At 59.2% G+C, this 55,683-nt stretch carries 56 protein-coding genes and 2 pseudogenes (1 of these 58 only partly in view); 33 read left to right on the top strand and 25 right to left on the bottom strand.

Annotation, left to right across the window (positions count from 1 at the left end):
• Nucleotides 1-31 precede the first annotated feature (31 nt).
• From PMI31_RS28455 to PMI31_RS28465, 3 genes are read right to left on the bottom strand one after another with little or no spacing between them, the layout of a single operon-like run.
• On the bottom strand, nt 32-442 hold the full coding sequence (locus PMI31_RS28455; RefSeq protein WP_008023469.1) for an SRPBCC family protein: 411 nt from the start codon (nt 440-442) through the stop codon (nt 32-34).
• 26 nt (nt 443-468) lie between these two features.
• Entirely contained in the window at nt 469-1,266 is a 798-nt protein-coding gene (locus tag PMI31_RS28460; protein ID WP_008023472.1) for an SDR family NAD(P)-dependent oxidoreductase, read from the bottom strand.
• 2 nt (nt 1,267-1,268) lie between these two features.
• A complete protein-coding gene (locus PMI31_RS28465; RefSeq protein ID WP_008023475.1) occupies nt 1,269-2,285 on the bottom strand; it encodes an aldo/keto reductase in 1,017 nt (338 codons plus the stop codon).
• 219 nt (nt 2,286-2,504) lie between these two features.
• On the opposite strand from PMI31_RS28465, the gene PMI31_RS28470 reads away from it, so the two are divergent.
• On the top strand, nt 2,505-3,446 hold the full coding sequence (locus PMI31_RS28470) for a LysR substrate-binding domain-containing protein (RefSeq protein ID WP_008023476.1): 942 nt from the start codon (nt 2,505-2,507) through the stop codon (nt 3,444-3,446).
• A gap of 132 nt (nt 3,447-3,578) precedes the next feature.
• Nucleotides 3,579-4,499 carry a LysR substrate-binding domain-containing protein gene (locus tag PMI31_RS28475; protein WP_008023478.1) on the top strand — a complete coding sequence of 307 codons (921 nt, stop codon included), beginning with the start codon at nt 3,579-3,581 and terminating at the stop codon, nt 4,497-4,499.
• On the opposite strand, the gene PMI31_RS28480 is transcribed toward PMI31_RS28475, so the two are convergent.
• Complete coding sequence (locus tag PMI31_RS28480; protein ID WP_008023479.1) at nt 4,420-5,016, bottom strand: DinB family protein; 597 nt, start codon at nt 5,014-5,016, stop codon at nt 4,420-4,422. The two genes, PMI31_RS28475 and PMI31_RS28480, sit on opposite strands and share 80 nt — an antisense overlap.
• A gap of 72 nt (nt 5,017-5,088) precedes the next feature.
• Nucleotides 5,089-5,448, bottom strand: a pseudogene (locus tag PMI31_RS28485) (FAD-dependent oxidoreductase); the annotation flags it as partial.
• A gap of 180 nt (nt 5,449-5,628) precedes the next feature.
• Between PMI31_RS28485 and PMI31_RS28490 the strand changes: the two are divergent.
• On the top strand, nt 5,629-5,949 hold the full coding sequence (locus PMI31_RS28490) for a DUF2388 domain-containing protein (protein ID WP_008023483.1): 321 nt from the start codon (nt 5,629-5,631) through the stop codon (nt 5,947-5,949).
• A gap of 53 nt (nt 5,950-6,002) precedes the next feature.
• On the opposite strand, the gene PMI31_RS28495 is transcribed toward PMI31_RS28490, so the two are convergent.
• Nucleotides 6,003-6,935: a pyridoxal-phosphate dependent enzyme gene (locus PMI31_RS28495; RefSeq protein ID WP_008023485.1), complete on the bottom strand. Its 933-nt coding sequence runs from the start codon at nt 6,933-6,935 to the stop codon at nt 6,003-6,005.
• A gap of 102 nt (nt 6,936-7,037) precedes the next feature.
• Nucleotides 7,038-7,829, bottom strand: a complete 792-nt coding sequence (locus PMI31_RS28500; RefSeq protein WP_008023486.1) for an SDR family NAD(P)-dependent oxidoreductase — start codon at nt 7,827-7,829, stop codon at nt 7,038-7,040.
• 124 nt (nt 7,830-7,953) lie between these two features.
• On the opposite strand from PMI31_RS28500, the gene PMI31_RS28505 reads away from it, so the two are divergent.
• Nucleotides 7,954-8,901: a GlxA family transcriptional regulator gene (locus PMI31_RS28505; protein WP_008023488.1), complete on the top strand. Its 948-nt coding sequence runs from the start codon at nt 7,954-7,956 to the stop codon at nt 8,899-8,901.
• 125 nt (nt 8,902-9,026) lie between these two features.
• Nucleotides 9,027-9,686 (top strand): methyltransferase family protein, encoded by a 660-nt coding sequence (locus PMI31_RS28510; RefSeq protein ID WP_008023489.1) that lies wholly within the window; start codon nt 9,027-9,029, stop codon nt 9,684-9,686.
• A gap of 120 nt (nt 9,687-9,806) precedes the next feature.
• Here PMI31_RS28510 and PMI31_RS28515 read toward each other — a convergent pair whose 3' ends face one another.
• The 5 genes from PMI31_RS28515 to PMI31_RS28535 all read right to left on the bottom strand — a co-directional run bounded on the left by PMI31_RS28515 (nt 9,807) and on the right by PMI31_RS28535 (nt 12,895).
• Nucleotides 9,807-10,472, bottom strand: a complete 666-nt coding sequence (locus PMI31_RS28515; RefSeq protein ID WP_008023491.1) for an HAD-IA family hydrolase — start codon at nt 10,470-10,472, stop codon at nt 9,807-9,809.
• Between the two features lie 59 nt (nt 10,473-10,531).
• The gene (locus PMI31_RS28520; RefSeq protein ID WP_008023494.1) at nt 10,532-10,939 is read right to left on the bottom strand and encodes a response regulator; all 408 of its coding nucleotides are present in this window, start codon (nt 10,937-10,939) and stop codon (nt 10,532-10,534) included.
• A 218-nt stretch (nt 10,940-11,157) separates the two neighbouring features.
• On the bottom strand, nt 11,158-11,442 hold the full coding sequence (locus tag PMI31_RS28525; protein WP_008023495.1) for a pentapeptide MXKDX repeat protein: 285 nt from the start codon (nt 11,440-11,442) through the stop codon (nt 11,158-11,160).
• Nucleotides 11,443-11,495: 53 nt separating this feature from the next.
• Complete coding sequence (locus PMI31_RS28530) at nt 11,496-12,281, bottom strand: molybdopterin-dependent oxidoreductase (protein ID WP_008023497.1); 786 nt, start codon at nt 12,279-12,281, stop codon at nt 11,496-11,498.
• Complete coding sequence (locus PMI31_RS28535; protein WP_008023498.1) at nt 12,278-12,895, bottom strand: cytochrome b/b6 domain-containing protein; 618 nt, start codon at nt 12,893-12,895, stop codon at nt 12,278-12,280. The genes PMI31_RS28530 and PMI31_RS28535 overlap by 4 nt, the downstream gene beginning before the upstream one ends.
• Before the next feature lie 293 nt (nt 12,896-13,188).
• Between PMI31_RS28535 and PMI31_RS28540 the strand changes: the two genes are divergently transcribed.
• Nucleotides 13,189-14,130 carry a class I SAM-dependent methyltransferase gene (locus PMI31_RS28540; RefSeq protein WP_008023499.1) on the top strand — a complete coding sequence of 314 codons (942 nt, stop codon included), beginning with the start codon at nt 13,189-13,191 and terminating at the stop codon, nt 14,128-14,130.
• 27 nt (nt 14,131-14,157) lie between these two features.
• Here the strand turns inward: PMI31_RS28540 and PMI31_RS28545 are convergent, their stop codons facing one another.
• Nucleotides 14,158-14,931 carry a helix-turn-helix transcriptional regulator gene (locus PMI31_RS28545; RefSeq protein WP_008023502.1) on the bottom strand — a complete coding sequence of 258 codons (774 nt, stop codon included), beginning with the start codon at nt 14,929-14,931 and terminating at the stop codon, nt 14,158-14,160.
• A 110-nt stretch (nt 14,932-15,041) separates the two neighbouring features.
• On the opposite strand from PMI31_RS28545, the gene PMI31_RS28550 reads away from it, so the two are divergent.
• Both PMI31_RS28550 and PMI31_RS28555 read left to right on the top strand, forming a co-directional pair.
• Nucleotides 15,042-16,145 carry an extracellular solute-binding protein gene (locus PMI31_RS28550; protein WP_008023504.1) on the top strand — a complete coding sequence of 368 codons (1,104 nt, stop codon included), beginning with the start codon at nt 15,042-15,044 and terminating at the stop codon, nt 16,143-16,145.
• A 155-nt stretch (nt 16,146-16,300) separates the two neighbouring features.
• Nucleotides 16,301-17,431, top strand: coding sequence for a DmpA family aminopeptidase (locus PMI31_RS28555; protein ID WP_008023505.1), 1,131 nt, complete (start codon nt 16,301-16,303; stop codon nt 17,429-17,431).
• 296 nt (nt 17,432-17,727) lie between these two features.
• On the opposite strand, the gene PMI31_RS28560 is transcribed toward PMI31_RS28555, so the two are convergent.
• Nucleotides 17,728-18,348 (bottom strand): TetR/AcrR family transcriptional regulator, encoded by a 621-nt coding sequence (locus PMI31_RS28560; protein WP_008023508.1) that lies wholly within the window; start codon nt 18,346-18,348, stop codon nt 17,728-17,730.
• 165 nt (nt 18,349-18,513) lie between these two features.
• Between PMI31_RS28560 and PMI31_RS28565 the strand changes: the two genes are divergently transcribed.
• Nucleotides 18,514-18,954, top strand: a complete 441-nt coding sequence (locus PMI31_RS28565; RefSeq protein WP_008023509.1) for a hotdog fold domain-containing protein — start codon at nt 18,514-18,516, stop codon at nt 18,952-18,954.
• A 146-nt stretch (nt 18,955-19,100) separates the two neighbouring features.
• On the opposite strand, the gene PMI31_RS28570 is transcribed toward PMI31_RS28565, so the two are convergent.
• Nucleotides 19,101-19,823, bottom strand: a complete 723-nt coding sequence (locus PMI31_RS28570) for a GNAT family N-acetyltransferase (protein WP_008023511.1) — start codon at nt 19,821-19,823, stop codon at nt 19,101-19,103.
• A 253-nt stretch (nt 19,824-20,076) separates the two neighbouring features.
• Between PMI31_RS28570 and PMI31_RS28575 the strand changes: the two genes are divergently transcribed.
• The 3 genes from PMI31_RS28575 to PMI31_RS28585 all read left to right on the top strand — a co-directional run bounded on the left by PMI31_RS28575 (nt 20,077) and on the right by PMI31_RS28585 (nt 25,067).
• Complete coding sequence (locus PMI31_RS28575; protein WP_008023512.1) at nt 20,077-23,469, top strand: Ig-like domain-containing protein; 3,393 nt, start codon at nt 20,077-20,079, stop codon at nt 23,467-23,469.
• Between the two features lie 206 nt (nt 23,470-23,675).
• A complete protein-coding gene (locus PMI31_RS28580; RefSeq protein WP_043302728.1) occupies nt 23,676-23,876 on the top strand; it encodes a cupin domain-containing protein in 201 nt (66 codons plus the stop codon).
• A gap of 327 nt (nt 23,877-24,203) precedes the next feature.
• On the top strand, nt 24,204-25,067 hold the full coding sequence (locus PMI31_RS28585) for a lytic transglycosylase domain-containing protein (RefSeq protein ID WP_008023516.1): 864 nt from the start codon (nt 24,204-24,206) through the stop codon (nt 25,065-25,067).
• A 557-nt stretch (nt 25,068-25,624) separates the two neighbouring features.
• Here PMI31_RS28585 and PMI31_RS28590 read toward each other — a convergent pair.
• Both PMI31_RS28590 and PMI31_RS28595 read right to left on the bottom strand, forming a co-directional pair.
• Complete coding sequence (locus PMI31_RS28590) at nt 25,625-26,524, bottom strand: DMT family transporter (protein ID WP_008023518.1); 900 nt, start codon at nt 26,522-26,524, stop codon at nt 25,625-25,627.
• A 178-nt stretch (nt 26,525-26,702) separates the two neighbouring features.
• Nucleotides 26,703-27,770 (bottom strand): SDR family oxidoreductase, encoded by a 1,068-nt coding sequence (locus PMI31_RS28595; protein ID WP_008023520.1) that lies wholly within the window; start codon nt 27,768-27,770, stop codon nt 26,703-26,705.
• Between the two features lie 74 nt (nt 27,771-27,844).
• On the opposite strand from PMI31_RS28595, the gene PMI31_RS28600 reads away from it, so the two are divergent.
• Together PMI31_RS28600 and PMI31_RS28605 are read left to right on the top strand one after the other, a co-directional pair.
• A complete protein-coding gene (locus tag PMI31_RS28600; protein WP_008023521.1) occupies nt 27,845-28,237 on the top strand; it encodes a MerR family transcriptional regulator in 393 nt (130 codons plus the stop codon).
• Nucleotides 28,238-28,479: 242 nt separating this feature from the next.
• Nucleotides 28,480-29,352: an NYN domain-containing protein gene (locus PMI31_RS28605; RefSeq protein WP_008023523.1), complete on the top strand. Its 873-nt coding sequence runs from the start codon at nt 28,480-28,482 to the stop codon at nt 29,350-29,352.
• Between the two features lie 149 nt (nt 29,353-29,501).
• Here PMI31_RS28605 and pdxR read toward each other — a convergent pair whose 3' ends face one another.
• Nucleotides 29,502-30,983: a MocR-like pyridoxine biosynthesis transcription factor PdxR gene (gene pdxR, locus PMI31_RS28610; protein WP_338010038.1), complete on the bottom strand. Its 1,482-nt coding sequence runs from the start codon at nt 30,981-30,983 to the stop codon at nt 29,502-29,504.
• A 62-nt stretch (nt 30,984-31,045) separates the two neighbouring features.
• Here pdxR and PMI31_RS28615 point away from each other — a divergent pair, with 62 nt between their 5' ends.
• The 4 genes from PMI31_RS28615 to PMI31_RS28630 all read left to right on the top strand — a co-directional run bounded on the left by PMI31_RS28615 (nt 31,046) and on the right by PMI31_RS28630 (nt 36,402).
• On the top strand, nt 31,046-31,663 hold the full coding sequence (locus PMI31_RS28615; RefSeq protein ID WP_008023526.1) for a nitroreductase family protein: 618 nt from the start codon (nt 31,046-31,048) through the stop codon (nt 31,661-31,663).
• Nucleotides 31,664-31,697: 34 nt separating this feature from the next.
• Nucleotides 31,698-32,243 (top strand): carboxymuconolactone decarboxylase family protein, encoded by a 546-nt coding sequence (locus PMI31_RS28620; RefSeq protein ID WP_008023527.1) that lies wholly within the window; start codon nt 31,698-31,700, stop codon nt 32,241-32,243.
• Between the two features lie 446 nt (nt 32,244-32,689).
• Entirely contained in the window at nt 32,690-34,813 is a 2,124-nt protein-coding gene (locus tag PMI31_RS28625; RefSeq protein WP_008023529.1) for a TonB-dependent receptor, read from the top strand.
• A gap of 656 nt (nt 34,814-35,469) precedes the next feature.
• The gene (locus PMI31_RS28630; RefSeq protein WP_008023531.1) at nt 35,470-36,402 is read left to right on the top strand and encodes a universal stress protein; all 933 of its coding nucleotides are present in this window, start codon (nt 35,470-35,472) and stop codon (nt 36,400-36,402) included.
• A 99-nt stretch (nt 36,403-36,501) separates the two neighbouring features.
• Here the strand turns inward: PMI31_RS28630 and PMI31_RS28635 are convergent, their stop codons facing one another.
• Entirely contained in the window at nt 36,502-37,401 is a 900-nt protein-coding gene (locus PMI31_RS28635; RefSeq protein WP_008023533.1) for a pirin family protein, read from the bottom strand.
• Nucleotides 37,402-37,523: 122 nt separating this feature from the next.
• On the opposite strand from PMI31_RS28635, the gene PMI31_RS28640 reads away from it, so the two are divergent.
• On the top strand, nt 37,524-38,435 hold the full coding sequence (locus tag PMI31_RS28640; protein ID WP_008023535.1) for a LysR family transcriptional regulator: 912 nt from the start codon (nt 37,524-37,526) through the stop codon (nt 38,433-38,435).
• Between the two features lie 20 nt (nt 38,436-38,455).
• On the opposite strand, the gene PMI31_RS28645 is transcribed toward PMI31_RS28640, so the two are convergent.
• Together PMI31_RS28645 and PMI31_RS28650 are read right to left on the bottom strand one after the other, a co-directional pair.
• Nucleotides 38,456-39,379 carry an NADP-dependent oxidoreductase gene (locus PMI31_RS28645; protein WP_008023536.1) on the bottom strand — a complete coding sequence of 308 codons (924 nt, stop codon included), beginning with the start codon at nt 39,377-39,379 and terminating at the stop codon, nt 38,456-38,458.
• A 71-nt stretch (nt 39,380-39,450) separates the two neighbouring features.
• Nucleotides 39,451-39,891, bottom strand: coding sequence for a DoxX family protein (locus PMI31_RS28650; protein WP_008023538.1), 441 nt, complete (start codon nt 39,889-39,891; stop codon nt 39,451-39,453).
• Between the two features lie 267 nt (nt 39,892-40,158).
• Here PMI31_RS28650 and PMI31_RS28655 point away from each other — a divergent pair, with 267 nt between their 5' ends.
• Complete coding sequence (locus tag PMI31_RS28655; RefSeq protein ID WP_008023541.1) at nt 40,159-41,091, top strand: LysR family transcriptional regulator; 933 nt, start codon at nt 40,159-40,161, stop codon at nt 41,089-41,091.
• 86 nt (nt 41,092-41,177) lie between these two features.
• Here PMI31_RS28655 and PMI31_RS28660 read toward each other — a convergent pair.
• Nucleotides 41,178-42,377, bottom strand: a pseudogene (locus PMI31_RS28660) (patatin-like phospholipase family protein); the annotation flags it as partial.
• A 332-nt stretch (nt 42,378-42,709) separates the two neighbouring features.
• On the opposite strand from PMI31_RS28660, the gene PMI31_RS28665 reads away from it, so the two are divergent.
• Complete coding sequence (locus PMI31_RS28665; RefSeq protein WP_008023544.1) at nt 42,710-43,555, top strand: helix-turn-helix transcriptional regulator; 846 nt, start codon at nt 42,710-42,712, stop codon at nt 43,553-43,555.
• A gap of 45 nt (nt 43,556-43,600) precedes the next feature.
• Here PMI31_RS28665 and PMI31_RS28670 read toward each other — a convergent pair whose 3' ends face one another.
• Nucleotides 43,601-44,110 carry a YkgB family protein gene (locus PMI31_RS28670; protein ID WP_008023547.1) on the bottom strand — a complete coding sequence of 170 codons (510 nt, stop codon included), beginning with the start codon at nt 44,108-44,110 and terminating at the stop codon, nt 43,601-43,603.
• A 505-nt stretch (nt 44,111-44,615) separates the two neighbouring features.
• Between PMI31_RS28670 and PMI31_RS28675 the strand changes: the two genes are divergently transcribed.
• The 4 genes from PMI31_RS28675 to PMI31_RS28690 are packed head-to-tail and all read left to right on the top strand — an operon-like array spanning nt 44,616 to nt 47,670.
• The gene (locus PMI31_RS28675) at nt 44,616-45,398 is read left to right on the top strand and encodes a transporter substrate-binding domain-containing protein (RefSeq protein ID WP_008023549.1); all 783 of its coding nucleotides are present in this window, start codon (nt 44,616-44,618) and stop codon (nt 45,396-45,398) included.
• A 55-nt stretch (nt 45,399-45,453) separates the two neighbouring features.
• A complete protein-coding gene (locus tag PMI31_RS28680; protein WP_008023551.1) occupies nt 45,454-46,182 on the top strand; it encodes an ABC transporter permease in 729 nt (242 codons plus the stop codon).
• Entirely contained in the window at nt 46,179-46,889 is a 711-nt protein-coding gene (locus PMI31_RS28685) for an ABC transporter permease (RefSeq protein ID WP_008023555.1), read from the top strand. Before PMI31_RS28680 ends, PMI31_RS28685 begins: the two co-directional genes overlap by 4 nt.
• A 16-nt stretch (nt 46,890-46,905) precedes the next feature.
• On the top strand, nt 46,906-47,670 hold the full coding sequence (locus PMI31_RS28690) for an ABC transporter ATP-binding protein (protein WP_008023558.1): 765 nt from the start codon (nt 46,906-46,908) through the stop codon (nt 47,668-47,670).
• Between the two features lie 236 nt (nt 47,671-47,906).
• Here PMI31_RS28690 and PMI31_RS28695 read toward each other — a convergent pair whose 3' ends face one another.
• Complete coding sequence (locus PMI31_RS28695) at nt 47,907-48,821, bottom strand: LysR family transcriptional regulator (RefSeq protein WP_043302730.1); 915 nt, start codon at nt 48,819-48,821, stop codon at nt 47,907-47,909.
• A gap of 116 nt (nt 48,822-48,937) precedes the next feature.
• Between PMI31_RS28695 and PMI31_RS28700 the strand changes: the two genes are divergently transcribed.
• The 3 genes from PMI31_RS28700 to PMI31_RS28710 are packed head-to-tail and all read left to right on the top strand — an operon-like array spanning nt 48,938 to nt 50,964.
• A complete protein-coding gene (locus PMI31_RS28700) occupies nt 48,938-49,357 on the top strand; it encodes an ester cyclase (protein WP_008023562.1) in 420 nt (139 codons plus the stop codon).
• Between the two features lie 3 nt (nt 49,358-49,360).
• Nucleotides 49,361-50,404 (top strand): SDR family oxidoreductase, encoded by a 1,044-nt coding sequence (locus PMI31_RS28705; RefSeq protein WP_008023565.1) that lies wholly within the window; start codon nt 49,361-49,363, stop codon nt 50,402-50,404.
• Nucleotides 50,405-50,421: 17 nt separating this feature from the next.
• Entirely contained in the window at nt 50,422-50,964 is a 543-nt protein-coding gene (locus tag PMI31_RS28710) for a hypothetical protein (RefSeq protein WP_052037676.1), read from the top strand.
• Between the two features lie 280 nt (nt 50,965-51,244).
• Here PMI31_RS28710 and PMI31_RS28715 read toward each other — a convergent pair whose 3' ends face one another.
• On the bottom strand, nt 51,245-51,637 hold the full coding sequence (locus PMI31_RS28715; RefSeq protein WP_008023569.1) for a GFA family protein: 393 nt from the start codon (nt 51,635-51,637) through the stop codon (nt 51,245-51,247).
• Between the two features lie 377 nt (nt 51,638-52,014).
• Here PMI31_RS28715 and PMI31_RS28720 point away from each other — a divergent pair, with 377 nt between their 5' ends.
• From PMI31_RS28720 to PMI31_RS28745, 5 genes are all read left to right on the top strand, one after another.
• Nucleotides 52,015-52,695, top strand: a complete 681-nt coding sequence (locus PMI31_RS28720; RefSeq protein WP_008023571.1) for a DUF3313 domain-containing protein — start codon at nt 52,015-52,017, stop codon at nt 52,693-52,695.
• 159 nt (nt 52,696-52,854) lie between these two features.
• Complete coding sequence (locus tag PMI31_RS28725; protein ID WP_008023572.1) at nt 52,855-53,316, top strand: hypothetical protein; 462 nt, start codon at nt 52,855-52,857, stop codon at nt 53,314-53,316.
• Between the two features lie 88 nt (nt 53,317-53,404).
• Nucleotides 53,405-53,746, top strand: coding sequence for a hypothetical protein (locus PMI31_RS28730; protein ID WP_008023573.1), 342 nt, complete (start codon nt 53,405-53,407; stop codon nt 53,744-53,746).
• Between the two features lie 831 nt (nt 53,747-54,577).
• The gene (locus PMI31_RS28740; RefSeq protein WP_008023575.1) at nt 54,578-55,399 is read left to right on the top strand and encodes a transcriptional regulator; all 822 of its coding nucleotides are present in this window, start codon (nt 54,578-54,580) and stop codon (nt 55,397-55,399) included.
• Nucleotides 55,396-55,683 carry the 5' portion of a hypothetical protein gene (locus PMI31_RS28745; RefSeq protein ID WP_008023577.1) on the top strand. It continues 195 nt past the right edge of the window, so 288 of the gene's 483 nt are visible here — the first part of the coding sequence; its start codon is at nt 55,396-55,398; its stop codon lies off the right edge, out of view. Before PMI31_RS28740 ends, PMI31_RS28745 begins: the two co-directional genes overlap by 4 nt.

Here is a 55,683-nt window from a genome sequence, read left to right on the forward strand (position 1 = left end):
GCTCGCTCCTACAGGGGATTGGTGGTGTTTATCAGGCCGGATAATTGGCCCGCAACGCCTCAAGCCCACCCTGATAGATGCCGGTAAACAACGCCACCACTTCCTCGTTGCTCACACCCACCGGTTCGAACCGACCGGACCAGGTTACCCGCGCGCCCTCGCCTTGCGCTTCAACCTTGATCGTCGCCAGATAATCAGTCGCCGGAAAGGGTGCCTGCAAAATCGAGTAGCTGTAGGTTTGGCCCGCGTTGTCGAAGGCTTGCAGGCGTTCGATGACCACCGCACCGTCCGCCGTTTGCAGGCTGCGCACGCGCCCGCCTTCGCTGAGCTCGCTCCTGGGAATGAACGGCAGCCAGTCCGGCAGCGAGTTGAAACCGCCAATCAATTGCCAGACCTGTTCGGCCGATGCCGGGATGTCGATGCAGGCTGATGCAGTTGCCATGAAATGCTCTCTCCAATCAATAAGGTTCAGATGGCCAGGCTGTCGACGACACCGCCGTCGACCCGCAAGGCAGCACCGGTGGTGGCCGAGGATAACGGCGAAGCGATGTAGGCCACCAGGTTCGCCACTTCCTCGACATCCGCTACCCGCTGGATGATCGACGTTGGCCGGGCGCTGCGCACGAAGGCGTCGGCTTCTTCGCGAACGCTGCGCCCCGATTCGGCAGTGGCGTCCTTGAGCATCTGCTCCACGCCGTCGGTCAATGTCGGCCCCGGCAGGATCGCATTGACCGTCACCCCGGTGCCCGCGAGCCGCTTGGCCAGCCCATGGGACACCGCCAGGTTGGCGCTTTTGGTCACGCCGTAGTTGAGCATGTCGGCCGGTATCGCGATCCCGGATTCCGAAGACAGGAAAATCACCCGCCCCCAACCCTGTTTGACCATGTCCGGCACGTAATGCCGGGACAGGCGCACACCGGAGATTACGTTGATCTCATAGAACCGCGTCCACTCGCTGTCGGGGGTGTCAAAGAAATCAACCGCGTTGTAGATCCCCAGGTTGTTCACCAGGATGTCGGCCCGTGGCTCGGCGGCGAACAGTTTTTCCGCACCTTCGAGCGTTCCGAGATCGGCAGTCAGCCCACGCAATTGAGCACCCGGCACCTGCTGGCGAATGCTCGCCAGCGCCTGCTCGACCTTGGCCGTCTCGCGGCCGATCACGACCACCGTGGCGCCGGATTCGGCCAGCGCCTTGCTGATGCCCAGGCCGATGCCGGCGGTGCTGCCGCTGACTATGGCGAGCTTTCCAGTCAGATCGATTTTCATACTCATGCTCCAATGATCGGCAAAGGTGCGCGCTCGGACACCAGTTTCGCTTCGCGCATTGCTTGCCAGAAGGCTGCTGGGATCACCGCTGACAGCGCGGCGACATCTTCGACAATCCGCTCAGGGCGGCTGGAACCGGGGATCACCGCCGCAACGGCGGGGTTAGCCAACGAGAACTGCAATGCAGCCGCCTTGATATCAACACCATGGGCCGTCGCGATACGTTTGATCTGCTCGACCTTGCTGATGATCGCCGGGCTGGCCTTCTGGTATTCGAAGTGTGCGCCACCGGCCAGAATGCCCGAGCTGTAAGGACCGCCGACCACGATCTCGACGTTCTGCGCCAGGGCGGCGTCCATCAAACGCTGCAAGGCACGATCATGGTCGAGAAGAGTGTAGCGACCCGCCAGCAGAAAACCGTCCGGCTGCGCCTCGCTCAGATCAAGGGTCAGCTCACAGGGCTCAACCTTGTTCACGCCAAGGCCCCAGCCCTTGATCACGCCTTCCTCACGCAGGCGGGTCAGCACTTTGAAGGCACCGGTACGAGCCTGGTTGAAGTACTCCAGCCATTGATCGCCGTAGAAATCCTGGGCGATGTCATGCACCCAGACGATGTCCAGGCGATCGGTCTGCAGCCGCTTGAGGCTGTCCTCGATCGAACGCAGGGTCGCGTCGGCGCTGTAGTCGTTGACGATCCTGTTCGGGCGGCCGTGTTCGAACACCCCGCTCTTCTCGCCCAGGTCACGGGCAGCGGCGTCTTCGACTTCATCGAGAATCACCCGGCCGACCTTGCTGCTGAGCACATAGTCGTCACGGTTGTAACGCGACAGTGCGGCGCCAAGGCGAATCTCCGACAGGCCCGAGCCGTAGAACGGCGCTGTATCGAAGTAACGCACGCCGGCATCCCAGGCGGCGTGAACGGTGGCTTGCGCTTCTTCCTCGGCAATGGCGCGGAACATGTTGCCCAAAGGGGCGGTGCCGAAACCCAGCGCGCCGGGCAGTTTGTCTTTCAAGCTCATGGGGAATCCTCTTGAACGTCTGGTAAACCTGTAGGAGCCGGCTTGCTGGCGATGGCGCTGGAACAGTCGACACAGGTATCGCTTGACGAACCGCTATCGCCAGCAAGCCGGCTCCTACAGAGAACGGTGCTTTTGCCTGACCGCTGAGCAGATCCTAGATTGCGGTGATCGGACCGTCCAAGACATAATGTGCAGCACTTGAGTCCCTACAGGTCTGACATGATCGACATCCGCCAATTGCGCTACTTCGTCGCCGTCGCCGAGGAAGAACACGTCGGGCGCGCCGCCGAACGCCTGCACATTTCCCAGTCGCCCCTGAGCCGGCAGATCGCCCAGCTCGAAGAACGCCTGGGCCTGACCCTGTTCGAGCGCAGCCAGCAACGCATCCGCCTGACCCGCGACGGCCAGACCTTCCTCGCCGAAACCCGCGCCCTGCTGACCCACGCCAATCGCCTGGAATCTCTCGGCAAGCGTCTGGGGCGTGGCGAAGAAGGCGGTTTGTGCATCGGCTACATCGAAAACGCCATGCATGCCGGCGTGCTGCCCAATGCCTTGCGCGTGTTGCGGGTCGACCGGCCGAACGTACATGTGGCGCTGTACAACCTCAGCTCGACCGAACAGCTCGAAGGCTTGCGTCAGCGTAGTCTGGATATTGCGCTGGTCAGCGAACCGCCGGCCGAAGACGATCCGGACCTGTTGGGCTTTCAGGTGCTGGACGACCCGATGCTGCTGGCCCTGCCCGAGCACCATCGGCTGGCGCAGCAACCCGTGCTGACCCCGGCCGACCTCGCCGACCAGGAATGGATCGGCGTGCAGCACCGGCAGAACGCCAGTTGCCACGACGACTTCGTCAGCGCCTGCATCCGCGCCGGCTTCACCCCGGATATCCGCATGGAGGCCACCGAACCCTTCACCGCACTGGGGCTGGTCGCATCGGGGCTGGGCATCGCGATGATCCAGAAGGGCCTGAGCCGCAACGCCCCACCGGGGGTGGTGCTGCGGGAGGTGCCGTGGATTTCCTTCACCACGCCATTGTGGGCGGCGTGGCACCGGATCAACCTGCGGCCACTGGTAGAGACGTTCAGGAAGGTGCTGACGGAGCCGGACTCACTACATAAAACTGTAGGAGCGAGCTTGCTCGCGATGAGGGAGTGTCAGTAAACGGTGATGTGCCTGATACACCGCTATCGTCGGAACGCCGCCCGGAGCAAGCTCGTTCCCACAGGTTGCACGTCCTTCCAGAACGTTTGATGCTTAACTGAGAAGACCCCAAACCCCAGCGAGCCCTCCACCATGAACCGCAACGACCTGCGCCGCGTGGACATGAACCTGCTGGTGATTTTCGAAACCCTGATGTTCGAGAAGAACCTGACCCGGGCCGGGGAAAAACTGTTCCTCGGCCAGCCTGCTGTCAGCGCGTCGCTGGCAAAGTTGCGCGATCTGTTCGACGACCCGTTGCTGGTGCGCAACGGACGAACCCTGGAGCCGACCCCGAGGGCATTGCAGATTCTCAAGGAATTGCAGCCGGCGATGGACACCATTTCCGGTGCGGTCAGCCGGGCCAAGGATTTCGAGCCCTCCACCAGTCGCGACGTGTTTCGCATCGGCCTGTCCGACGACGCCGAATTCGGGCTGTTTCCGCCGCTGCTCAAGCAGATTCGCGAGGAGGCGCAGAACGTCGTGGTGGTGGTGCGCCGGGTGAATTTCCTGCTGATGTCGTCGATGCTGGCCAGCGGCGAGATTTCCGTCGGCATCAGCTACACCACGGAATTGCCGGCCAACGCCAAGCGCAGGAAATTGCGCGACTTGAGTGTGAAGATCCTGCGCGGCGATGACCGTCCCGGCCCGTTGACCCTGGACGAGTTCTGCGAACGCCCCCACGCGCTGGTGTCGTTTTCCGGGGATCTGAGCGGCGCCATCGACAACGACCTGGCACGGATCGGCCGTTCGCGCCGGGTGGTGCTGGCGGTGCCACAGTTCGCGGGGTTGCGGGCCTTGCTGGCGGGTACTGACTTGCTCGCCACCGTGCCGGACTACGCGGCCAGTGCGTTGATCGAAGGCAGCAGTCAGTTACGGGCGGACGATGCACCCTTTGATATCAACCTGTCCGAACTGTCGATGGTGTGGAACGGGGTCAACGATAACGATCCGGCAGAACGCTGGTTGCGCTCGAAAATTGTACAGCACATGGCGGTTCCACTACCGGCACGTTGACCGGGCGGAACAGGAACGGCTCGGACTCGCGCAGGTACACCGGCATGTCGGTGACCGGTGGCATGGCCGGGATCTCGAAGTACATCTGCACCACCCAACCACGGTGATAACTGGCATGGTTGACCACGTGCATCAACATCGCGCCGGCGCTCATGACGCCGCTTTCGCCCGAGACAAAGGTGAATTCCACAAGTTTGTCCAGAGAGGCATCGGTTTGCCGGGCGCTCCAGTCGCAATACCAGCGATCGATCTCTTTTTGCGCCATGTGCAGTTCGGACAGATCGGCATGCAGCAGATCGTGTGAAGTCTTGAAGTTATGCCCCCGGCCTTCAAGGTGCGCCCGCCAGATGCAATCCACCACATAGACATGATTGAGAGTGCCGATCATGTTTTTGAACACCGACACCCGTTCTTTTTTGACTTCGCCTGGAGGGAGCGCCGCAAGGCTGTCAAACAGGCGCTGATTGGCCCAGCGTTTGTAATCGGCCAGCAGACAGGCAGTGCGTACGGTGATCATCAGAGTTCTCCGATGGCAGTAAGCGCACTCCCTAGCATAGACCCGATGCCCGCAAGGCAGCGCCAGCCCTGATCATCGGTCGTTCAGGCGCGCCACCACCCGCTCGGCGAGCGCCAGGCAACTGGTCAGCCCCTGTGACTCGATGCCGAACAGACTCACCAGCCCTAGCACACCATGTTCGGCGAATCCGCTGATGAGAAAATCGGCGGCCGGCCCGAAGCGCGCCTGCCCGCCCAGGTCGAGCGTCATGTGCACACCCAGTCCCGCACTCTCCGGGGCCGGATACACCAGATGGCGAAACGGCGCCCGGCCGCTGAAACTGAAATGACTGCCCTTGCAAAAATGCGCCCGGGGAATGAATGGCGCCGACAGACCGACGACGCCCGCCCCGATCACCACGCTTTGAATATCGACGTTCAACGGCCTGCCTCCCTCTTGCCCCGTTCCTCGCTGCGGATAGTCGATCAGGCTGGAGAAAATCGCCAGCGGCAAGGCCATGAACTCATCGCTCCATACGCAGAGTCGGCAGCGCCAGGGAACTCTCGGGGACCGCCGTGCATCCTAAATTATGTGGGACTTCCCTTATGCTTCATGCTGTCGGAGGACACCGTCATGCGCCGCATGTTTATCATTTCTACTCTGCTACTTTGTTTGCCCGCAGGTTCCGCTCTGGCCAAAGTGGATGCCGAAGATATCGCCACCTCGGCCGGGGTTTCCGCCTCGCTGTACTCGACGTTCAAAGACGACAAACTCGTGATTCCCGCCCGGGATGACGCCTCCAGCTTCGTCGCCAGCGGCGGTGCGATTCGTGGTGCCTATCTGGAGGCGGTGTTGAAAAAGATCCGTCAGGACAATCCTGCCCTCAACAACGCAAGCGACGAAGACCTGGCCCGCGCCATTCTCGTCCAGGATGGCGTTGCCGCCGATCACTGAAGATCGTCATCGCCAGTAGTGGGGCTTGTGACACCGGGATAGCGTTTGCGGCCCTACCTGGCGTGCGTGCCATTGGACAAGCGTGCCCACCCGGCCACCAGTTGCGCGTTGATACTCACCCCACCGCACACCACGATCACCACGTCATTGGCGTCGGCAATCGCCGGGTGATCCAGGTAGGCAATCGCCAATGAAACGCCGCACGCCGGCTCGACCAACTGACGCAAGTCATTGGCGTAACGCACCACGCCCATGATCGCCTCATCATCGCTGAGCACCACACACTCATGGGGGAATTCGCCGATGTGCTTGACCGGCCAGGTGGCCACTTGTGCGGCGCCCAGGGACGTGGCGACAGTGTCGATTTTCGGCAATCTGACCGGGTGCCCGGCCGCCACCGCCGCGGCGAACGACGCCGCGCCTTCGGTTTCGCAGGCAACGATGCGGCAATCGGTGCGCCGATGACGAATCAGGCCGGTGAGCAGCCCCGCCAGCAAGCCACCGCCGCCCACCGATGTCACCAGCACATCCACTGGCGGGCAGTCTTCAAGGATTTCATCGACCATGGTGCTGTGCCCTTCCCACAATACCGGGTGGTCGAAGGCCGGCACGAATTCAGTGCGCGGGTCCTGGGCGAGTTCCCGTGCCCGTTGATTGGCTTCGTCCCAGACCTTGCCGTGCACGATCACCTCGGCACCGGTATTGCTGATCCGCGCCCGGGTGCTCTGCGGGGTGGTGTGCGGCACCACGATGCATGCCTTGAGCCCCAGGCATGCAGCGGCCATGGCCGTGGCCAGTCCCGCGTTACCGCCGGAGGGACAGACCACCTTGCGCTTGCCCTGCTGCGCCGCCCGGCTGCACAGCAAGCCAATGCCGCGTATTTTGAACGAGCCGCCAGGTTGCAGGTTTTCCAGTTTCAGCCAGATACGGCGGGTCGGGGTCGACAGGCCAGGGTGCAGGATCAAAGGCGTTCGGATGTGAAGCATATGGGCTCCTGTTACACGCCACCGGCTCGTCGAGCTTGCGCAAGCCGGTGGTGAACGGTCCTCTCTCCCAAGCTTAGTTCACCCCGCCTCGGGGCGACCGCTTCAGCGATAGCGCGGCGCCGGCGCGGAGTTGCCAAACAACCCGGACAGCGTCTGCCGCTGAGCTTCGTAACGGTCCCACTGGCTGGCATCGTGCAAGCCCGGGATGGTCACCACTTCGCCGGCCGCCAGGCCAACGAGCGCGGCGTCGACCATGTCTTCGGCCGACATCACGATTTCCTGCGGCAGGTTTTCCACCGGGTTGCCGGCCTCGCTCCAGAAATCAGTGGCGGTCGCCCCCGGCAACACAGCCTGGATGCGTACGCCTTTGTCCGCCAGTTCATGCTGCATCGACTGGCTCAGGCTCAAGACGAACGCCTTGGTCCCGCCGTACACGCCGTTGAGGATCTCCGGGGCGATGGCGACGATGGAGGCGATATTGATCACGGTGCCAGCGCCCCGGGCGACGAAGCCCGGTACCACGGCATAAGCCAGGCGCATCAATGCCGTCACGTTGAGGTTGATCATCGCCTCCATGTCATCCACGGGACTTGCAAGCAGCGGCATGACGCCACCGACCCCAGCGTTGTTGACCAACAGGGTGATGCTGGCATCGTTGCGCAGGATCTGTTCGACCCGCAGCGAATCCGCCTTGTTCTTCAGGTCGGCGACAACCACCTCCACGGTGCGCCCGGTCTGGTCGCTCAAATGATTGGCCAGGGCATTGAGCCTGGCCCGGCTGCGGGCCACCAGAATCAGGTTGTAACCCTGCCGGGCGAGGCGATCGGCATACACCGCGCCAATGCCCGAAGAAGCGCCGGTGATCAGTGCAGTACCTTTGGATGAGAGCGCCATGGTGCAATTCCTCTACGGTGAGGCGAGAGATTCGCCGGGTGCAGACCGTTATAAAGGGACTTACGGCCGTCTTAAATGACGTTTAAAGTACGTTTTTCGGACATGACCATTTGAGGGCAGTTCCATGATCAACGTGGCGTTCGTGGTTTTCGAGGGTTTCCAGTCCATGGCACTGGCCGCCATGCCGGTGTTCGAGTACGCCAATTTCAGTGCCGCAGAGACGCTGTATGACGTGCGCGTGCTGTCCGAAAACGGCCACACCCTGCGTGCCTCCGGCGGCTTGAGCGTCGGCACCGAGGCATTCGACGGGCGCGTGTTCGACACGGTGATCGTGGTCGGCGGTGACTCGATCATCGAACAGGCGCCCGAGGCCGTGCTGGGCTACCTGCGGGCCAGTATCAACACGGCACGCCGTACGGCGTCGATCTGCTCCGGGGCGTTCGTCATGGCCCAGGCCGGCTTGCTCGACGGGCGGCGGGCCACCACCCACTGGGCTTACGCCCGGGAACTGCAGGCACGGTTTCCGGCGATCAAGGTCGAGGCCGATCGCATCTATGTGATCGACGGTTCGATCTGGACCTCCGCCGGCATGACGGCGGGCATCGACCTCGCCCTGGCCATGGTGGAAAAGGACCACGGCGCCGAGCTGGCCCGGGCCGTGGCGCAGAAACTGGTGATGTATCACCGCCGCGCCGGCGGCCAATCGCAGCACTCGGCGTTGCTGGAGCTGGCGCCGAAATCCGATCGTATTCAAACCGTGCTCGGCTACGCCCGGGAACACCTCGCCCAGCCACTGTCGGTGGAGCTATTGGCGCAAGTGGCCAACCTCAGCCCCCGGCAATTCAGCCGGGCATTTCGCGCCGAAACCGGGCAATCGCCAGCCAAGGCCATCGAGAACCTGCGTCTGGAAGCGGCGCGACAGCTGCTTGAACGCGGACGCCTGACTCTCGACCAGATCGCCCTGGAAACCGGATTCACTGACCGCCGTCGCATGCGCGAAACGTTCCTGCGGGTGTTCGGGCAACCGCCGCAGGTGATTCGGCGCAATGCGAGAGCGGAGGTGTTTGCGTAGGAGCCGGCTTGCTGGCGATTGCCTCTGAGGTCTGTGTCGTATCTTCAAACGCCTTCGCTGGCAAGTCGGAACGCCGCACCGCAGCTCCTACAATGAAGGGAGGCACTTTCGCGTGTGAGGCACTTATGAAACTCTCCGCCAGACTGGCGTTTTTCGCCGTTGTCAGCACCCTCGCCTACCTTGGCCTGGCGATCTGGGGACTGGGTGGTTTCGCGGCTTATTTCAGCCACGGCTCACTGGTCGTCGTTGCCTTGGCCACCCTGATCATGGCCGTCGTATCACTGTTCAGCGAGGTCAACCTGAGTTCGGGAGAACGCGAAGACCGGGCCAATCGCTGGGTCCTTCCGGCGTTCGGCGTGATCGGTGTGCTGAGCGGCTTTCTGCCGGCCTATACCGACCGCATCGACTTCTGGACTTTCGGTGGTGAAGGCGTGCGCTGGCTCGGGGCGCTGCTGTTCATCGTGGGCGGCGTGCTGCGGTTGTGGCCCATATTTGTGCTGGGCAAGCGCTTCAGCGGGCTGGTGGCGATCCAGCCGGGGCATCGACTGGTCACCGAGGGTATTTACCGCAACCTGCGCAACCCCAGTTATCTGGGGATGATGGTCATCGCCGTGGGCTGGGCGCTGGCGTTTCGCTCAAGCACAGGTCTGCTGCTGGCAGCGTTGACCTTGATCCCGCTGATTGCCCGGATTCATTCGGAAGAGGCCCTGCTGAGGGCGCAGTTCGGCAGCGAATACGAAGCCTATTGCGCCCACTCCTGGCGGCTGGTTCCCGGACTTTACTGACTGGAACACTGCTCCCCTGTGGGAGCGGGCTTGCCCGCGATTGCGGTCTGTCAGTCAACTTATTGTGGGATTTGCCGACGTCATCGCGGGCAAGCCCGCTCCCACAGGGTTTGATGTTGCTTACACGGATTTCAATCGAATCGAACCATCGATATCCACCTGAACCCGGACCAACTCATAACCCGCCAACGTCGCATGCAAGGTCCTGATCGGCTGCTCATGGGTCGCCGTGACAATCATCACGTCCGCCCCCGCCGCCTCGGCCGCCAGAATCCCCACCGTGGCGTCCTCAAAAATCAGACACTGCTCAGGCTCGACACCCAGGCGTTGGGCCGCGAGCTTGTACCCCGCAGGATCGGGTTTGCCAGCCGTGACGTCCTCGGCAGTCACCAGTACCTCAGGCTCTGGAATCCCCGCCGCCGCCATCCGCCGCAACGCCAGCTCCCGCGGGGCGGAAGTGACGATGGCCCACTGTTTGACTGGCAAAGACCGCAGGAACTTCGCCGCGCCAGCCACTTCGAATACCCCGTCGACATCCTCGATTTCCGCTTCGGTAATCCACGCGGCTTCGGCCTCGGCATCCACCCCGGGTAACCCCAGACGGCTGATGGTGTCGATGGCGCGGGCGCCGTGAATGGTCGGCAGGAAGCTGTCGACATCGACGCCATGGCGCACGGCCCAGGTTGTCCAGACTCGCTCGGCGGCGGCAATGGACGTCAGGACGGTGCCGTCCATGTCGAACAGAAAGGCACGGTAAGTCGAGTTGAAAACAGAGTGATCAGCCAAGGAAAGGAACCTCGCAGGTGCCGGACGGATTTGCCCGGCAATGTAGCATCTCCCGCGAGTCAGTTGAGTCGTCTGGATTTGAAGGTCTCGCCTACGCAATCGAGCAGCCCGCCGATCATCCAGGGCTTCTTGATGAAAGAGACCCTGTGCCGCACGCCTGAACTTTCGGGGGTTTCGAAACCGGACATGATCATGATCGGCTTGTCCGGCCAGCGATCGCCGAACTGGTTGGCCAGGTCCGCGCCATTGAGTGTGCCGGGCATGCTGATGTCCGTCAGTAGCATGTGCACCTGCGGCGCATGCTGTTCCAGATAGATCACTGCCGCGTCGGCACTGATTTGCGGCTCGACGACAAACCCCTCCTCCTGAAGAATCTCACACAGAAACTCCAGGATCAGCGGGTCGTCCTCAACCACCAGGATCAACCCGCCAGGAAGATCTCCACCCGCCGTCGGTGCTCGACTCATGACCGTGCCGCTCCCTGATTGCCTCTATGAATTCGCGGGCTGTAATCCGCTACCTAAAAGGTATGAGCAGCGGACTCGGCGTAAATTCATTTTTGATGCAGCCAGGTGGCCGATCCGGGTTTTGTAGCGCCCTTTAGGGCACTGTCGCTGGCAAGCCAGCTCCTACGGCGATCTGTGGTGCTCACAAAATCACTGTGGGGTATTTCGGTTGTCCGGGATTACGGCGACATCGCGTCCTTTTTCATCGCGTCTTTGCTCATGCTGTCCTTGGACATCGCATCTTTTTTCATGGCGTCCTTGGACATTGCATCCTTGGACATGCTGTCCTTGGACATCGAATCGGTCTTCTTCATCGCGTCTTTTTTCATCGCATCCTTGGACATGGCGTCTTTGGACATCGAATCCTTGCTCATGCTGTCGTTGCTCATGGTGTCAGCTGCGAACACAGAGGCAGCGCCAACGGCCAGGCACATGGACAGTACAACGGTGGTCAACTTTTTCATGATGAATCTCCTTGGAGCACGGGTTTGCGGACGGTGAATGTTTCGCACGCTCATCAACTGCCACCAAACCAGTTGTAGCCCTGGTCTTCCCAGAAGCCGCCGCTGTAGGTGTTGCTGACGAAAATCGCCTGAATGTGTTTGGGGTTCTTGTAGCCCAGCTTGGTGGGCATGCGCAGCTTCATCGGGAAGCCGTACTGGCGCGGCAGCACCGCGCCGTCATACGTCAGCGCCAGCAGGGTTTGCGCATGCAGCGCAGTGGCCATGTCAATGCTGGTGTAGTAGTCGTCGGCGCATTTGAAACCGACGTACCTGGCATCGGTGTCGGCGCCGATGCGCTTGAGGAAATCACTGAAACGCACGCCGCCCCAACGGCCGATCGCACTCCAGCCTTCGACGCAAATGTGCCGGGTGATCTGCTCGGTCTGCGCCATGGCGCGCAGTTCCTCGAGGCGCCAGCTGCGCTTGTCGGCGACCAGGCCAGTGACTTCCAGGCGATAGCTCTGCTCCTCCACCGTCGGCGCTTCGTCGATACTGTAGTAGGCATTGAAGGGAAACGGCCGTGTGATCATCGACTCGGGATAGGTCGGCGCCATCGCATTGGGGTTGAACAACCAGCCCTGGACCCGATCGTTGAAGCGCGACATGGACGACAGCGCAGTCTCGACGCTGTCGTTGTCGGTGATGTTGCAGCCGGACAACATGGCCACGCCACCGAGGGTCAGGCCGCGCAGCAGGAACGAGCGGCGCGAGCGGTCTTCGATTTGCGGGGCAAGGATCTTGCGGGCGTCGGCCAGGATCGAAGCCTCGTCCAGCCCGGGTACCTGAATGCGCTTTTTCATACCTGCTCCTTGCGGCCGACGATCATGGCCAACAGCGTTTTCGGAACCAGCGCGACCATCACCAGATGCACCGCCACAAAGGCCACCAACAACGCCATGGCGAAGAAGTGCACGCGGCGCGCGCCTTCGTAACCGAACAGCAATTCACGCAACAGCGGGAACTGCACTGACTTCCACAACACCAGGCCGGAAAGCACCAGCAACGTGATGTCGACCATCACGAACAGGTAAGCGACACGTTGCACCTGGTTGTAATGACTGAGGTCGGCGTGCTCGAGTTTTCCGCGCAGGGCGGCCCACAGGTCGTGCAGCACACCTTTGGGCGAAACCGGGAAGAAACGCCGCTTCAGTCGCCCGCTGAACAGGTTGAAGGCCAGGTAGATCAGGCCGTTGATCGCCAGGAACCACATCGCCGCGAAATGCCATTGCAGCGCGCCACCCAGCCAGCCGCCGAGGGTGATCGACTTGGGAAAGCTGAATTCGTAGATCGGCGAGGCGTTGTAGATGCGCCAGCCGCTGGTGACCATCACCAGCACCGCCAGGGCGTTGAGCCAATGGGTCAGGCGTAGCCAGCGTGGATGACTGGACTTGGGTGTGGCAATAGTCTGCGACATGTCCGGCTCCGGTTTGTTGTTGTTCGTTGGGGCCGATTATGGGAGCCGGAAGATCGCCAAATCCTCACGCAGAGTTAAATAATTCGTGATAACTCACAGCTCTCAAAACTGTGGGGAATCCTGTGGGAGCTGGCTTGCCAGCGATGGCGGTGTGTCAGCCAGCATCAATGTCGATTGACACTGCCTCATCGCTGGCAAGCCAGCTCCCACAGGGATTGAGTCGTCTGTGATTACTGTGCAATGACTCAACTATGGTTAAATGCCGCCCCCCAACAAATGATCGACCCGACCCGATGAACCCTGAAGCCCTCGCCATCTTCAACCAGCAGGTGCTCACCGCCCTGGCTACCGCCCCCGCAGAAACCCGCCGCCTGTTCCACGGCCGTGGCCGCTGCTGGCCGGGGCTGGAGCAGGTGACCGTGGACTGGTTGCAGGGCGTGGTGCTGGTGGCGCTGTTCAAGGAACCGGAAGCTGAGCAACTGGAAGGCTTGAAACAGGTGCTGATGGCAATCACCCGGTCAGCGCAGTGGGCGCAATCCGGCGCGCATACCCTGTTGCTGCAACACCGCTACCTGCTGCAAAGCACCACCGAGTGGCTGCTCGGCGAAGTCATCGAGGAAATGACCATCACCGAGGGTGGCCTGAAGTACCGGGTGGACCTGGGGCGCAAACAGAACACCGGGCTGTTCCTCGATATGCGCTACGGTCGCGACTGGGTGCGGGCCAATGCCGAAGGCAAGCGTGTGTTGAACCTGTTCGCCTACACCTGCGGCTTCTCGGTGGCAGCCATCGAAGGCGGTGCGAGCCACGTGGTCAACCTCGACATGTCGAGCCCGGCCCTGAACCGTGGCCGTGATAACCACCGGCTCAACGGCCACGACATGAGCAAGGTCGGTTTCCTCGGCCACGACCTGTTCAAATCCTGGGGCAAGGTGATCAGCAAGGGGCCGTACGACCTGGTGATCATCGACCCGCCGTCGTTCCAGAAAGGCAGCTTCCTGCTGACCAAGGACTACCAGCGCGTGCTGCGCCGATTACCCGAATTGCTCGGCCCACAGGGCACTGTGCTGGCGTGCATGAACGACCCTGCGTTCGGCGCCGACTTCCTCATTGATGGTGTCACCCGCGAAGCACCGAGCCTTCAGTTCGTGCAGCGGCTGGAGAACCCGCCGGAGTTTCCCGATGCCGATGTCGAGTGTGGGTTGAAGGCGTTGGTGTTCAGGTTGGGAGACTGAGTTCCGCGTTTTGTAGCCTGACTCAGATCACCGCGGCTGCAACACCAACGCAAACAACTCGCCATGCCCGTTCACGTTGAGCTTGTGATAGAGGTTGCGCCGATGCACTTTCACCGTCTCCGGGGAGATGCCCATTTGCTGGGCGATGGCCTTGCTGGAGAAGCCCTGGAGAATCAGGCGCGCGGTTTCGATTTCCCGCAGGGTCAGGCGCGCGTCGAAGCGATCGAGCAAGGTCGCCAGATCGCCGGCCGGTGGTTCGGCGACCGGCCCTTCCGGTGGCAGCAAATCCAGGTGTCGGCGCATCGCCGCCAGCACCCAGTCACGCACACACAGCAGGCGGCCCTGTTCCTCGAGGCTGAAGCGCATCGACCGCCCCAGGGACAGGCCGAGCACGGCGCCGTCAAGGTTCACCATGAACTGCAACTCGTCCCCACCGACCACGGTGCTGAAGTAACTCAGGTAATACTCGCTGTGCTGGAACTGGTCGGGGGCCACCGAATCAAGGTTGTGCAAGCCGTCGGCGATGCCCGCACAAGCGGCTTGATAGAACGGATCGAGCAGGTACATGCCGGCGCGGTAGTCCGCCAGTTCTTCCTGCTCGTCACCGTTGCCCTTGGCGTCGAAATCAATCAGCAGGCGCGGCACATGGCCCGGCCGCATCAGCGCCACCAGCGCGTTGTCCAGCGGTACCAGCAACCGCAGGGTATCCACCAGCGCACGCCAGAAAGCGTCCCGCCCCACCGCCGTGAAGACTCGCGCCAGCCCCTGGTGCACCGGCAACTCTTTCAACAACGCGTCCACGCACTACCCCTTTTGAGTAACCCATGATGGGAATGGGTGAAGGCCACCCCGGTCGATACGCTGCAAACTCCTGATTACCACCGGCCGCAACAGGCCAGGAGTGCCGCATCATGAGTCGTCACCGCTTGTATTTCAATCTGGGGTTTGGCGCCTGTCTGGCGGTATCGCTGTCGGCTTTTGCGGTCGAAGCCCCGACGGTGCACGTGTACAACTGGTACGACTACATCGGCCCCACCACCTTGCAGGACTTCAAGCGTGACACCGGGATTGCGCCGGTCTACGACACCTTCGACAGCGCCGAAGTGCTCGAAGGCAAGTTGCTCACCAGCCGCAGCGGCTACGACGTGGTGGTGGCCAGCAACTTCAGTTTGCCCACGCTGATCAAGGCCGGCGCCCTCGCCCCCCTGCCCCGTGCGCAGATGCCGGATTTCAAGAACATGGACACCGATCTGCTGGCGAAACTGGCCAACAACGATCCGGGCAACCAGTACGCCGTGCCCTACCTGTGGGGCACCAACGGCATCGGCTACAACATCGACAAGGTGCGCGCGCTGCTGGGTGACAAGGCGCCGGTGGACTCCTGGGACCTGGTGTTCAAGGAAGAGAACCTGGCCAGGCTCGGCGAATGCGGCGTGGCCATGCTCGACTCGCCGTCAGAGATGCTGCCGGTTGCCCTGCACTACCTCGGCCTGCCGCCCAACAGCACCAACCCCGAGGACTACAAGAAGGCCGAAGCGTTGCTGCTCAAGCTGCGTCCGCACATTGCCTACTTCAACTCGTCGAAGTTCATCAGCGACCTGTCCAACGGCAACATCTGCGTGGCGGTCGGCTGGTCCGGCGCGATGCTCGAAGCCAAGACCACCGCCGAGCAGGCCGGCAACGGCGTGAAAATCGCCTACAGCCTGCCGAAGGAAGGTGCGCCGGTGTGGTTCGACACGCTGGTACTGCTCAAGGACGCCCCGCACCCGGAACAAGGGCTGGCCTTCATCGACTACCTGATGCGCCCTGAGGTCATCGCCCCGGTCAGCGACCACCTCAACTACCCCAACGGCAACCGCAGCGCGACCACGCTGGTGACCGAAGCGACCCGCAGCAACCCGGCCGTCTATCCGCCCGCCGAAGCCATGGCCACCTTGTTCACCCTCCAGCCACTGCCGCCCGCTACCGAGCGTGTGCGCACGCGAATCTGGAGCAAGGTCAAGAACGGTCAGTGACCACCCCCCCCTGTGGGAGCGGGCTTGCCCGCGATGGGGCCATTACATTCAACATCAATGTTGCCTGACATACCGCTATCGCGGGCAAGCCCGCTCCCACAGGACCTGCAGTGCCCCACAGATTTTTCCTGCCACGAATCGAAGATGAGAAAACCATGAAACCACGTGCCCGCGACCTGAACATCCCGACCGGCCAACTGCAACCCGGCCCGCTCAATGCCATCACCGACGTCCCCGGCGTACGGGTCGGCCACAGCAATGTACGAGGACGCACTGCCAACGGCCGCGACATCCTCACGGGCGTCACCGTCATCGAACCGCGCGCCGGCTCCACCAGCCAGCAACCGTGCTTTGCCGGCGTGCATGTGCTCAACGGCAACGGCGACGCAACGGGGCTGGAGTGGATTCGCGAAGCAGGCTTGCTGACCAGCCCCATCGCCTTTACCAACACCCACAGCCTGGGCGTGGTGCGCGATGCGCTGATCGTGATCGACCGCGAGCAGCAACCGGATGACGGGCGCCTCTACTGGAACATGCCGGTGGTGCTGGAAACCTTCGACGGCTTGCTCAACGACATCAACGGCTTTCACGTGAAGCAGGAACACGTGGCCCAGGCCGTGCGTTCGGCGGTGGGCGGTCCGGTGGCCGAAGGCAATGTCGGCGGTGGCAGCGGCATGATCTGCCACGAGTTCAAGGGCGGCATCGGCACCGCGTCGCGACGGTTGAACAGCGTTCAGGGCGGCTGGACAGTCGGGGCGATTGTCCAGGCCAACCACGGCATTCGCAATGAGTTGCGCGTTGACGGGTATCCGGTCGGGCGCTACATGGAACAGGTCGATTCGCCGTTCCTCAAGGCCTCGCTGCCCCATCCGGGCATGGGCTCGATCGTGGTCTGCCTGGCCACCGATGCGCCGTTGCTGCCACACCAGTGCACGCGCCTGGCCCAGCGTGCCAGCCTCGGCCTGGCCCGCACCGGCGGCGGCAATGAAGACCACAGCGGCGACATCTTCATCGCCTTCGCCACCGGTAACGATCACGTACCCCCGGCCGCCTATGAGAGCAAGAAAGCGCCAACCACCCACAACCTGAGCATGGTCAACAACGACCACATCAGCGAGCTGTTCCTGGCCGCCACCGAGGCCGTGGAAGAAGCCATCATCAATGCCTTGCTCGCCGCCGACACCGCCGAAGGCAACGGGCATGCGGTACCGGGACTGGATGCCGAAACCTTGCTCAAGGCGTTGCGTCGCGCCGGCTGGCCGGGGGATGCGACTAGCGGTACTTGAGTGAAACACTAGGTCTTTTTAGGATGAACTTGCGCAGTCGCTTGTTTGCTCAAGCTGCTGCGCAGGTGGTGAGTGAACTGAACCCCTACCAAGCTCACCGCCTGCTTCATGCGCATCTTGAGCCTCAATGGCTCTACTTCCTCCCCATCAAAGAGCTTTGAGGCTCTTTTTTTGCCTCTGAAAACCATCACTGTTTACTGTAGGAGCTGGCTTGCCCGCGAAGGCGTCGTGTCAGTCGCCATAATTGTTGGCTGACACACCACCTTCGCTGGCAAGCCAGCTCCTACAGGGGATATTCATTGGGGTTGGGGGATGCACAGTGACCGCCACGCCGCCTGCGCCAGGATGTCCCGGTACGCCTTCGGGCTACCCTTGACCCGGCCCGACAACCAGGCGCGGCAGTAACTGTCTGCCTGGCCGATGATCAACGACAGTATCAACTCCGCCGGAAAACCGCCCAGCTCGTCACCCTGTGCGCCCAGCCATGCCAGCAACTGCTTGTTGCGCATCTTGTTGCGGGTGGCGAGTTCGTCCTTGAACGGCCCCTTGGTGACGGCAAACCGCGCGTGGTACTGGAACCGCGCCCACTCCGGCTGGCTATCGACCCAATCCACGTAGCTGTGCACCAGCGCATGCACCCCCGCCTGGGTGGTGTGTGCGTCAGCCAGGTAGCTGTCGCGCAAGCGGGCCTGATCATCCAGAGCGGTAAAGAAAAGCGCCGCCACCAGGCCTTCCTTGTTGCCGAAATGGTGATAGATCGCGCCGACACTGGTGTCGCATTCAGCGCGAATCATTTCGATGGTGGTGGCCTCGATCCCCTGTTCGTTGAACAGGCCGAGGGCCTTTCTGAAGATGTCGCGCTTGAGTTCGGCGCGTCGTCCGGGGTAGCAGCGTTCGAGCAGATCGGCGGTTTCCATGCTGAAAGACAGTCCAGAAAAGTCATCGGTGGAAGCTGGCGGTTGCCAACGAACAAGTGGCGCTAGGTTGACAGATTTCTCCTCGACAGAATACTGTTCCGTCACAGAATATTATTCTGTTAAAGAATATTGTTCTGCAAACTGTCATCCTCAAGAGGCATCAAAATGAGTCAGTTCCTCAGCATGTTCAGCAGTGCAGGCCCAGAAGCGTTCAGCAAAATGGCCTGCCAGGTGGCGCCCTACTTCTCCACCATCAACCCGCTGGTCAAGGACTTGCGCAAAGGCAGCGCCACCGTGCACGTGCCGTTTGCCCGGGAAATCACCAATCATTTGGGTACGGTGCATGCGATTGCGATGTGCAACGCCGCCGAACTGGCCGCCGGGATGATGACCGACGTTTCCATCCCCGCCGGCGCACGCTGGATTCCCAAAGGCATGACCGTCGAATACCTGGCCAAGGCCAAGAGCGATGTAACGGCGGTAGCCGAGGGGGATGCAGTGGACTGGACCACCGAAGGCGACAAGATCGTGCCGGTGGACGTTCACGATGCCGAGGGCAAGAAGGTGTTCACGGCGCGGATTACGATGAATGTGAAGCTGACTTAAACGCTGACCCGACTCTCGCGGACAACCGATCCCTGTAGGAGCCGGCTTGCCGGCGAAGGCGTCTCCAGCAACAGCGCATGACTTGAGGTTGCCTTCGCTGGCAAGCCAGCTCCTACAGGGGATTTGCGGTGTTGGCCAGAATGCCGTCAGACCAGTCGCAATCGAGGTCCGCTAGCGGGTACGGCATCGTCTCCGAGCCGCCCCCGCACAAACTCCTGAGCCTTGTGCGTCAACTGGTCCAGGTGCCGGTCGCGTTGCTTTTCCGCGTCGGTCATGGCCCGCTTGCCATGCTTTTGCAGCAAATAGGTATGAATCTGCCGCACTTCCAGCGAGCTGTAGATCGACGCCACATCCAGCAGCGCCATCAAGCCATCGGTGGCGTGGTCGCGGGTGTTCATCAACACCTGGGTCGCACGCACGCCCACCACCTGAAAGCCCATCGCCTCGAAATACGGCACCTTGGCCACCGCGCAGGTCAGCTCGGCATGGGGATAGCGGCCGACCATTTCCCGCAGCATCCGCCGGGCCACGCCCTGGCGCCGATACTCGGCCTGCACCGCCATGTACGCCACGCCACACGCCTCGGGGTCGTCCTGCACCGGCAGGTAAAGCAAAAAGCCGATCACCTTTTGCGGGTCGTCTTCGTCAGTGGCAACGATCAACTCCACGGCAATGCCTTTTTCACCGTTCAGCGCTTGCAGATACAGGTGCACCTCAAAGCCGATCGCGTATTGGTAAAGGTTGTACAGCAGGTTGCTTGGCGGGATTGCGACCATGCTGATGTCGGTCAGGTTGTCGACCACCATCTGCAGGATCTGGCTATTGATGTGCTCGGGGCACGGGGTCTTGAAGTGGCTGATCAGGGGCATTGCGGTGACAGGCTCCGGGAGGCAAGGGCCGCCTATCATAGCGTGCCTGACCCCTGCGCAGTGGGGGGAACGGGTGGGTGAAGGCCCCCAACATTGAGGATCCCCCCCCACTGCGGCGCGATAGCCACCAGCCATCAATCTTTTGATACAAAACAACTTTTCCTACCCCTCGGATCCCACCGCGATTGGCGCAGCTCTTGCAAAGAACGATTTGCGAACGTCAGCCACACCGGCGCGCCCCGAGGGATACAAGATGAAAAACACACCTGACATCAAGTCGCTTGGCCTTTTCAGGAAACCGGGCATCGCCGCTGTGATGCTGATCAACATCAGCCTCGGCAACGCCAACGCCGTACCGCTTGACGATGTCAGCCAGCCGCCGCCAACAGATCCTTCGGCGTATACCAACCCGCCGGCCGACCCCAAGGCCGCGCTGGATGCCATACTGGCCATGCCACCCGCCAACCAGGGTGCCATCGCCCTGCCCAATGGCGCCTTTGGCACCCGCAACACCACGACAGCGACCGACAACGTGCTGCCACCAGCCCTGCAGACGTCCTTCAAAATCCCCACCAATGGCAAGCCCAGCCCATTGTTCGGGGCGCAGCCGTACACCCAGCAACTGCTGCTGTTCGAAGAATTCGGCACGGAAAAACTCGACCCTTCACTGCCGGCACCGCCCATGACCTTCCCGGTTCCGCTCGCTGGCCCGGCGCCCACGCAGGACCCGAACAACATCGCCCGCAGCGGCCCTTCACCCTCGGCACTGGAAGCCTTCATGCGCCAGCCCGGGCTGTACCCGTTTCCGTCGCAGTACTCCAACGTGCTGGACCGCAACCCGTGGAAAGCTCAGATCGAAGCCTTCCTCAACCGCCATCCGGTCGGCTCGCCGGCCGAAGGTCGTCCGCCAGGAAAAGGCTGGTCGCACCAGCGCTGGAACGAGTTCTACCCACAGGTCGCCTTCAAGACCGCGCAAGCGGGCGCCCAGCCCAACAGTGGCATGCGTGACCGCCGCCAGTTGCACAACTACGCCGTCGGTGAGTTCGGGCCTGGCGGGCTCTACAACCAGACCTCGGACGCTCCAATCATCGCGGGCACCACCAAAGGCATAAATACCCGTTTTCACCCCAACATGCCGATTCAGAACCACAAGTCGCTCTGGACCTTCGACGGCACCTTTCCGGCAAAACTGTTGATGGTACGCTACGGCCAACCGACGCTGATGCGTCACTACAACGCTCTGCCGATCGATCCGTCGGCCAACATGGGCTTTGGCCTGCACACCCTCACCACCCACGAACACAACGGCCATTCCCCGGCCGAAAGCGACGGCTTTGCCAATGCGTTTTTCTTTCCGGGGCAGTACTACGACTATCGCTGGCCGATACAACTGGCCGGCTACGACACCATCAACACCAAGGCTGAAGATCCGCGCGCGGCGTTCCCCTGCGCCCCGGGCGAAACCCTGTATGTCAACGATGCCACTCCGGGCCTGAAGACGTGCAACAACGGCAGCATCAAGATCCGTGGCGACTGGCGTGAAACCATGAGCACCCACTGGTTCCATGACCACATGAACGAATTCACCGCACAGAACGTCTACAAGGGTAACGCGGTGATGATGAACTACTACAGCGCCCTGGATCGCGGTAACGAAGCCTTGGAAGACGGCGTCAACCTGCGCCTGCCCAGCGGTTCGGCCCTGCCCTGGGGTAACCGCGACTATGACGTCAACCTGATGGTGGCCGACAAGGCCTGGGACGCCAATGGCCAGCTGTGGTTCAACCCGTTCAACACCGACGGTTTCCTCGGCGATCAGATCCTGGTCAACTGGCAGTACCAGCCGCGCCTGAATGTGCGCGCACGCAGCTATCGCTTCCGCATCCTCAATGGCTCGGTGTCGCGCTACTTCAGGATCGCGCTGGTGCGTGAAGTCGCCGGCACCGGTGGCGAATTCCCTGGCCCGGCAGGTTCAGGCGTGTCTTATACCCGCGTGCCGTTTCACTTGATCGCCAACGACGGCAACCTTATGGAACACGCTGTGCCGTTCGACGGCAGCATGGATCTGGACGGTGACGGCGACATGCAGAACCACAACGCCATCCTGCCCACCATGGGCATCGCCGAGCGTTACGACATCATCGTCAACTTCGCGAAAAACGGGATCAGCGTCGGCGACAAGCTGTACTTCGTCAACCTGATGGACCACCAGTCCGGCAAGGGTCCGGAGGCTACACCGCTGAGCCTGGCCGATGTGCTGTCCGGGAAGTACAAAGCGGTGCTCAAGCTGGGCAGCAAAGGGCTGGAATGGGACAACGGCGACCCGGCGGTGGGCAAGTTCCTGCAGCTGGTGGTCAAGCCTTATGCCGGCCAGGACGTGAGCATGAACCCCGCCGACTACGAACCCGCCAAACCGGGCAAACCGGCCGGCAAGGTCATGATCCCGCTGACGATCAACCGCGACGATCCGGCGATGCAGGCCAAACTGAAGGTGGCGCGGCATCGCGAGTTCATTTTCGGTCGCTCCGACGGTACCGACACAGCACCCTGGACCATCAAGACCGACGGTGGTTTCGGCTACCCCATGGACCCTCGGATCATCAGCGCCGCTCCGCAACTGGCCAACGGCCCGACCGATGCCGGCTTCTCCGGCGACGGCACCCTTGAGGTGTGGAAAATCAAGAGCGGCGGCAACGGCTGGAACCACCCGGTGCACGTGCACTTCGAAGAGGGGATCATCCTCCACCGCGATGGCAACCCGCCGCCAGAATGGGAAAAATGGGCGCGCAAGGACGTCTATCGCATCAGCGAGGGCATCGACAGCTCGGTGGATGTGGAAATGGCGATCCGCTTCCGTGAATTCGCCGGGACCTACATGGAGCACTGCCACAACACCCAGCACGAGGACACCTCCATGCTGCTGCGCTGGGATGTCGAACACCCTGGCCAGTTCCAGTTGATGCCAACGCCCCTGCCCGGCTGGGATGGCGTCAACTACGTCAACTCCGCCGCGCTGCCAACCTTCCGCACTGGCGATACCCGTGCCAACGATGGCGATAACAAAAACCCGATCGCCAACCCCGACAGCGCCATCAGCAACAACGGCCAACCGCTGACCATCAACGTCCTGGCCAACGACAGCGACCCTGACGGTAACGTGCCACTTAAAGTGGTGGGTCTGGCGCAACCGGACTCCGGCAAGGGCACGGTCAGCACCGATGGTCTGCGCGTGACCTACACACCACCGGCCACGGTCCCCGCGCCGTTCACCGCGACCTTTACCTATAAGGCCGCGGATACCAAGGGTGCGGAGTCGGCACCGGCGACGGTGTCCGTGGCAGTCTCGGCAGCGGTCGTCGAGAACCTGATCGTCACCAGCGCTACCGTCACCGCCCGCAGCAACAGCCGCTACTACTGGGTCCTGTCCGGCACCACCTCGCGTGGCACGGGCAATACCATCACGGCGACTGCCACGACCACAACCGGTACGGTGAACCTTGGTACCGCCACCCTGACGCCTACGGCGACAGGCGCGAGCTGGCAGATAGCGGTGACGACCGTCGGCAGTGGCCCGTCGCCCAGCCCGACGGCGACCATCAAATCGGCCTTTGGCAAAACCGTTACAGTACCGATCGTGGCACGCTGAGTTACAACCTGCTTAGCGATGAGGGCCTCATAGGTTTTTGAGGCCCTTCTGTTGCGTCGACCGGTTGAATCCACAGCCAGAAGGAGACATTCGTTTGCGTCGGGATGCCCCCTATCCAGTCGTCAGGCATTCAGCACTGTTGAGACGGTCGCATATGAACTCGATGAACCGCTGGGTCTTCGCAGGAAGCAGCGGTATTTCGGTCAGTGCGTAGACCGAGATGCGAGTGCGAGTGCGAGTGCGACGAGATGTGCCACATCCTCGAAGGTACCGTGCGCCTGACCGATGCGGACGGCGTGGCGAAGACCTTCGGGCCGGGGGATTCGTTCGTGGTGGCGGCGGCGGGATTCAAGGGAACCCGGGAAAACATCACGCCGGTGCGCAAGGTGTATTTCACTCTCGGATGAGTTCGGTCCGGGCGGATAACGATGACAACTTTGCCGTCGCCTGCCTGGGCCTGTCCTGTCCTGTCCTGTCCCGGCTCCGGGTCCGCCACCCGCGGATCGGACTTGCACCCGGCCCTGGCAAGCCGGGACGACGCCTCGTGCGAGCAATCAGGCCTGCGCCTCGCCGGGGAATGCCGGCAGCCCGTACGTCAACGCAAGTCCCAAGGCCGGTTACAAGGGGTATAACTATCAGATCAAAAGGCGGGTCACCCGGAACAGGCCCTCCAAAGGTAGCGCCCGGGCCAGGCGCCCCAGACCTGATCGGCGCCTGCGGCGCGGAGCGATGTGATGAGTTCCAGAGCATGGCGATGGGCTCGCAAGAGCCTTCTTGGCTGCATCGAGCTGGCCTTGCTGGTCGCTCCACTGTGCGCCAGCGCCATGTTCAAGTGCCAAGCCAGGGACGGAGCCATCAGCTACACCAGTCAAGCCATCGCCAGCGCCCGCTGCACTCGCCTCAATGGCATGGCGGACGCCGGTGTCGGCGCCAAGGCAATGGCCTTGCCACGGGTTGTGCGGGACGACGACTCAGGCGCGGTGCGGATTCGGGTGTGGACCTTCATCTACAGGGGTAAACGTCAATATGTGAGCCGGCGCCCCGTCGGGATTTCCGCAAGGGTCGATGTCCTTGAGCTCTATTACATCAAGGGCTGCTATCTGTGCATGGCGCCGAAGGATTTCAAGGTCGCCTCACTGCGCCTGGACACCCATTCCTATCGGCGGGAGATCGAAGCCGCTTCGGGCCATTATGGTGTCGACAGGGCGCTGGTCCGCGCAGTGATACATGCCGAATCGGCGTTTCGCCCCAACGCCATTTCCGAAGCCGGCGCCCAGGGGCTGATGCAGTTGATGCCCGCCACCGCCGAGCGCTTCGCCGTGGACGATCCGTTCGACGCACGACAGAACATTCGTGGCGGCGTGCGCTACCTGGCCTGGCTGCTCAAGCGCTTCAACGGCAACCAGATGCTGGCGTTGGCAGGTTACAACGCCGGCGAAGCGTCCGTGGTCGAGTACAACGGAGTGCCTCCCTACGCCGAGACGCAATCCTACGTCACCCTCGTGCAGTCCTTGACCGAACGCTATCGCAACCATCGCGAGTACCGTAGGGCGCATAACCCGGAACAGGTAATACGCCGGCCCCTCCACGGCGGATAATGCTGGCGCTTTATCCGCCCTACGAAAGCAATCAGGTTCCGCGCTTGATCAATACGTCGGGCGGGGAATCGCTCAAGCGAACTTCCACGCTCACCGGTAGCTATCGACCCAGGCTGTGTGAAAACGTTTTAGAGCAGGTTTGACAGTCAGGACTGGAACGAAAATCGCGTTCCTACGCAAATTTCCGGTCTGCTGATGAACCAAACGCCGACAGAATTTACGTAGCAATGCAGACTACGAAACGGTGCATGCGTTTTCACACAGCCTGGACCCATAGCGGCCCTCCGTGAGGGGCAGAAATCGGCCGATTCAGTTGAAAAAGTCGACCATGGTTTCCGCAGCAGAAAAGTATGCGTCCGAGATTGAAACCTTTACTTTCGGCAGAGGCTTCCCGGACTCAGATTTCACGTAGCGGTGTGCAAAAAAGCGTTTCAACCAGTCAATGACCAGGCTGTTTGGGCGAACCGACTTTTTCAACAGAATCGGCCAGAAGCGGTCGGTCGCTCAAAACACTTAAAAACCACTGATTGCTAAAGTAATCAGGATCCGAAAATAGCTCACTCGGTCGAAGGGACGGATGCTTTACTGCCCAAGCGGATTAGTTCATTGGAGAAACACAGGCCGACGATGATCAGTGCCGCTCCCGCGTACAGGCTTTCGCGCGGTACTTCATTGAGCGCCACAAACGCCAGCAGCGCGGCGAACAGTGGCTCGGTCAGCTCCAGCGCTTGCACTTGGGATGGCTTGAGATACTCGATGGCCTTGGTGGTGCAGAAGAAGCCCAGGATTGTCGGCAGCGTGGCCAACGCCAGCAGCGCGGCGATCGCCAGCGGCGACAGCTCGCCCATCGCGAAACCATCGGCCGCAGCCGGCATCAGCAGGTACAGGCTGCCAAAGAACAACAATTGTCGGGTGAAGTGCAGCCCCCCCGACACACCCATACGCTTCATGGCAACCGAAAAGGCCCCATAGCCGCAGCCGGCCATGGAGGCGAGCGCAGCACCTTGCAGGGTAAAGCCCTGCTGCAGGTCGCCGCCGAAGATCACCGAGATCCCAGCGATAGCCAGTGCGGCACCAACGGTAGCGTTCGCGGTGATGGCATCCTTGAGGAAAATGCGCCCCAGAATGATCGAGGAAATTGAGGCACTGGCCATCAGCACCACCACCACACCTGCCGCAGCGTAGTGTCGATAGGCGGACGTTTCGAAATGGAACAGCACAAAGATGCCAAGGAATGCGCAGATAGCCGCCTGAGTCCATTTGGTCGACGCCGCCGGGCGCTTGAGGAAAAACAGTAAGATCGAGAGAAGCACGCAACCAAGTACGGTCTTGATGACAGCGACACTGCTAGCGGTAAAACCATTACTCATGAGTACTTTGCTGAGTACACCGATCGTTGCGTTCAGTGCCGCAGCGGAGAGTGCAAATATGACGCCTTTGCTGAAAGTAGATTGCATTGATGACGATCCCTGTCGCTGAATTGTCGTTCGATAGAATGCCGCCCTATATCGACGGCGCAAAGTTTGAGGATACGAAGATCCCGCCAACCCCAGTATTTATTGTGGCATAAGCGCTGGATCGGCCAGTAGGATGCTATGCGCCTTCTTGTCGTCGACAAGGGAGGAGTCAGAGGACCTAGCCCTTGGCTATGTATGAGTTGACGAACGTTGCAGTGTGCTGCAAAGACTGACGTATATCCGGTTTGGCTATTCCATGCCTGTTGGCAAATTGCTCGACCGCCGCTGTATCAAAACGAGTGGTCTGGATAAAGTCCAAGGCTTCGGGTTTTGTATTCAAAAACCGCGCGACGGGAGGAATACTCAGTAGCAACTTCAGCAATCGGAGTGAAATGTAATGCTTGGGAGACTTTAAGCCCAAAGGTTGTGCCACCTGTACCAAGAGTTCTCGCAAGTTGGGAGTTTGGTCATCAAGCGCCAGCAGTTCCTGGCCCACCATGGCAGGATCAAAAGCACAAACCGCCACCAGTTCAACCAGGTAATCCACAGTGACCAGTGGCAGCCAGTGCTCGGCGGTACCGGGCACTGCAGTCAGCTTTCCCTGCACAAGGTTGCGTATCAGCTCTACCAGCGGCTGACCGTCAAGGATATGCCCCGTGCGGCTGTGGCCACAAACCGTCGCAGGGTGGACAACGGTAATCTCCCCGCCCTTGGCGGACATGACCTCCAGGGTCGCAAAATGCGCCTCCAGCTTGCTCCCCTCGTAACCACCGACATGTCGGTAGACGGCAGGCCAATTCGTCAGCTCCGGATAACGAGGATCAATTCCGATGCGTTGCAGATGCTCATGATTTTTCAGCATGTAGCCGCCGAGCATCACCAACCGGCTTTTTTGCTCAGCCGCCAACAGCGCCACGCGCTTTGCCCCTTCCACATTCACCGCACGAGAATGCTCCACTGAAAGCCCCCAAGCGAAGTGGGCGCCCAGGTGGAATACGACTCTGGCGTGCCTTAGCACTTCTCGGTCAGCAAGACTCAGCCCGAGGTTGTCCCGTTCCAGATCGCCAGCTACGGCAAATACCCGGGTTGCGCACCCTCCCAAATTGTCGACTTGCTCCCGCAGTGCAGCTAGTCGCTCTGGGCGACGCATCAACACCCGAATGGTGTGGCCTTTTGCACTTAGGTACGCCACCAAATGTTGACCGATGAAGCCGGTCCCCCCCGTGACAAAGCACTCCACGCTCATTTCCCTGCTCCTTGTTTAAGGTGAGAAATCAAGCGTAAACTATCGACCTAACTCTATAGTCAAGCGGTGTTTTCATGAAAATCGGCGAAATCGAGGCCCGCAGCGGCGCCAGCCGCCATACGCTGCGTTACTACGAGCAAATCGGCCTGATCTCACCGCTGCGGCAAACTAACAAATATCGCGTTTACACAGCGCAAACTCTACAGGATCTGGACTTTATCCAGCGCGCGCAAAGCATGGGGTTTTCCCTGGGGGAAATAGGCGAGATTCTGGATGCGCAGCGGAATAAGCTGATCGATTGTGCTGACGGCGCGAAGCTGATTGAAAAGAAGATGGCAGAAATCAAACAGAAAATCGCCAACCTCCAAAGCATTTATCGGTATCTGGATGAAGAGCGTGCAACCCTCGAAGCCAGTGCTGCCAAGCAACTTGAGCTTCAGCAGCTGAGCAACTCTTCCACCCATTAAACCAACACGTTTTCCCGGCGCATCTCGGTGACCATTCTTGGCCGATTTCTTCCTGTCACGATGGGCAGAAATCGGCTGTGGATTCAACCGGTCGATGCAACAGATTGGCTAAATCGTTCCGCTTTGCACATCACCGCAAACCCATAGCTTTTGGCAAAACACGCTCTCTAGCGCGAAGCGGTGATCCCTTTGTTCACCCGTGATTTAACGGTATGTTGAAGTCCTCAACTCAAGGACGACCCATGGCCATCCACGCACCCACCCCCACGCAAAAACACTTGGCAGTGTTAATCGACGCCGACAATGCCCCCGCAGCAATTGTCGAAGGTTTATTCGAAGAAATCGCCAAGTACGGTGTCGCCAACGTCAAGCGGATCTATGGCGATTGGACTGGCCCTCAGTTGGGTGGATGGAAAAAGGTGCTACTCGACCATTCGATTCAGCCTATCCAACAGTTCGCGTACACCAAAGGTAAGAATGCAACAGACAGTGCCTTGATCATTGACGCAATGGACCTGCTGTACACCCGACGCTTCGACGGTTTCTGCCTGGTATCGAGTGACAGTGACTTCACCCGCCTCGCTTCGCGGTTACGAGAAGAAGGATTGACGGTCTACGGGTTTGGTGAAGGAAAAACCCCTAGACCGTTCGTGTCGGCCTGCGACAAGTTCATCTATACCGAATTGCTGCGCGGTGAAGTGCTTGTTGCTGCAAGCAATGGACATGATCGACCCGAACCCGAACCACCCGCCGGAATCGAGGCCGTCAAAGTCGCCAGTACGCCCGAAGTAAAAAAGCTACCCAAGGCACCAGTAGGTTTCATCGCAAAGATCTTGGATGACATTGCCGACGAGGACGGCTGGGCTCACTTGGGTGCGCTGGGCACCAACATCAGCAAATTGAGACCTGAGTTCGACCCTCGCACCCATGGTTATAAAAAGCTCAGTGAATTGATCAAGGGGTATCCGGATACGTTTGAACTGCAAACTAGAGGAACGTCGGGAGTGGGTGGTTCAATACTCTATGCCCGGCACCGACAGCCGAGCTCGAAGCACCCGACACCAACGACCGCTCTTGGCTGTGGATTCAACCGGTCGATGCAACAGATTGGCTAAATCGTTCAGGTGGTCGTGGAAGACAGAAATAGGCCAGGAGCGGAAAGTGGGCTCACCAACAATAATTGCCAATTGCCAGCATCGTCGATTCTACATGCTCTGGCTCATCTATAAGGGGCCCCGCCGGCACTGGAGTTTCCTTCCTACTCTTATGTGATGCCTCGTACACCGGGCTCGCAATATCGCCCGATGATCTCGAATAATCGATGGCACGATGTAGCGAGGTAAGGTTCAGGCGCTGTGGCAACCCCGAGCAACAGGCCAGAGGAGCTCCCGGACGGCGTCGCGAACCACGCTGACAAAGGCGATGGGGCCATGCCAAAGGTCATCGCTTCCCGAACGATTTGCACGTCGGGTGCGCCGTCGGGGAGTCTGAGAAGTACAGCCAGGCCTGCCTTGACCCACTCTGCATCGCGCATTCGTAACTGCTCGCATAGCGCGTCACGCTGGGCGCAATACAGGCGCTTGAGCCGACGGATACGGCGAATGTAGTGGCCATCACGCATAAATTGAGCCGTGGCGAGTTGAATGACGGGTGAAGGCGCGGGGGCAAGCGTCGTAGCCACCTCGGAGAACGCAGTAACCAGTTCGGTTGGCGCTACAACAAATCCAAGTCGCAGCCCCGGGCTCACAGTCTTGCTGAAAGAACCTATGTGGATAACCCGTTTGCCCTCGTCCAAAGACGCCAAGGCAGGGGCCGCCCTGCCTTCCAGTTGCAGCTCGCTGAGGTAGTCATCTTCGATGATCCAGGCGTCGTTGGAGACCGCCCATTCGAGCAGTTGAAGCCGTCGCCTCAATGACAGAGTCGAGCCCAAGGGAGCTTGTTGACCGGGGGTCAGGACGGCTAATGCAGCGTCCGCGGCCTTCTCGATTCCGTAGTCCACATTGAGGCCTTCGGCGTCCACCGGAATCGGAATGACATTCAAACGAGCGAGCTCCAGCCCCTTGCGGGTAAGAAAGAATCCGGGCTCTTCCATCCAAACTTTCTTACCGTCCAGACCTAACACTCGCAGTGCAAGTCCTAAGCCGGAGCTGTATCCCGACGTGATGAACACCTGCTCAGGGAAGCAGTGGAGGTTTCTGGAGATGGAGAGATAGCCTGCAATCTCTCGACGCATCTCATATTCCCCGCGAGGATCGGGATAGATCAGTGACGAGAAAGATCCTGCTTTCAACAGATTGGACGAGCGCGCACGTGCGAAAAGCTTTTCCAGGCCATCAAACGCTGGAATGCCGAGCTGAAAGATCGCGGGTCCAGTGTTCACCCGCTCATAGGCGCTCATAAAAGCTCCAGGCTCCGGTGGTGCCGGTTGAGCCGTCGCTGCACGGGGGCGTGGCGCCACTCGTGTGCCCTTTGCTCCGAACGTTTCGATCATTTGGGCGTCGGCTAATCGTTCATACGCCGTTTGAACGGTCCCGCGCGACACACCAAGGTGCGCGGCAAGATCCTGCCACGAAGGCAATCGAGTACCTGGTGTGAGTAGGCCTGACTCTATTGCCCTGCTGATACTCATACGAATTTGCTCTGACAGGGACAGCTTTGCTGTCCGGTCGAGCTGAATTTGCAGGTCTGAATTCATATTCTTGGTACACACAAAGGTAGGGGATCTTGGTTCTTTTATTCGTACCATCGACAGTACAAGATTTAAAGACCAAGACGGAGCATCTTCCCCGTTCAACCATAGGAACCATCATGACCAACGCCGTCATCGAATGTATCGTGAGTCGCAGTGCCGCCAAGTATTACGACCCTGCCGCCACTTTGAGCGACGACCAAATCCGTGAGTTGGTGCGAATCGGCACCACGGCACCAACATCCTTCCATATACAGAACTGGCGCTTCATCGCGGTACGTACGCCTGGAGCCAAAGCCCGGTTGAGTCCTATCGCCTGGAATCAGCCCCCGATCACTGAAGCAGCCGTTACCTTCATCATCTGCGGCCAACTGGCCGATTCCAGCGTCATACCGGAACGCCTTGCACCGCTGGTGGAAGCGGGCGTCATGCTCGCAACGATGGTGCCGGATTGGGAACTCCCTGCACGCGATTTGTATTTAGAGCACCCACAACGCCAGCGCGACGAGGCAGTACGCACGGGCACCTTCGGTGCGTCGGCGATCATCTATGCCGCCCGCTCGCTAGGCCTGGGTTCGACGCCGATGATCGGTTTCGATGCCGAAGCGGTGGCCCGCGAGTTCGGACTGGCTGAAAACGAAGTGCCGGTCATGTTGTTGTCTATAGGCGCGGAGCGTCCAGGAAACTGGGCTCAGAAGCCGCGCCGTCCGCTGTCTGATGTGTTGGATCTCGTTTAACTGTTAATAAACCCAGCAATTTACGGAGACTACAATGCCTAGAAGTGCAGTTCTTAAGCCGGAACAAGTGCCGGCCGATTCGAAACCGACTCTCGATGCGTTCACGAGGAACATCGGGTTCACTCCAAACATGATGATGACCTTCGCGCAGAGTCCAATCGCTTTCAACTCATGGGCTACTCTGCTCGGCTCCTTGAGCAAAGCGCTCGATGTGAAGACGCGTGACAGTATCGGCCTCGCAGTCTCCGAAGCGAATGGCTGCAACTACTGCCTGACGGTTCACAGTTTTACGGCCGAGCATATGGCCAAGCTGTCGGCCGATGAAATCATTCTCGCTCGGAAGGGTCATGCCCCCGATCCGAAGCGCGACGCTGCCCTCCAGTTCTCGCACAAAGTCATCGAGTCTCGAGGCAAGGTCAGTGACGCTGATCTGAAAGCCGTCCGCGATGCGGGCTACACCGATGCGAATATCATGGAAATTGTCGCGCTGGTGGCCATGTACTCCCTGACGAACTTTTTCAATAACGTGTTCGATCCCGAGAAGGACTTCCCTGCCGTTACGCCGGCTGGCTCGATCTGAGCTCTATCCGCTCGCATCGACCATCTCCCAAGAGGTGTCATCTGATTCGAGCATTACGCAAAAGCCTGGATGCCCCCAAGAAAGAGTGTTGGGAAAGCGTCCAGGCTTTTTGTATGTACCCTGGACCTTTCCCTAACGTCAGCTTCACGCCCTTCGTGACAGGCAGCAACCGGCCAGAAACTGTCGTCCGTGCCCAGTGAATCCACAATCCAGGCCGGTCATTTGAATGCGCTCTGTTAGCAGCCATCGTGGGCAGGTAGTTACCTGATGCCAGACGCAACAGAACCTGGTGCGGCGAAGTACCTTCCTCCCCTGAAAGTACAGCCGATAGAGAAAATTGAGACGATCGTTCTGATTTTAGCCAGCCGCTTGTATGGAAATGATATGTATTTACTTACAAAAGATAATCGTTATTATTCGCGCGAAATTTCACACAAAAGGTGTCCATGGTGGCTCTATCGCGCATTTACCCAGCCTCTCTGTCGTTGCTGGGCGTTCTGGTCGTACCTGATCTACAGGCAGAAACCGAGCCTGCTCTGACCCTGCCGGCAACTGCTGTAAACAGTGAGTACAACGAGCAGAGCTATATGTCGACCGACAGCAGGAGTGCGCTGAAGATCGATGCCCCGCTACGTGATATTCCGCAAACGGTGAACGTGATTCCCCAGAGCGTGATCAAGGACCAGGGCGCGCAGTCGATGGAAGACGTGCTGAAGAATGTCCCGGGGATCGGTCTGTCCAATGGCGATGGCCAGCGCGATCAGGTCACCATCCGTGGCTTCAGTGCCATCGGCGATATGTACATCGACGGTATCCGTGACGACGCCCTGTACTTCCGCGATCTGTCCAATGTCGAACGCGTGGAAGTGATCAAGGGGCCCGCAGCGGTGCTCTATGGCCGCGGCTCATCCGGTGGCCTGATCAACAGCATCAGCAAAAAGCCCAACTTCGCCCCCAAACAGGAAGTGGGTGTCAGCTTCGACAGCGAGGGTAAAAAGCGCACGCAGTTCGACGCTGGCTGGGCCGATCAACAGCAGAGCGACAAGGCGTTCCGGGTGACCGGTGCACTGGAAAACAGCGACACCTTCCGCGATGACGGCTATATCGACCGCAAGGCCATTGCGCCTTCGGCCTACTTCAAGCTCTCCGACGACCTGGAATTGAACCTGGGTGCCAGCTATCTGTATGACAGGCGCCTGATCGACTTCGGCATCCCGGCGCGAGGCGATCGTCCGGTCGATGTGGACCGCGCCAAACGCTTCGGTTCTGCCGACCCGGATGACGACTACACCCGCAGCGAGGTGTTTTCGTTCACGGCCGGTATCGACTACCGGATCAACGACGATTTCAGCCTGAGCAACACCAGCCGCTACTACCACTACGACCTGGATCGCAACAATACACTCGCCGATTCCAGCCCGACACGCTTCGTCACCGCCGCCAACGGCGAACTGTTGGTCAAGCTCAACCGTGGCAATGTGCAGCGCAAGGAGGATGGCTGGTTCAACCAGACCGAGCTGAAGCAACAGGCTACGCTCGCCGGCATGAACCACAACCTGCTCTATGGCGTGGAACTTGGGCGTCAGGTCAAGGATCAGTCCGTGTTCAGCCAGAACAACGTAGCGCAGGTTCCGGTGTACCGCGATGGCCTGATCGACGTGCCGTTCCAGGCCAACCGGCAAACCGCCAAGGGCACCAATACCCAGGACACGGCCGGTTTCTACGTCCAGGATCTCATCGAGTTGGCGCCAAAGTGGAAGGCGCTGCTGGGCGTGCGTTATGACGTGTTCGACCAGGAATACTCCGACGACCTGACGCACAGTTCCCTGTCTCGAACCGATAACACCTGGAGCCCGCGAGTCGGCCTGGTTTATCAGCCTGATCAGGTTCAGTCCTATTACGTCTCGGTGAGTCGTTCCTACCAGCCTTCCGCTGAAATGTTCGCCCTGAGTACGACGAACCAGGACCTGGAACCAGAAGAGACCACCAACTTCGAGATCGGCGGCAAGTGGGACCTGCTCGACAATCGCCTGGCGTTGACGGCGGCGCTGTTCCGTCTGGAGCGCACCAATATGAAAACCACCGATCCGGCGAACCCGAGCAAACTGGTACTGGCGGGTGAGCAGCGTACCGATGGTCTCGAACTGACCGCCAGCGGACAGTTGAGCGACAAATGGCAGGTCTATGCCGGTTACGCCTATCTGGATGCCGAGATCACCCAATCCAACAGCCGTACCAACGGTGTCGCCAACGAAGGTCAGACTCCGACCCTGACCCCGCGCCACAGTGCCAATCTGTGGCTGGTACGCTCTTTGACACAGGAATGGCGAGTAGGCATGGGGGCGAACTATGTCGATGACCGTTACACCGCCCTGGATAACCAGGTGGTCATGCCGGCCTACACCACGGTGGACGCAGCCTTGCTCTACAACCTGCCGAAATGGGACATGGCCCTGCGCTTGCGTAACGTCTTCGACAAGGACTATTACGCCTCGGCGCATGGCTCCGTGGATCTGATCACACCCGGTGCACCACGGACTCTGGAATTGAGCACCAACTACCGATTCTGAGTACGGTCCTCAGAACAAAGCCCGGTACTGCGACACCGCCGGGCTTTTTTGATATAGGCTTCATATGTTTCTGATATGTGCGGTAGTTGTATCAAAATAACAACAGTGTATCAGCTCAGTGTATCGATCAGATCGAATGGGGCTGTTCAGAGTTCCTCTTAGGTGAAAATCAACTAACTCAATCGACCAACTACCTAAACTTCAAGCAGAATAGCCACCATACTCATCCATCGAGTTTGGCGCGCAGTAAATACCCGTAAAATCGCAACTCGATTTATTCCACCAAGGTCGGGGGATATCCATCTAAGCGTAGAATTTGCGCAGGCGGATAAACGCAGGCAGCAAAAAGTAACGCAGTTCATCCGGCACCCAGTGTTCCGGCCGCGTTACAACTCAATTCAGTTAGATGCAATGGAACAACAGCGCCAGCGCTGTGGAGTCAGCTTGCGCAGTTGCATGAGCGATCAGCAGCCATTCCGATAATTAATGCCAGTTCGATTCAAGCGTTAACAATCGCACCGAGCGGGCAGAATTCGATTTTGGCTATCGCATGCATGAAGTCGGTAAGTGAGCTTCCGGTTGACGGGCGGGCAAGGCCAGGAAAGCCCTTGCCGCCGCCCCACATTAAAACTGTACTCACGCACAGGAAGACGCTCATGCACACCATTCGCAACACCTTGGTGGTGGTGGATTCGCAGCAGTCCAGGGACCTGATCCTGAATAGAGCCAAAATGATTGCCAGCGCCACCCGGTCGCACCTGCATCTGCTGGCCTGCGACAAGGGACACCAGCATTCCTCCTACCTGAACGACATGCAAGGCGGCTTGGTACAGGAGGGTTACAGCGTCAGCACCCAGCAGGCCTGGCATGGGAGTTCACACAAGACCATCATCGCCGCCCAACAAGCGGAAGGCTGCGGTCTGGTGATCAAGCAGCACCTGCCCGACACCCCGCTGATGAAGGCCTTTCTCACCCCCGAGGACTGGAAGCTGTTGCGATACTGCCCTTGCCCGGTGCTGATAGTAAAAACCGCAAGACCCTGGACCGGTGGCACCATTCTCGCGGCCATCGATGCTGGCAGCAGTGATATGGAGCATCGCGTCCTGCATTCCGGCATCGTCAGCCACGGCTACGACATCGCCACACTGGCCGGCGGCACGCTACACATGATGAGCGCCCACCCCTACCCCATGTTGTCGGCGGCCGACTCCGTATTCCAACTCAAAGAAAGCATTCAGGCGCTCTATCGCCAACTGTGCAAGACATTCCAGGCCGAATTCGACGTCAGCGACGAACGCCTGCATATCGAGGAAGGCTCGGCCGATGTGCTGATCCCGTACATCGCGCACAAGCTCGAAGCCGTGCTCACGGTGATCGGTAGCGTGGCCCGCACCGGACTGTCCGGCGCATTGATCGGCAATACCGCCGAAATGGTTCTGGATACCCTGGACAGTGACGTACTGGTGCTCAAACCGGACGACATCATTACCCACCTGGAAGAACTGGCCGCCCCTTCACCCAGTACATCGACAGATACTGCGGCATCCTCCTGGCCGTATAACCACCATCACCATCGGCCACGTACTTAGGCGTTAGTCAACTGCACCTACCTCGAGCAATACCACGGTCTTGAATCGATGCTCTAACGCTCAAGCGCCTCAATAGCCGGATCTGACCGGACGCGCTGGTTACTTGAAAACGGGCACGCTGGCTGACCCGTCTGATTTTTTCAGGTATTCACGCAGCCGGGCACCAATCTCGGAAATTTTCGCCTCCCCGGTACGCAAGGCTTGCGGGTTGGTATGCACCGAGTAGTTTCCCAGCGCGAGATCATAAGGATGAGGCTCCGCGGAGCCGATCACGAAGACCGTATCGCTGTGCATGGCCTCGAGCGTAACGCTGCCGCTACCGGGTTCGAAGACGACCATCTCTCCCGCCATGATCACCTCCGGTGCGCAGAGGGATCCGCGACTGACACTCAACCACAATGACTCATGACCCTTGGGTGGAACATAACTCCACGACTCTCCGGCAGGTAGCGTGACCAGCAGGTAGTTCATGCCAGCGGGAGCGCGGACCGGGCTTTGCACCCCCTGGTACGTCCCCAGAATCAAACGCGCCGGTCCCGTTTGCGGCATCACGCTTGACTCAAGGTATTGGCTATCGACACTGGCGTTTTCCAGCGCCGGCGGTAGTGCAACCCATAATTGAAAACCTTGAATGCGCTTCGATGTACCGACCGACATTTCCTTGCCATGCCAGACCCCGCCACCCGCGCGCATCCATTCAACACCGCCATAGTCAATCATCCCCGTACCCGAATCAGCATCCTCGAAACGCAAATTACCTTCGGTAATGACGGTGACAGTGGCGATGCCCGAATGCGGATGCAGCGGCATGCCGTTGATGAATGAGCTCTCGCCTTCAAACAGGTCAAGGAACACAAAAGGCTTGATCAGGTGGCCGAAGTCCGAAGGACTCATCAACCGCACAATCGCGCCATGCCCACTGCCGGTGGTGCGGTAGCGGATGGCCCGCCGGGTAACGGTGACTTGTGTATCGATCTGAGGCTGCTGCTTGAAAGGCATCGTGAAGACTCGAAGTTGGCGGCCTTTCGGCCCGATGTTGCAAACAATAGGCTCGGCCCTATTACTTGATAAGACGGTACAATTGGATTGCACTCATCCAGCAGCATCAGGAATGCCCCGCCATGCTCGATCTCAATGACATCGCCATGTTTGTGCAGGTAGTACACTGCGGCAGCTTTGCAGAAGCCGCGCGACGGCTGGGCATGCCACCCAATACCGTGAGTCGGCGCATCCAGCAGCTTGAAACGCGGCTCGGCACTCGGCTGCTGCAACGCTCCACTCGCAAGCTCACGCTCACCAGTGCAGGCCAGGGCTTTCATGAACGTTGCGTGGGTGCCGTCGATGACCTGCTTGAAGCGGGACAGGATTTGATCACGGGCAGTAGCGAGCCCAGTGGCCGGGTGCGCGTGGCGGCTCCGGCAGACTTTTTCGACTTCTTCGAGATGGCGTGGGTCAGCGAGTTTCTGGCCGCGTATCCGCGCGTGCGACTCGACTTCGTGCTCAGCGATGCAAAGGCCGACCTGATCGCCGAGCAGATCGATGTTGCCTTTCGCGGCGGCCCCTTGCGCGATTCAGGCTATGTCGGTCGTCAGATCCTTGACCCGCGCAGCGTCGGGATGGTCGCCAGCCCCGACTACCTCGCGGCGCGTGGCTCACCCCGTACGCTACAGGACCTGGCGAGCCACGACTGCGTGATTTCCGCGCATCCCGGCGGCCACGCCACATGGCGTTTGATCGGACCGAAGGGTGAGGAAGAGATACAAGTGACCGGGCGCTTCAGCGGCAATACCGCTCAGTCGCTGCGCAAGGCCGCCGTGGCGGGCCTCGGCATCGCGCTGCTGCCGCCGCTGATGGCCAAGCTTGAAGTGGATGCCGGCGTACTGGTCCCGGTGCTGCCTCAATACCAGCCCAACGGCTACGGCCTGAACGTGCTGTATCCGAGCCGCCGACAGCTTCCACCCGCGGTGTCGGCATTCATCGGTTTGGTGATTCGGAAAATGAATGCGGCAGATGTACCGCAGGTGTATCAGTAACCGCAGCCAATGCCGGCAACTTACCGGGTTGTATCGAGGACAAGCCTGCCCCGCAAATGACGGCCCATGCTTTTCTCGATCGCCACTTTGGCCTCACTCAACGGGTATGCCTCGACATCGACCGTGAGGTGGCCCTTGTCGAACAGTTCGGCAACGAGCGAAAGCTGTCGGCCATCGGAACGGGTGGCAAAGTTGGCGGGTGTCACACCATAGTCGTTGGCCAGCGACATATTCGGCAGGCTCACTGGCGAGACCAGCACACCGTTTCTTTTCAGCACTTTGAACGAACGGTTTTGCGTTTCGCCGCCTACCAGATCCAGTACGACATCGACACCGGCCACCAGCTCGTCGAATGCCTGGGTCGTGTAGTCGATGGTGTAATCGGCACCGAGGTCCTTCAGGTAGGCATGATTGTGCTCAGAGGCTGTCGCGTAGACTTCAGCGCCCAGGTACCTGGCAATCTGCACGGCCATGCTGCCCACCCCACCGGCCGCGGCATGGATCAACACCTTCTGCCGCCGTTGCACGCCAGCGTGGTCGGTCAGTGCTTGCCAGGCCGTCAGGGCAGCTGCGGGGACAGCGCTGGCCTGCAGGGCACTCAGCGATTTTGGTTTTATCGCCAGCTTTGAAACCTGGGCAACTGCCTTGGTCGCATAACCGCCAACGATATTGATGAAGCCGAACACTTCATCGCCGATGCTGAACTCAGTGACGCCCTGCCCCAGCGCGATCACGGTACCGGCCACCTCAACTCCCGGCGTAAACGGCAGCGGTAAAGGGATGAACGCTTTCATGGCGCCTGACAGGATCTTCCAGTCAATCGGGTTGACCCCTGCTCCGGCGACATCGATCAGCACTTCACCAACACCTGCCACCGGGTCTGCAATATCTTCCAGACGCAAAACTTCAGGGCTGCCGTATTCGTACACGCGTATGGCTTTCATGGAGGTCTCGACTATTGAAAAAGGCAGGAAAACACTGCGCTGCGAGGGGGCGGCCTTCGTAGCGCGGGGTATCAACGACGGCGAGCGTCGAGGCTGAAGCGACTGGCACCGAAGGCCACGACTTGCAGCAAGCCACCGGCCATCGCGATGTTCTTGAAGAAGTGAATGAACTGGTTCTGATCACCCAGCGCGTTATGAAAAGCCAGGGCGGTAAACACGCTGAACACGGCCAGCACAGCGGCAACGGTGCGGGTGCGGTAACCGGCGATCAACGCCAGGCCGCCACCGATCTCGACAACGATCGCCAGTACCAGCGCCAGTTGCGGAAGCGGAAGGCCTACCGAGCTGATGTAGCCGACCATCATCGCGGGAGCGGCCAGTTTCGAAAAACCGGAAAGAATGAAGATTGCGCTGAGCAGTACGCGGCCGATCAACGAGGCCGAGGCTTGGGTCACATCGGAACGGTTCTGTTCAGAGGTGGTGGAAGAAGCGATGTTTGCAGAAGTCGTCATGAGGTATTTCCTTCAAAGTTTGCGCGACTCGCCATGAATCGCTGCTGTGAAGAAATCTTGCGCCTTGACATCTAATCTGAATAGCCGACTAATTTAGATCATTAGATTCGAATAAATAGACAAGCAACTCACATCATCGAAAGGCAGTTCAATCGTGGATAACGCTGAACGAACTTCTGCAACAGACCCGGACGCGCAGATTCGCGGTCGGCGCCTGGCCGCATCCGCGGTCTGCGGGTATTGACCATTAGGTTCGAGGAAACAGGCATGATTTCTGATCCCGGAACACCGACTCTCGACCAACTGCGCGTGTTCCTGACCGTTGTTGAAGTCGGTAGTTTTGCAGCGGCTGCCAGAAAGCTGCATCGGGCCACTTCGGTCATCAGCTACTCGATTGCCAACCTGGAAATGCAACTCGGCGTGTCGCTGTTCGACCGTCAGACCACTCGCAAACCGCAGCTCACCGACGCCGGCCGCACCGTGCTGGCCGAAGCCAAGACCATCGCCAACGGCGTTCACGGTTTACGCGCCAAAGTGAGGGGGTTGCTTCAGGGGCTCGAAGCCGAAGTTCACGTGGTGCTCGATGTGATGCTGCCCCCGGAACGCGTAGTAGACGCACTCAAATCCTTTCGGGAGGAATTCCCTACGGTTGCCCTGCACTTGCACATGGAGGCCCTCGGCGCCGTCACCGAACTGGTGATCAACCGAGGAGCAATCATCGGCGTCAGTGGGCCGATGAACGAAGGTATCGACGGTATCGAAAGAATTGGCGTCGGCAGCGTCGAGCTGATTCCGGTGGCAGCCCCGAATCATCCGCTGGCTTCGAGCGACTCGAATGTTCCAGGCGCCGGGCGAGAATTCACGCAACTGGTGCTGTCCGATCGCTCGCTGCTGACCAAGGACAAGGATTTCGCCGTGCTCAGTAACCGCACCTGGCGCCTGGCGGACCTGGGCGCCAAACACATGCTGCTGCGTGAAGGCATCGGTTGGGGGAACATGCCGGCTCCGATGGTCCAGGAGGATCTGGAGAGCGGTCGGCTCGTGCAGTTGAACATTCCGGAATACAAAAGCGGACAATATTCCTTCGACGTCATCTACCGCACGGATCTGCCACCGGGTCCCGCGGCAAGGTGGTTGATCGACCGCTTCGTACAACAAGGCGCGGCGCTGGACGAGGCGATCAACCTACCGACTGTTTAAGTTATCGATTGGCGAAGAGAGGCAGCAATTGGCTGTGGACTCAACCGGTCGATGCAACAGATTGGCTGAATCGTTCAGCGGGTGTTTCGTAGTTCAGTGTTTTCCGAGGGCGGCGATTTATGCCACGGATAGCCCTTCGCGCTGAGTTGAAAGGCGTAATCGAACAAACGCTTCATGTACTCGCCATCGAATTTCTGATTGTGCGGAAAGTAAAAGTCGGAGCCTATGTACGCAAGATTGAAATCCGCTCCATCCTGCTGCGCCATACGGTAAATTCGCTCCAGGTCGCTGATCCCCTGAGTTTGAATCAATGCACTGATGGCTCGACCGCCGATGCTCAATGTACGGCGCTTTGTCCCGGACCACTGCGGCTCCAGTGTCCCATTACGAATGACATAGAATTGACGTTCGAGTCGCAAAGGCGCTCCGGTGGCTTTGCTCAGCGACATCACGGTGCTAGGCGGATAAAGAAACACTTGAGTGATGACCCCTCCGTCCACGTGCATTTCCTGAAACTGTTTGCCGTCAACGTCCACATCGATCATGACGGGTGAGACTGCACCGGGAATACTCATCGACGCGAGCATGATGTTGCGAAAGAGGTCGAGCGCTCCCGGTGCCTGGCTGGAGGCAATTGCGCCCATGTTCCAAGTGACGGGCCGCCCTGAATCAAGGTCAGTTGTGCCGATCAGCAGAATTCGTCCTTTAGCGTATTCCACCGCAATCGCCGCAAGAATCTCCGCAGTGACGTATTTTGCTATGAGACGCGACAGTGGCTTGCTGTCCGCTATACCGTCGCTGGCAAGACGGGTCAGCACGCTTCGCGAATGAAAAATGTCTTTCGGACCGATTGCGTTGCAGGCATACCGAATCACGCCGTCGTGCTCAGCGCCCAGGTAAGCGAACGGGGCGACCAGGGCCCCCGCGCTAATGCCCGTGACGACCTTGAACATGGGTCGAGTTCCATGCTCGGTCCATCCAGCAATGAGTCCCGCTGCGAATGCACCTGCATCGCCGCCGCCCGAAACTGCCAGCATATGTGCCAGCGGCAGGATATTGTTCGGCTTCCCAGCCTTGGCCAGAACCTCGCTCTCACGCTTGTTGGACTGAACCGCATCCTGAATGAACGGAGTCAGGTCGTGGTCCAGTCTGTAGCGAGCATTGGGAATGCCTGGGATGACGGCTTTTTCCGTCAAGGTTGGCGGAACGGCATCACGGCGCGGCAGCCACGCTTGAAGCAACAGGTCCAGAGTCGAGGCGCCAGGTCTGAGAGGAAATGGTTTCAAAACGCCTCCTACGGCCCCTGCAGTCGACAGCAAGCGCGCTCATCGTACCCGAGAAAGTCCTTGGCCATGGTGGCCGAAATGACGACACGCCAGCCGACTGCGACGCGTCATTCAAACGCCAGGCAACTCATTTTGCGCTCCATTACATGATAAAAAAACTCATTGGCCGACAGCCTTGGTGAGAGGCCGCTTCCACACCCCATGGCGGCCCGTCGCTTCAGGCGCAGATGTACCGATAGCGGCCAGTCAAGACGTACAGCATTTGAGCCACGCCGGAGCGCAAGCTGTCGATGATATGATCCAGGCGTCTATATCTCGCCAAGAAATCGCCCATGGATCGCTTGTCTACGTTGTTGTCGCAGTTCGGCGTGCGCGCAAACCTGTTTTACAATGGCAAGCTGTGCGGCCTGGCGTCCTACGATGGCGCTGAACGACGTGGTTATATCCACCTGCTGCAGGCTGGTAGCGTCACGTTGCTGGGGCCCGATCGCAAGGGCTTGCTACTGACCCGGCCCAGCCTGATTTTCATGCCACGCCCCAGCCGGCATCAACTGTTGGCCGGTGAGTCCGAGGGCGCTCAACTGTTGTGTGCGTCAATGGAGTTCGGGGGTGGGGTCGATAATCCGTTGTCGGCTTCGTTACCCGATTGTCTGGTGTTGTCCCTGGATGAGCTGCCAATGCTGGCCGATACGCTGAAATGGATGTTCGGCGAGGCGGCGGGCACGCATTGTGGCAGGGAGGCAGCGCTGGATCGCTTGTTTGAACTGCTGATCATTCTGTTGTTTCGGCATCTGCTTGATCATCAACAGTTGCGTACCGGAATGATGGCCGGACTGGCCGATTCGCGGCTGGCGCGCTCTCTGGTGCAGATTCACAACGCCCCTCATCGTGCCTGGTCAATTGCGGAACTTGCGAGCGAGTCGAACATGTCTCGCGCGGCCTACGCAGTGCATTTCCGGACTGTTATCGGGCAGACGCCTGCCGATTATCTGTTGAGTTGGCGTATCAGTCTGGCGCAGAAGCGTCTGCGTGAAGGACGGTCAATTACGCTGATCGCCACCGAGGTCGGCTATGACAGTCCTTCGGCACTTGCCCGCGCGTTTCGACGCAAGACGGGGTACAGCCCTCGGGACTGGATGAAAGATCTGGCAGGAAAAGATGAAGGGGCAATGGCCTGAAACTATCGAACTGCTTCAGGCCATCCCGAGAGGCCGATCATCGGTTTAGCGGCTTTCCAGCTCAGTCAGAGAATGGCCGGCCACAAATATTGAAGCGGCAAGCAACCCGATGTCTTTAAGAAGAAACTGGCCCGGCACAACCGTAATGGCTGGAAAACCGAGGCCGGGTTCAATCACGCCGGGAGTCGAGAACATGAAGCTCAAGGTCGTGAAGAACAGTCCGGCAGACAGCGCACCACCAATCAATGAAAGCTTGGGTGACAGCAAGCGACCTGCAATCAGAACACCGATCGAGACCTCCAGTACGCCGAGCAGACTGGAGAAGGTATCGACACTGAAAATCTCATAAACCCAACCCAGGAACGGGCTGTTGCTCACCAGCGGAACCAGCCCGACGGCTTCATAGTGCGTGAACTTCATCCCGCCGAACCAGAAGTAAATGACAGCGAGCGCAAAGTAAGCACCGTAGGTGCCAAGCGCCATGGTTTTGATCCCGAGCGTTGAATGGTTTTGTGCGTTGTTGGTTGTGTGGTTCTCGATACTCAAGGTTTTCATGATCAAGGCTTCCAATAGTGTGGTGAGGAACGCTAGTCAGCAACCCGGCGCGGTGTGCGTTGGGAGTGGAGACAGTGTCGCCGTTGATTCCACGCTCATGGCTTCTGAACGTATTGCGTTCAGTGCAGATCGTCTTGACTCATTGCAGGTCTTGAACCAGACATATCGTTGTGTTTGATTCATCACCATCTGCTGTTGGTGCATCAAGGATTGAGCCAGGAAACTCGGTGCCCTTGATCTCACACTTTGTTACCGCATACCCCAGCCAGGTGTAAAAACCTGCATTGGTAACAGCCTCGCAGGCTGCCTCCCCCCTGCACTCACCTGCCTGAAAAGCCCATTCCAGAGCGCTGCGTGCGTTTTCTAAAACACCCAATCCACGAATTGGCCGGGTGATTGCATATGATTGTCTGTACAAGTACTTGCGTGTGCATAGGACATTTCGCCACGCAGTACATGCGCTCTTGCGGCACAAGCGCTTTCGATGGTCCTTGGGAATAAAATAATGAAAAAAGCATTTCTCACCCTTTCTGCATTGGCTTTGTGTGTGGCTGCCGGTTCTGTGCTGGCCAAGGAGTACAAGGAGTTGCGCTTCGGCGTCGACCCCTCTTATGCGCCGTTCGAATCCAAGGCCGCCGATGGCAGCCTGGTGGGCTTCGATATCGACCTGGGCAACGCGATCTGCGCTGAGCTGAAGGTCAAGTGCAAGTGGGTTGAAAGCGACTTCGACGGCATGATTCCCGGCCTCAAGGCCAACAAGTTCGATGGCGTGATCTCTTCCATGACCGTCACGCCGGCGCGTGAAAAAGTCATCGACTTCTCGAGCGAGCTGTTCTCCGGCCCGACCGCGCTGTTATTCAAGAAAGGCGCGACCATCGGCACCGATCCGGCCTCCCTCAAGGGCAAGAAAGTCGGCTACGAGCAAGGCACCATCCAGGAAGCCTACGCCAAGGCGGTGCTGGACAAGGCCGGGGTAGAGACCCAGGCCTACGCCAACCAGGACCAGGTGTACGCCGACCTGATCTCCGGACGCCTCGATGCCTCGATCCAGGACATGCTGCAAGCCGAACTGGGCTTCCTGAAGTCGCCACCAGGTGCCGACTTCCAAATCAGCGAGCCAGTCGAAAGCCCCCTGCTGCCAGCCAAAACCGCCGTGGGCCTGACCAAAGGCAACGCCGAGCTCCAGGCCTTGCTGAACAAAGGTCTCAAGGCACTGCACGACAACGGCACCTATGCGGCCGTTCAGCAGAAGCACTTTGGCGATCTGAATCTCTACAGCGGCAAATAATGACCCTGCGCCCATTTGCGGATGGGCGCTTTCTGGATTGACGTAGGGCTGCCCAATGCTAGAAAACCTGTTGATGATCCTGGGGCTGTCAGGCTTCAGCCTCAAGGGCTTTGGCCCGCTGTTGCTGCAAGGCACCTGGATGACTGTCAAATTATCCTTTCTGTGCTTGCTGGTGAGCGTTGGCCTGGGCCTGATCGGCGCCAGCGCCAAGCTGTCGAACTCGGCACTGCTGCGCGTCCCTGCGCAGGCCTACACCACACTGATCCGCGGGGTGCCGGACCTGGTGCTGATGCTGCTGATCTTCTACAGCCTGCAAACCTGGCTGACCAGCCTGACCGAAGCGCTGGGCTGGGACTATATCGAAATCAACCCCTTCAGCGCCGGGGTCATTACCCTGGGCTTCATCTATGGTGCGTATTTCACCGAAACCTTCCGTGGCGCCATCCTTGCCGTACCGCGAGGGCAGATGGAAGCGGCTACCGCCTACGGCCTGACCCGCGCCCAGCGCTTTCGCCTGGTGGTGTTCCCGCAAATGATGCGTTTTGCCCTGCCGGGCATCGGTAATAACTGGATGGTGATCCTCAAGGCCACCGCGCTGGTGTCGATCATTGGCCTGGCCGATCTGGTCAAGGTGGCTCAGGACGCGGGCAAGAGCTCCTATCAGCTGTTCTTCTTCCTGATGCTGGCCGCCTTGATCTATCTGGTGATCACCACCGTTTCGAACTACGTCTTGCGCCGGATGGAAATCTTCTACGCCGCAGGCACCCGGGAGGCCGTGCGATGATCGAGCTACTGCAGGAATACTGGAAACCTTTCCTGTTCCAGGACGGCAATCACATCACCGGGCTGGCCATGACCCTCTGGCTGCTCAGTGCCTCGATCTTCTTCGGCTTCGTGATGTCGATCCCGCTGTCGATTGCCCGGGTCTCGAGCAATGTCTGGGTGCGCTGGCCGGTGCAGTTCTATACCTATCTGTTCCGCGGTACGCCGCTCTATATTCAGCTGCTGATCTGCTACACCGGCATTTACAGCCTGGCCGCGGTGCGTGCTCAGCCAGTACTGGATGCGTTCTTTCGCGATGCGATGAACTGCACCATCCTGGCCTTCGCCCTGAACACCTGCGCCTACACCACGGAGATCTTCGCCGGGGCGATTCGCAGCATGGCCCATGGTGAAGTCGAAGCGGCCAAGGCCTATGGTCTGACCGGCTGGAAGCTGTACACCTACGTGATCATGCCATCGGCCCTGCGTCGCTCGCTGCCTTACTACAGCAACGAAGTGATTCTGATGCTGCACTCCACCACCGTGGCCTTCACCGCGACCATCCCGGACATTCTGAAAGTCGCGCGGGACGCCAACTCGGCGACCTTCCTGACCTTCCAGTCGTTCGGCATCGCCGCGTTGATCTACCTGGCAGTCACTTTCTCCCTGGTCGGACTGTTCCGCCTGGCTGAACGCCGTTGGTTGTCTTTCCTCGGCCCGGCTCATTAATTCAGGATGCTTGTTCATGTACAAACTGACCGTTGAAAACCTGCACAAAAGTTACGGCAACCATGAAGTCCTCAAGGGCGTTTCGCTAAACGCCAAGACTGGCGATGTGATCAGCCTGATTGGCGCCAGTGGTTCGGGCAAGAGCACCTTTCTGCGTTGCATCAACTTCCTGGAAACACCCAACGACGGCGCCATGAGCCTGGACAACCAGCCGATTAAAATGGTCCATGACCACCACGGCATGCGCGTGGCCGACGCCAAAGAACTGCAACGCATCCGCACACGCCTGGCGATGGTGTTCCAGCACTTCAACCTGTGGAGCCACATGACCGTACTGGAAAACATCACCATGGCCCCGCGCCGGGTGCTGGGCGTCAGCAAGAAGGACGCGGAGGATCGCGCCCGGCGTTACCTGGACAAGGTCGGTTTGCCGGCACGGGTTGCAGATCAATACCCGGCGTTTCTCTCAGGGGGTCAGCAACAACGGGTCGCCATTGCCCGTGCCCTGAGCATGGAACCGGAGATCATGCTGTTCGACGAGCCGACTTCGGCCCTGGACCCGGAACTGGTGGGCGAAGTGCTCAAGGTGATCCAGGGGCTGGCCGAAGAAGGCCGCACCATGATCATGGTGACCCACGAAATGAGCTTTGCGCGCAAAGTGTCGAACCAGGTGCTGTTCCTGCACCAGGGGCGGGTCGAAGAACAGGGCGCGCCCGAAGATGTATTGGGCAACCCGAAAAGCGAGCGCCTGCAGCAATTCCTCAGCGGCAACCTGAAGTAACCGCAGCGCCTTCGAGCAACCGCAGGGTCGCTCGAAGGCGCTGGCTCAACCCTCAAAACGCCCGCTGAACGATTTGGCCAATCTGTTGCGTCCACCGGTTGAATCCACAGTTGTACGCGGCCCTTCGCGGCAGGCTTCAGTCGGCCAAAAGCAGTCCTCCTCTTTTCTCGCCAGACTAAGGTTGCGACCGCAGTTCCGATTGTTTTCCACCATTATCGTACAACCTGCAAGATGCCTTATGCGCCCATTTCGGGGCGCCCCCCCAAGAGGTAACCTTCGTCACTTTCCATGGAAAGGGCTTCAAGCAACACCTGCTCCAGGATGACAAAAAAACATTTGATGTGAGCCTGTTTCAATGCCTGCGGCCGGGTCACCAGATAGACCTCCATATCTGGAAGCTGGAGATCCGGGAACAGCCCAATCAGATCCTTCGCCAGAATACGGGGCAGCACCGCCACGCCCATACCTCGCCTCACCGATTCGAGCTGAACCGCGAACGAGCTCACGCTGATCTGCGTGCGGTCCAGCCCCGCGGCCTTTGCCACACGCATTTGCGGCAACATGTCCAGCGGAGGAAGCAAGCCAATATTGACCGCAGTGGCCGGAGTCAGCCCTGGAAACCGCTTCAGATAACCTGCATCGGCGAAGACACCGTAAGCGAGCCTGCCTATGGAGCGATAAATCAGCGACGGTTCACCCAGATGAGTCGTGCGTACAGCAATGTCTGCGACGCCGCGGACGATCTTGTGAAAGTCGGCTGTTATCAGCAACTCCACCGAGCATCGCGGATGCAGAGTGGTGAAGCGACTCGCGGCCTCCAGCACGCAAGACGAGAACCCCTCCCCTGCACTGACCACGACACTGCCAGACAGCTCTGTGTGTAGCTCGGACATGCCTGTAACGGTTTGACGCCTCAAGCCCGCTTCTGCAGCCAGGGCAACGTCCACGAGGGATTGGCCTCGCGGGGTCAACCTGCATCCTTCGACTCCCCGCTCGACGAGTGGCTCGCCAAGTGCGCCTTCAAGTTGGGTCAGCCGTCGCGCCACAGTAGACGCAGCGACCCCCAGCAATTGGCCGGCCTGAAGAAAGCTGCCACGTCGCGAGACTGCCAACAGCAGGCGAAGATCGTCCCAGTTTGCTTGCAAAGCCATGCTTCATATCTTCCCTGATCCGCAAATTTGCAAATCCATTATGCAGCAGTCGCTGTTTTTCGGCAGAGGCGTCAACGGTATATCTACACCCCCTCGAAAAGAATGGAATGGACTGTATGAATACTGGCCCAAACGACTATGCGGAACGCGCCGCCAGCGCCTTTAATCGCCGAGACCTGGAGGCGATGCTTGCGCTGGTTTCCGAAGACTTCGTCTACTTCGATGGCATGGGGATACAAACCGGTCGGGAGGCCATGCACAAGCGAGAGCGCGCATTACTCGAAGCGTTCCCCGATGCCAAGGTGACCTTGAGCCCATTTATCATCGCTGACGATCGCTTGGCACTCACCGCCCTCCTGACCGGCACCTTCACTGCACCATTAGTGCTGTCGGACCGGGTGATTCCACCCCATGGACGCCACATTGCCGCGTACTACGCCGCACACTTCACCTTCAGAGACGGGTTGGCCATACGTGAAGAGGCCTTCTTCGACAGTGCGGTGTTGATGCCGTTAGCCGATCAGAGTGAGGGCTGACACATGCATAACACATTCGTCACTGGCGCGACCGGCTTGTTGGGCAACAACCTGGTGCGCGAATTGGTCGCTCGTGGCTGCGTGGTCAAAGCCCTGGTCCGTTCAAGAGCCAAAGGTGAACAACAGTTCAAGCATTTGCCGGGTGTGGAACTGGTGGTGGGTGACATGGCCGATGTCGACGCGTTCGCAGCGTCGCTGCAAGGCTGCGATACGGTGTTCCACACCGCAGCGTTCTTTCGCGACAACTACAAGGGCGGCAGCCACTGGGAGGAACTTGAAAAAATTAATGTGTCCGGTACCCGGAGCCTGCTTGGTCAGGCCTACCGCGCGGGTATACGACGGTTCATCCATACGTCTTCCATTGCCGTGCTCGACGGCGCTCCCGGCACGTCAATCGATGAAACCTGCCTGCGGGCCGACGCCGACGCGGATGACTATTACCGCAGCAAGATCCTCGCCGACCGTATCGTCTTGTCATTCCTGGAAGTCCATCCCGATATGCATGCCTGCATGGTCCTGCCTGGCTGGATGTGGGGCCCTGCCGACATTGGCCCGACCTCCTCGGGACAGTTGGTCAACGATGTCGTACGCGGCAAATTGCCCGGACTGATCCCCGGTAGCTTCTCCGTTGTCGATGCCCGCGATGTGGCATTGGCGCAGATCACCGCAGCCAGGTATGGGCGCCGAGGTGAGCGCTATCTCGCGGCCGGCCGGCCTATGACAATGCGTGAGCTGGTGCCCGTTCTTGGGCGTATCGCAGGCGTCAAGACACCCGTTCGACAACTGCCGCTGCCCTTTCTGTACGCCTTGGCGGCTGTGCAGGAAATCTATGCGCGTATTACCGGCAAGCCGATTCTGCTGAGCATGGCCACGTTGCGCCTGCTGGTACGAGAAAAGGACCGCACCTGTTTCAATCACGGCAAGAGTGAACGAGAGCTTGACCTGAGTTTCCGGGCGTTGGAGCAAACAATTGCCGATACAGTGGCGTGGTACCGAGATCACGGTTGGTTTGAAACACACCAGGACAAGGACGTAAGCAGACAGTGAGCAGAAAAATAATCCTGATGCGTCACGGCCAGCCAAAGCTCGTCGCAAGCGACAAAATGTCAGCGCTCGATATGAAAGACTGGATCGAACATTACAACCGGTCCGAAATTACCAACCAACCCGTCCCGGATGCCAGCATGCAGCTCGCCGCAACCGCCACGGTGATTGTCTCAAGCAACGCGCCTCGTGCACTGGCGTCCGTCCAGGCTCTCGGCCTGAAGCCCGCCCTCGTCGACGCGCTTTTCCGTGAAGCGCCACTGCCTTATGGTCACTGGAAACTGCCACGGCTATCGCCGTTTACCTGGGCATTTATCCTTCGAATCTTATGGTTGTGCGGTTACTCACGCAGTGTCGAATCCGTCGGCGCTGCGAGGGTGCGCGCCCGCACGGCAGCGCAACGACTTCAGTCCCTTGCCAACGAAGGACCGGTTTTGCTGCTCGGGCATGGCTTTATGAATCGAATGATCGCCAGACAACTGGTGGCAGATGGATGGACTCGCCAAAAACGTAACGGTAGCCAATATTGGAGTGCGACGGTGTATCAAAATGGCGGTGTTTAAAAGGTGAGAATTTCGGCTTTAAAGAGATCGGTGAAATCTCCATCAAAACTGACCGAGCTGAAATTGGTATGGTTGTAACGACATCGAGGAAGCCCACCGCTACCTCGAAGCCAATCAGCAGATCGCAAAAGTGGTAGTCACCGTCTGATCTCCACAGGGATGGGCTGGACGACGGTAATACTTCCAGCCCTGTTCCTGTTCCTATCCCGAGCCGAGCCGAATGTCCGCATTGGGTTGCGGCTTCCCGATGAAAACCATGGCATACAGCAACTCATGCCCGCTAGTCTTCAATACGCCCCGTGGAATCCCGATCGCGTTCGTAGTGTCGTGTCAGCGGAAACGGCGGCAACCAGGCCTCGCGACGCACGACCCAGCTCTCGTAGGTTGGCGTCAGCTGGTCAGGGGCATCCAGGGACCCGAGGTTCACTTCGATTTCGTCTGCGCTGCGTGCGAACACGGACGAACCGCAGTGCGGGCAGAAATGCCGTCCGGCGTAGTCACGGGTTTCACCTTCGATCGTCACGGCATCCTGATGAAAAATCGCGGACGCGTGAAACAGCGCCCCATGATGCTTGCGGCAGTCGAGGCAGTGACAAATGCCAACCCGGAACGGGCGCCCCGACGCGACCAGGCGCACGTTGCCGCACAAACAACCGCCGGTGAATCGGTCCATGCCGTGTCTCCTCTGAAACCACACCGTCAGGTTGATCGAATCCGATCAATCGCACGATTGCCAATTGTAGGTCGATTCGACGTCCCCCCCCAAGGTTGTCAGGCTACCGCTGGTGGATGCGCCAATGCCGACACAACGCCTCCACTTCCAGCCCGGCACAGCCACTCACCGACCCTGCGTTTAACAGTTTTTGAGAGTTATTGATTCGGATTATCCCGCTGCTGCAGGCAGCATTCGGCCCGCATTGACGGCGTGCAAGCACCTGCTTTGCGTAACCGACTGGCGAGTACCCGTGCCCGAATGCAAGGCACCCAGACCAATGCCTGGCGCCAGGCCGGAACCCGAATGACAATTTTCATCAATTGAGAACCAAACACATGGGCATGTCGAATAAATGGATTGCGGGTATTGCTTTGAGCTGTGTATTTCAGGTCGGCTGCGTCTCGAAAGTGGCGCAGCAAGAGCAATACTCGGGCTTCCTGGGCAACTACCAGGGCCTGGAGGAGCAAACTACACCGAGTGAGCAGAAAGTATTGCGCTGGGTATCGCCGGGGTTCGATCCTCGCGCGTACTCCACAGTGGTGTTCAGGCAGATGGAGCTGTATCCGGCACCGAAGCCGACCGCGCGCGTCAGCCTGAAGACACTGCAAGACTTGCAATTGATGGCCAGCAACAGCGTCAAGACCGCCTTTGCCCGCCGCTATGCAATCGTCCCTTACCCGCAACTGGCGCCAACCAATTCGCGTTCGCTGATCCTGCAAGCGGCGATCACTCACGTCAGCGCCAACAACGAAGGCATGCACTGGTATGAGGCCGTTCCGATCGGGGCCATTGTCGGGGCGACACAAGCAGCCACCGGGCATCGGGACCAGACTGCCGAAATGTACATCGAAGCCAACCTGATCGACGCCAAGACCGGTTTGCCAGTCGCGAAGGTCGTTCGCAAGGTGTTCGGCGCGACACTCGATAACGCCGAGCAGCCGATTGTCGCCAATGACTTCAAGGTTGCACTCAAAGGCATGACCGACGATATGCAGGCCCTCCTCCTCAAGCATTGACGCTCAAGCAAACCCCATCGCAAACGTCGCAGTGCCTGCCGTCCAGCGGCATTGGAAGGCATGGCAAGCAGACCGGCATGGGGTTTCGAAGTGGCGCCACGCCACGTTTACCCTCTGACAAACCGTTAGCCGCGCCGACGCCTGACGTGAGGTTCAATGATGAAAATACTGGCCCATACCTTAGCGACCCTTATTGTGTCACTGAGCATCAACGCCCAGGCGGCGACGGTGATCCCCCTCAAAGGTCAGACTTCCCAGACCATCCAGCAGGACACCAGTGCCTGCCAATCCCAGGCCAACGCGCAATATCCGGTACAGAGCACCGTGCCTTCCGGCGGCCGGGTAAAGGGCGCCGCAACCGCCGCGGTAGCCGGGGCCGCCGCGGCAGAAGTTCGGGGCCGCCAGCATGAAAACGTCTATGACCAGATCGACGACGATACCAAGCAAGACTATCGCCAGAACCGGGCACGCAGTGCCGCGGCTGCGGGCGCCGTTGTGGGGGCTTCCAGGCAGCGACAGGAGCGCCGGCAGAACCTGAATGCGAGCCAGCAAAGCACCACCGCCAGCAACTCGGTCTATAGCAGTTGCCTGCAACAACGTGGCTACGATGTTTTGCCTTGATCGGCGGCAAAGATGACCCGAAACGTTTATCGACCTTCCAGTCCATGACTCAACGAATCAAACCGAATTGAACTTGAGGGCTCCACCCATGCGCCTTGTATGTGTTCCTGTCGTGATGTTCGCTTCCTGGCTCCTGGCCGGTTGCGCCACCTCCCCGAACACCCCGACTTCAACGTTGCAAACGGACAAATCGCCCGAGCAGTATGTCGACTGCCTCGTACCGAAGTTAAAGGACAAACAGATGAGCCCTTTGGTGTCAGGGAGCGAACGCAGCTACCGGGTTGTCGTTTCGAGCAAAGTTGCCGTAGACACCGTGCTGGAAACCCATAGGGCACAGGATGGAGGCAAGGTGTATCTATACGAGCGCCAATTGCTGGCCTCGACCTTCAAGCCATCGAGCTTCGAGCGTGTTGCACAGGAATGCCTGTAGCACCAGCCAGCGACTTGCCGTTTCAGGTGTTAGAGCAGCCCAAAAAAAGGTTCATCACGCAATCCCGGGAAACATAGATAACGCAATTCCTGTAGGAGCCGGCTTGCTGGCGATGGTCGTTAACGATAACGCGTGTGAACTGGATAAACGCGGCGCACTTGAGTCCATCGCCAGCAAGCTGGCTCCTACAGTTTCCCGGGATTCCGTGAAGACCCCAAAAAAAGCCCCGCGTCCCTCATGAAAGGACGCGGGGCAAAGGCCGTTGAACGAGAGGTGAGGATCGTTTACGTCGCGACAGGCAGACCCTGAACGCGATAGGTATCAACGTTCCTCGAGATCCATTTAAAGCGGTAACGAGCCTGGTTCAAAGCTAATTGGAATCAAAAATTCTTTGTAGTCAACCAGGCGCACAAAAAACAATCATTGACTTGTATTGGGAAAACTCTCTACCCGTTCAAGTAGCAACTCATGCCTTGTCTGGGCAACGATGGCGGTCCACTCAGACCTGGCTGCGTGCAAATCCACCTGCCCGAGCTTGCAGTTTTCGGATAGCGCAAACAGTCCATTCCAAGCATTATTCATGGTGTCAAAATCAAAAACCATGGGTCATCCAGCAATGCTTTTCCTTCGTTTGATTCAACCGATGCCAGTGGCAGCCAGGGCTGTTGGCCACACTGCACGCCTCTGAAACGAGCCGTTCCAGCACTGTAGATGCGACACACAGTGCACCTTCCGCCTGGCCCTCATCTTCGTTCACCTCCAAGACCAGAATGTACCGAGCCAACTCCGGCCCCTATACTCAGGCCTGTATCGCCTGAACGGAAGTTTTCTATGAGCCACACCTTCAAGTTGAAAAATGGCGCTGTGGCAGTATTTGACCCAGACAGCGCCGTGCTTTCCATTACAACCCCCCATGGAGATGTACAAAATTCCACGCTAGGCAGAGCCGAGTCACGCCTGTTGGACCTGCTGCTCATGGAGCCAGGTGTCACTAAAAGCCGCGACGAAATCATCGACTACACCTGGAATGACCGCGTGGTTGCCTCCGGCAGTTTGAATCAAACCGTTTTCTCACTACGTAATATTCTTAATGACAGTCGGGATCACGAGATTTTGATGACTGTTCCTCGACGAGGATATTGCTTCAACCGCAACTGCATAGTCGATGCAGCAGCAGATGTACCAACTCCCTTGGAGGAAACTGCGCAGCCACCTGTTCCCGACGCTGGACAACTGCCGCCACCTGGTAGTGATGAGCCGCCAACACCTTCAGGTAAAACCGGAAAAACCATCGGCATTACAAAGGCCCAACTGATCGCTTACATCGTTACGCTGGCAGTCGTTGCCTTTACTGTTTTTCAATTCGATTTCGACGCGCCAAAAATTGAAGTGTCCAGCGTCGACAAGAATGGATTGGTCATCCACGCCGTAGGCAATGATCTGGCCGAAGCACGAGCGCTGATGGAACTGTCGGCCAAACAATCTGAACAGCTGCCGCCAAGCCTGAAAGGTCAAGTCTGGATCAACCTGTATAAAGCCAACTATTCCGTTTCGTGCATTCGCCCGGATCTAAGCACCGCAAATCTGCAATTGAACAGCAGTGAAAGAGACCTCGCCTTGATGATTCGTCAATGTCTGGAAGTCACCTTATGAAGTTTGAGATCCCGCAAGTCATTCACTGGCCGATTATTGCCCTGATCAATGCACTGTGCATTTTCTCCTTTTTTTATTCGCCTTCGCACTACATGGAAAACACCAGCTATCAAACAAAAACCCGGCAATGGCTGGAAGACCTCAATCAACTCAATACCGAAGAATACCTCACCATCGGGCATGGTCGACTCACTGGAACCACGCTGGAAAGCCTGAATGGACAAATCCGCAATGCGACCATTTCGGCGAATATAATCGGAGAAAACAAAACACACGTGCAGATT

It is taken from the genome of Pseudomonas sp. GM55 (assembly GCF_000282395.1).
In the GTDB taxonomy this organism is placed as follows: domain Bacteria; phylum Pseudomonadota; class Gammaproteobacteria; order Pseudomonadales; family Pseudomonadaceae; genus Aquipseudomonas; species Aquipseudomonas fluorescens_CC.

Bases quoted from the DNA above. Each gene is read 5' to 3' on its own strand.
- PMI31_RS28480 (WP_008023479.1), bottom strand. From the start codon at position 5,016: ATGATCACCGTACGCACTGCCTGTCTGCTGGCCGATTACAAACGCTGG.
- PMI31_RS28575 (WP_008023512.1), top strand. From the start codon at position 20,077: ATGAAAAACACACCTGACATCAAGTCGCTTGGCCTTTTCAGGAAACCG.
- PMI31_RS28600 (WP_008023521.1), top strand. From the start codon at position 27,845: ATGAAAATCGGCGAAATCGAGGCCCGCAGCGGCGCCAGCCGCCATACG.
- PMI31_RS28710 (WP_052037676.1), top strand. From the start codon at position 50,422: ATGCGTCACGGCCAGCCAAAGCTCGTCGCAAGCGACAAAATGTCAGCG.
- PMI31_RS28640 (WP_008023535.1), top strand. From the start codon at position 37,524: ATGCTCGATCTCAATGACATCGCCATGTTTGTGCAGGTAGTACACTGC.
- PMI31_RS28625 (WP_008023529.1), top strand. From the start codon at position 32,690: ATGGTGGCTCTATCGCGCATTTACCCAGCCTCTCTGTCGTTGCTGGGC.
- PMI31_RS28605 (WP_008023523.1), top strand. From the start codon at position 28,480: ATGGCCATCCACGCACCCACCCCCACGCAAAAACACTTGGCAGTGTTA.
- PMI31_RS28620 (WP_008023527.1), top strand. From the start codon at position 31,698: ATGCCTAGAAGTGCAGTTCTTAAGCCGGAACAAGTGCCGGCCGATTCG.
- PMI31_RS28595 (WP_008023520.1), bottom strand. From the start codon at position 27,770: ATGAGCGTGGAGTGCTTTGTCACGGGGGGGACCGGCTTCATCGGTCAA.
- PMI31_RS28720 (WP_008023571.1), top strand. From the start codon at position 52,015: ATGGGCATGTCGAATAAATGGATTGCGGGTATTGCTTTGAGCTGTGTA.
- PMI31_RS28665 (WP_008023544.1), top strand. From the start codon at position 42,710: ATGGATCGCTTGTCTACGTTGTTGTCGCAGTTCGGCGTGCGCGCAAAC.
- PMI31_RS28685 (WP_008023555.1), top strand. From the start codon at position 46,179: ATGATCGAGCTACTGCAGGAATACTGGAAACCTTTCCTGTTCCAGGAC.
- PMI31_RS28560 (WP_008023508.1), bottom strand. From the start codon at position 18,348: ATGGAAACCGCCGATCTGCTCGAACGCTGCTACCCCGGACGACGCGCC.
- PMI31_RS28670 (WP_008023547.1), bottom strand. From the start codon at position 44,110: ATGAAAACCTTGAGTATCGAGAACCACACAACCAACAACGCACAAAAC.
- PMI31_RS28675 (WP_008023549.1), top strand. From the start codon at position 44,616: ATGAAAAAAGCATTTCTCACCCTTTCTGCATTGGCTTTGTGTGTGGCT.
- PMI31_RS28715 (WP_008023569.1), bottom strand. From the start codon at position 51,637: ATGGACCGATTCACCGGCGGTTGTTTGTGCGGCAACGTGCGCCTGGTC.
- PMI31_RS28465 (WP_008023475.1), bottom strand. From the start codon at position 2,285: ATGAGCTTGAAAGACAAACTGCCCGGCGCGCTGGGTTTCGGCACCGCC.
- PMI31_RS28520 (WP_008023494.1), bottom strand. From the start codon at position 10,939: ATGAGTCGAGCACCGACGGCGGGTGGAGATCTTCCTGGCGGGTTGATC.
- PMI31_RS28555 (WP_008023505.1), top strand. From the start codon at position 16,301: ATGAAACCACGTGCCCGCGACCTGAACATCCCGACCGGCCAACTGCAA.
- PMI31_RS28475 (WP_008023478.1), top strand. From the start codon at position 3,579: ATGAACCGCAACGACCTGCGCCGCGTGGACATGAACCTGCTGGTGATT.
- PMI31_RS28530 (WP_008023497.1), bottom strand. From the start codon at position 12,281: ATGAAAAAGCGCATTCAGGTACCCGGGCTGGACGAGGCTTCGATCCTG.
- PMI31_RS28570 (WP_008023511.1), bottom strand. From the start codon at position 19,823: ATGCCCCTGATCAGCCACTTCAAGACCCCGTGCCCCGAGCACATCAAT.
- PMI31_RS28725 (WP_008023572.1), top strand. From the start codon at position 52,855: ATGAAAATACTGGCCCATACCTTAGCGACCCTTATTGTGTCACTGAGC.
- PMI31_RS28705 (WP_008023565.1), top strand. From the start codon at position 49,361: ATGCATAACACATTCGTCACTGGCGCGACCGGCTTGTTGGGCAACAAC.
- PMI31_RS28490 (WP_008023483.1), top strand. From the start codon at position 5,629: ATGCGCCGCATGTTTATCATTTCTACTCTGCTACTTTGTTTGCCCGCA.
- PMI31_RS28635 (WP_008023533.1), bottom strand. From the start codon at position 37,401: ATGCCTTTCAAGCAGCAGCCTCAGATCGATACACAAGTCACCGTTACC.
- PMI31_RS28590 (WP_008023518.1), bottom strand. From the start codon at position 26,524: ATGCAATCTACTTTCAGCAAAGGCGTCATATTTGCACTCTCCGCTGCG.
- pdxR (WP_338010038.1), bottom strand. From the start codon at position 30,983: ATGGTACGAATAAAAGAACCAAGATCCCCTACCTTTGTGTGTACCAAG.
- PMI31_RS28550 (WP_008023504.1), top strand. From the start codon at position 15,042: ATGAGTCGTCACCGCTTGTATTTCAATCTGGGGTTTGGCGCCTGTCTG.
- PMI31_RS28700 (WP_008023562.1), top strand. From the start codon at position 48,938: ATGAATACTGGCCCAAACGACTATGCGGAACGCGCCGCCAGCGCCTTT.
- PMI31_RS28650 (WP_008023538.1), bottom strand. From the start codon at position 39,891: ATGACGACTTCTGCAAACATCGCTTCTTCCACCACCTCTGAACAGAAC.
- PMI31_RS28525 (WP_008023495.1), bottom strand. From the start codon at position 11,442: ATGAAAAAGTTGACCACCGTTGTACTGTCCATGTGCCTGGCCGTTGGC.
- PMI31_RS28740 (WP_008023575.1), top strand. From the start codon at position 54,578: ATGAGCCACACCTTCAAGTTGAAAAATGGCGCTGTGGCAGTATTTGAC.
- PMI31_RS28500 (WP_008023486.1), bottom strand. From the start codon at position 7,829: ATGGCGCTCTCATCCAAAGGTACTGCACTGATCACCGGCGCTTCTTCG.
- PMI31_RS28470 (WP_008023476.1), top strand. From the start codon at position 2,505: ATGATCGACATCCGCCAATTGCGCTACTTCGTCGCCGTCGCCGAGGAA.
- PMI31_RS28495 (WP_008023485.1), bottom strand. From the start codon at position 6,935: ATGCTTCACATCCGAACGCCTTTGATCCTGCACCCTGGCCTGTCGACC.
- PMI31_RS28540 (WP_008023499.1), top strand. From the start codon at position 13,189: ATGAACCCTGAAGCCCTCGCCATCTTCAACCAGCAGGTGCTCACCGCC.
- PMI31_RS28695 (WP_043302730.1), bottom strand. From the start codon at position 48,821: ATGGCTTTGCAAGCAAACTGGGACGATCTTCGCCTGCTGTTGGCAGTC.
- PMI31_RS28645 (WP_008023536.1), bottom strand. From the start codon at position 39,379: ATGAAAGCCATACGCGTGTACGAATACGGCAGCCCTGAAGTTTTGCGT.
- PMI31_RS28565 (WP_008023509.1), top strand. From the start codon at position 18,514: ATGAGTCAGTTCCTCAGCATGTTCAGCAGTGCAGGCCCAGAAGCGTTC.
- PMI31_RS28505 (WP_008023488.1), top strand. From the start codon at position 7,954: ATGATCAACGTGGCGTTCGTGGTTTTCGAGGGTTTCCAGTCCATGGCA.
- PMI31_RS28585 (WP_008023516.1), top strand. From the start codon at position 24,204: ATGAGTTCCAGAGCATGGCGATGGGCTCGCAAGAGCCTTCTTGGCTGC.
- PMI31_RS28615 (WP_008023526.1), top strand. From the start codon at position 31,046: ATGACCAACGCCGTCATCGAATGTATCGTGAGTCGCAGTGCCGCCAAG.
- PMI31_RS28510 (WP_008023489.1), top strand. From the start codon at position 9,027: ATGAAACTCTCCGCCAGACTGGCGTTTTTCGCCGTTGTCAGCACCCTC.
- PMI31_RS28680 (WP_008023551.1), top strand. From the start codon at position 45,454: ATGCTAGAAAACCTGTTGATGATCCTGGGGCTGTCAGGCTTCAGCCTC.
- PMI31_RS28690 (WP_008023558.1), top strand. From the start codon at position 46,906: ATGTACAAACTGACCGTTGAAAACCTGCACAAAAGTTACGGCAACCAT.
- PMI31_RS28460 (WP_008023472.1), bottom strand. From the start codon at position 1,266: ATGAAAATCGATCTGACTGGAAAGCTCGCCATAGTCAGCGGCAGCACC.
- PMI31_RS28655 (WP_008023541.1), top strand. From the start codon at position 40,159: ATGATTTCTGATCCCGGAACACCGACTCTCGACCAACTGCGCGTGTTC.
- PMI31_RS28455 (WP_008023469.1), bottom strand. From the start codon at position 442: ATGGCAACTGCATCAGCCTGCATCGACATCCCGGCATCGGCCGAACAG.
- PMI31_RS28730 (WP_008023573.1), top strand. From the start codon at position 53,405: ATGCGCCTTGTATGTGTTCCTGTCGTGATGTTCGCTTCCTGGCTCCTG.
- PMI31_RS28535 (WP_008023498.1), bottom strand. From the start codon at position 12,895: ATGTCGCAGACTATTGCCACACCCAAGTCCAGTCATCCACGCTGGCTA.
- PMI31_RS28630 (WP_008023531.1), top strand. From the start codon at position 35,470: ATGCACACCATTCGCAACACCTTGGTGGTGGTGGATTCGCAGCAGTCC.